Consider the following 57,538-nt stretch of genomic DNA (forward strand, 5'->3'; position numbering starts at 1 on the left):
CGCTCCTGCACACATGGTCGCTTTCGGTGGAAGAGCAGTATTATATCTTCGCGCCGATCCTCCTTTATCTGATCTACCGATACGTCTCGAAGCGCTGGCTGACGGTACTTCTGCCGATGGCCATCGGCAGCTTTGCCCTGGCAGTCATAGCAACCTCGCTGGCACCGACGGCAGGGTTCTATCTCTTGCCGACGCGCATATGGGAGCTGGCGCTGGGCGCCATGCTGATGTTGCGGAAGCCTCCGGTCCTAGCCAGTCGGCTGGCGGCGGACCTGATCGGCCTCGCCGGCTTTGCCCTCATTGCATTTGGCTTTGTGATGATTTCGGACAGCGATCCGTTTCCCGGCTACAATGCCCTATTCCCCTGCATCGGAACAGCTCTGCTGATCTATGCTGGCCAGGATAGCGCCGACAGGCCGGCACCTGTCGCCACTCGCGTGCTTCGGTTGGCGCCGCTGGTCTGGGTCGGCCTCATTTCCTATTCGCTTTACCTCGTCCACTGGCCAATCAACTCCTTCGTCCATTATCTCTCCCTGAAGACTGTCGGTGTGCCAACGATTATCGCGATGACGGTTGCCAGTTTCGCCTTGGCGGCATTCTCCTGGAAATACGTCGAGCAACCCTTCCGCCACAAACGAGCCTATACCGCCCCGCTGCCCATCTTCGCCTTTTCGGCGACGGCAATCGTGCTGCTGTGCGCCGGTGGTTTGGCCGGCGCACTGGGCAACGGTTTCCCGCAACGGTTTCCGGATTTCTCGACAGAACGTATCCGGGTCGGCGACTGGCGCAACGGCATCTGTTTCAACGAAAACGGGACCCGCATCGAAGACTGGAACCTTGCCAACTGCACCCGTACAACGGGCTTTGCCACCAATGTGCTGCTGTGGGGCGATTCTTTCGCTGCCCACTATGTTCCGGGACTTGAGCCCAACGCCCAGAAAATCCAGGCCAATGTCATCCAATACACCTATGCCGGCTGTCCGCCCGACCTGACCTATTTTTCCTATGCTCGGCCCGCCTGCACCCGCTTCAACGAACGGGCCTTGTCGATCATTCGCGACGCCAACATCCAGGCGGTGATCCTGAGCGGCCGATGGACCGACTACCAGGCCAGGGGCTTCGACGGCCTGCAGAAGACGATCGATCGGCTTCGCGAGATGGGGGTCAAGGTCTATACCGTCGGCCAGTCTCCGGAATTCATCGCCGACGTCCAGAAGATCGCTTTCTTGGTGAGACGGGAGCATGCCGGAACCACATCCTGGCCGATGGCTATGGATCCGGACATCAACGCCCGGGTTCTGCCGTTCACCAAAGGGGCCGATTTCATAGATCCGCTGACGTATCTGTGCGACTCGGCCGGTTGTTCATACGCCGATGCCACGACCAATGAATTTCTCTACTTCGACTATGGCCACTTCTCTTCCGCCGGCGCGACGCTGGCCATCTCGAAATACTGGCCAAGCTTCGCCACCAGCAATGAGGTCGCGGAGGCAAAACGGCAAATCACGGCCGCGGGCGCGCCGTGATCCGCAGCACGACCGTCGTGCGAACAGACCGCTTTGCGATTGCCCGAAGGCTAACCCTCATGGTAACGAGGGCGCACGCGGGTATGATGTAATGGTAGCTTGTCAGCTTCCCAAGCTGAACGCGAGGGTTCGATTCCCTCTACCCGCTCCAGTCTAAGGCGTCAGAACCATTTCAGCGCCTGCCTGTTCGTCGAACACAACCGAGCAGCCTCGCGCAAGCGCCACCGTTGCGAGGGCGTTTGCCGCCACGTCATCCGATGAAACGAAATCGCCGGTCAACACCCGCAATTCTTCCACGCCTTCAGCCATGGAAACGAAATTCCCGACCGATCGATCGTGCTTGCAGGCCTCGATCACGTAAAGCAGATCGATGATTTCGAAGCTGCGCATGTTCAGCCTCCAGAAGAAATCGTCCCTTGCAAGATCATGAACGCATCGGCGGGAAACAATGTTCCCAGCTCGCTTTCGCCAGCCTCGGCCTGGCGGTGCTTTCGCCGGAAAACCTTACCCGAGCGAGCCATCATCCCACTTCCCTCAGAATGAAGTCGTGCAGCATCTTGGCAGCCGGCGACAGTGCGCGATTCCTGACCGTGATCAGGCTGTAGGGCCTGACCTCGATGTCGAATTCGGTCTGGACGACGTCGATGGCGCCGGCCAGCCCGTCAGGGTTCTGGATGAATTTCGCCACCTGGACAGAGACCGGTGCGATGGCATCGGATTGCGCGACCATGACCAGGGTCAGGAGCAGCGAACTGGTGTTCAGGATACGGTCCGGCAAAGCGATGTTGCGGTTGAGGAAGTTGCTCTCCATGGCCTGGCGCAAGGGCGAGCCGCCAGACTGGAAGACCCAGTCATAGGCGGCGGTCTCTTCCAGCCGCACCGCCTCGCCCTTGGTGAGCGGATGGCCCCGGCGCACGATCAGGCAGGCCTTCTCCACCCCGATGACGCGCGACTCGAACAGCCGCGGATTGAGATCGTCCGGGATGCGCGCGATGATGAAGTCATGGCGCGTGGCGATCAGCTCGCGTGCCAGCACATTGGAGGTCTCGACCTGCATGGTGATCTCGATGCGCGGATAGATGCGGCGGATTTCACGAATCGCCGGCACCGCCAGTTCGATTGCCGGCGCGGTCACGGCACCCAGGAAAACCGAACCGCCCTTGCCCGCCTTGAGTTCGGAAATCTCGCGGTCCACCTCGCGCATCTCCAGCAGGATCGAGCGCGCCCGCCTGGCCAAAGCCTTGCCGTATGGCGTCAAGGTGATACCGCGCGGCAGCCTCTCGCACAGCTTGACCTCCAGCACCGCCTCCATCTCCGCGATCATGCGCGAGGCGGCCGGCTGCGAAATGTTCAGAACCTGGGCTGCCGCGCTGACCCGGCCATGGTCGTCGAGCGCGACGATCATGCGCATGTGACGCAGACTGAGACCGCTGCGCAGCAGGGTTTCGCCATCGCCCGGTGCTTCTCTGTAACCATTTGAAGCTGTTGTCGGATTCCCGGGCCGCGCCATCGCTTTTCCCTGCCTTCTGCTCGTGTACGGCCGACATTGGAGTCAGCCCGTCACGTCCCAATACATATACCAACCATGATATAGCAACCATCAAAGATCGCATTTGACAGTTATGGCAAAGACCCACACCCTCCGCGCGTTCCAAGACGTGACGGTCGCTGACGAGAAAAATCGTATCGATTGAATCAGCGTCTCGGGGCCATGGGAGGATACCGGAGATCGATATGACGGCAGCAGTGCCCTTGGCGCTTCTGCACGATTGCGCGGCCCGCGACCCCCGGGGTGCCGCGTCCATCAAACAGGGAGAGTTAAAGTGAAAATCATCAAGACACTGGCCGCCGTCGCGGCCCTTGGCATCGCTGCCATAACCTACTCGGCGCACGCAGCCGACAAGGGTCTTGTCGGCGTGCTGATGCCGACCAAGACCTCGCAGCGCTGGATCAATGACGGCGACGCCGTCAAGTCCCAGCTCGAGGCTCTCGGCTACACCGTCGACCTGCAATACGCGCAGGACGACATCCCCAACCAGCTCAGCCAGCTGGAAAACGAAATCACCAAAGGCCCGAAGGCGCTGATCATTGCTTCGATCGACGGCACCACCCTGTCGGATGCTCTGCAGAAGGCCGCTGACGCGGGCGTCGTCGTCGTCGCCTATGACCGCCTGATCAAGAAGACCGCCAATGTCGACTACTACACCACCTTCGACAATTTCGGCGTCGGCGTGATCCAGGCGAATTCGCTGGTCAAGGGCCTCAAGGAGCGCTTCCCGAACACCAAGCCGTGGAACGTCGAACTGTTCGGCGGCTCGCCCGACGACAACAACGCCTTCTTCTTCTACGACGGTGCGATCTCCGTCCTGCAGCCGCTGATCGACGACGGCTCGATCAAGATAAAGTCCGGCCAGACCGGCATGGACAAGGTCGGCACGCTGCGTTGGCTCGCCGCCACTGCCCAGGCGCGCATGGACAATCTGCTGTCGGCCAACTATTCGGACGGCAGCCGCGTCGATGGCGTTCTTTCGCCCTATGACGGCCTGTCGCGCGGCATCACCGCCTCGCTACGCGCCGTCGGCTACGGCACCGAGGCTCAGCCGTGGCCTGTTGTGACCGGCCAGGACGCCGAGACCGCTTCGGTCAAGCTCATCATCACGGGCGAGCAGTACTCGACCGTGTTCAAGGACACCCGCGAACTGGCCAAGGCCACCGTCGAACTCGTCGACAAGGTGCTCTCGGGCGGCAAGCCGGACGGCCTCGATGAAAAGACCTACAACAACGACGTCAAGGTCGTCCCCTCGATCCTGTTGACGCCGCATGAGGTCGACAAGTCGAACTACCAGGCGCTGGTCGTCGACTCCGGCTACATCAAGGCCGACGAACTGAAGTAATCCCGGTTACAAAATCAGGGGTCCTGCGCAACGCAGGGCCCCTTTTCGTTCACCAGCGAGCCCGGTATTGTCGCCGACCTCGCCGGCAATGTTTGCCGACCTCTCAAGGAGCGGTAGTCCCCATGGCCCCGACGATTTTGGAGATGCGCGACATCACCAAGACGTTCCCCGGCGTGAAGGCGCTGTCGAACGTCAACCTCAGCGTCGAGGAAGGCGAGATTCATGCCGTGGTCGGCGAAAACGGCGCCGGCAAGTCGACGCTGATGAAGGTGCTGTCGGGCGTCTATCCCTCAGGAACCTATGACGGCCAGATCATCTTTAACGGCGAGGAATGCCAGTTCAAAGGCATCCATGACAGCGAGCGCAAGGGCATCGTCATCATCCACCAGGAACTTGCGCTGGTGCCGATGCTGTCGATCGCCGAAAACATCTTCCTCGGCAACGAGCACGCCAGATACGGCATCATCGACTGGAATTCCAACGAGGCGCGCACCAGCGCCCTGTTGAAGAAGGTGGGCCTCAAGGAGGACCCCAAGACGCTGATCACCAATATCGGCGTCGGCAAGCAGCAGCTGGTCGAGATCGCCAAGGCGTTGAGCAAGGAAGTCAAGCTCCTGATCCTCGACGAGCCGACGGCGTCGCTCAGCGAAAAGGACAGCCAGGCGCTGCTCGACCTTCTGCTCGAATTCAAGCGGCAGGGCATGACCTCGATCCTGATCTCGCACAAGCTCAACGAGGTGAACCGGGTCGCCGACAAGGTCACGGTCATTCGTGACGGGCGCACCATCGAGACGCTGGCCAAGAAGGACATCTCTGAAGACCGCATCATCACTTCGATGGTCGGCCGCTCACTCGACGACCGCTATCCGCCGCGCGAGCCTGACATCGGCGAGGTCGTGTTCGAAGTGAAGAACTGGTCGGTCTATCACCCGATCCATGCCGAGCGGCAGGTGATCAAGGGCATCGACATCAACGTGCGCAAGGGCGAAGTGGTGGGCATTGCCGGGCTGATGGGCGCTGGCCGCACCGAATTCGCCATGAGCCTGTTCGGCCGCTCCTACGGCCGCCGCATCTCCGGCGAGGTGCTGCTCAAGGGCAAACCGGTCGACGTATCCTCGGTGAGCAAGGCGGTCCAACACGGCATCGCCTACGTCACAGAGGACCGCAAGACCTACGGTCTCAACCTCATCGACCATATCAAGCACAACATCACGCTGGCCAATCTTGGCGGCGTCTCGCGCCACAGCGTGATCGACGACATGCGCGAGCTCGCCGTTGCCAACGACTATCGCAAGAAGACCAATATCCGCGCTTCCAGCGTCTATCAGATGACCGGCAATCTCTCCGGCGGCAACCAGCAGAAAGTGGTGTTGTCGAAATGGCTGTTCGCCGACCCGGACGTGCTGATCCTCGACGAGCCGACGCGCGGCATCGATGTCGGCGCCAAGTACGAAATCTATACGATCATCGCCCGTCTCGCGGCTGAGGGTAAGGCGATCGTCGTCATCTCGTCGGAAATGCCGGAATTGCTTGGCATCACCGACCGCATCTACGTCATGAACGAAGGGCGCATCGTGGGCGAAATGCCCGCCGCGGAAGCAAGCCAGGAAAAAATAATGCGCGCCATCGTTCGTGGAGAAGGAAAAGCAGCATGAGCACCGAAAGCGCCCCCGCCCCGCAGGGCAACGTCGCCGAAGAGCAGCGCCCACGCATCGCCGTCTCGGCGCTGACGACGAACCTGCGCGAATACGGCCTGATCCTGGCGCTGATCGCCATCATGGTGTTCTTCCAGTTCACCACGAACGGAACGCTGTTCAAGCCGGTGAATCTTAGCAACCTGGTGCAGCAGAACTCGTTCATCATCGTGATGGCGCTGGGCATGCTGCTGGTCATCGTCTCCGGCCATATCGATCTAAGCGTTGGCTCGGTCGCTGGCTTCATCGGCGCGCTGGCGGCGATGATGATGGTCATCTGGCCGCTCGGTCCGTTCAGCAATCCGCTGCTGGTGTCGATCATCTGCCTGATCGTGGGCGGCGCGATCGGCGCCGCGCAAGGCTATTGGATCGCCTATCACCGAATACCGAGCTTCATCGTCACGCTGGCCGGCATGCTGATCTTCCGCGGCATCTGCCAGGCCCTGCTGGGCGGCGGATCCTCGGTGGGGCCGCTACCCGATGGCTTCAAGGCGCTCAGCTCCGGCTTCATCCCGGATGTCATCGGCCCGCTGACGCTGATCCCGCCTACGGTGAACGCGGCCGGCAAGACCATCATGGGCAGCGGCCTGACGCTGCACATGACGACGATCGTGCTGGGCCTGATCGCTGTGCTGGCCTACGCCTATTTCGGGGTGAGGACGCGCCGCAAGCGCGAACGCCATGGCTATGAGGCCGAGCCCTTTGCCCTGTTCGTCGTCAAGACGCTGGTCGGCAGCGCGCTGGCGCTGTTCCTGGTCTACCAGTTCGCCAGCTACAGGGGCCTGCCGGTGGTGCTGCTCGTCATGGGCGTGCTGATCTCGCTGTTCGTCTTCGTCACCAAGCGCATGACCATCGGCCGCCGTATCTATGCCATGGGCGGCAATTCCAAGGCCGCGCAGCTGTCAGGCATCAACACCGAGCGGCTGACGCTGATGGTGTTCATCAATATGGGCGTGCTGTCGGCGCTCGGCGGCCTGATCATCGCGGCGCGACTGGGACAGGCGGTGCCGGCCGCGGGCCTCGGCAGCGAGCTCGACGTCATCGCCGCCGTCTTCATCGGCGGCGCCTCGGCGATGGGCGGCGTCGGTCAGGTCATCGGCGCGGTGGTCGGCGGCTTCATCATGGGCGTGATGAACAACGGCATGTCGATCATGGGCGTCAATGTCGACTGGCAGCAGGTGGTCAAAGGCCTGGTGCTGCTCGGTGCCGTGATCTTCGACGTCTACAACAAGAACAAGGCTTGAACGGGCTTAAGAGCAATTCCAAGGAAAAGTGTGAAACGGTTTTCCGCCTGGAATTGCGCCAAGACAATGAGTTAGAGCGGTTCGCCGTTTCCGTGAAACGGTGAACTGCTCTAGGCGAGGCAAGCAGGAGGCATACGATCGCGGCGCTGCCGGCAACCCGCTGGTAACAGAAGTCCCTGAGGGACCAGGCCCGCGAGCGCAATCCGAACTGAGAATTTAAACCGTGGCATGGACGAGGTCCCGGCCGCGCTGAGTAAGGTCTGCCGTTTTGGCAGTCCTGCCAAGGCAAATGAGAGAGGATTCATCATGCTGATCTCCCAGATCCTCGACGACGCCGAGACCATCCGCGTCGTCGCCCGCAATGGCGGCAAGACCCGGATCATCAATGGCGCCCGCAGCGTCTATTCGCTGGCGATGGAGGCCGCCCGCACCGGCGTCGGCCTCGTCGCGCTGATCGAACGCAAGGGGCTTGGCGAGACGGTCGATCTCGAGGCCGCTTACAAGAAGGGGCGGCTGCTGTCGCCGATCAATCATCCTGATCCGGCGCATCTGCACCTGACCGGCACCGGGCTGACGCATCTCGGCTCCGCCGCGACGCGCGATTCCATGCACAAGAAGCTGAGCGCCGACGGCGAGGAGCAGCTCACCGATTCCATGAAGATGTTTCGCATGGGGCTGGAGGGCGGCAAGCCGGCGAATGGCCAGATCGGCGTGCAGCCGGAATGGTTCTACAAAGGCAACGGCACGATGGCGGTGGCGCCAGGTGCCGCACTTCTGTCACCGGCCTTTGCCAAGGACGCCGGCGAAGAGCCCGAGGTGGCCGGCATCTATGTCATCGGCGACGACGGCGCACCTTTCCGCGTCGGCTTCACGCTGTCGAACGAGTTTTCCGACCACGTGACCGAGCGCGTGAACTATCTGTTCCTCGCCCATTCCAAGCTGCGCAACGCCTCGTTCGGTCCGGAAATCCTGATCGGCGACCTGCCGCCCGATATCCGCGGCACCTCGCGCATCGTGCGCGACAGCGAGGTGCTGTGGGAAAAGCCGTTCCTGTCCGGCGAAGCGAACATGTCGCACACCATCGCCAATCTCGAACATCACCATTTCAAATACGCGGCCTTCCGCCAGCCGGGCGACGTGCATGTGCATATGTTCGGCACGGCCACGCTCTCTTTCGCCGACGGCATCAGGACCGAGGCCGGCGATGTGTTCGAGATCGAGGCCGGGGACTTCGGCCTGCCGCTGCGCAACCCGCTGGAGATCGAAAAGCCGGTGAAGGTGGCTGTGAAGGCGCTTTGAGGTAGCGCCTTTTTCCTTCTCCCCTTGTGGGAGAAGGTGGATCGGCGCGTTAGCGCCGAGACGGATGAGGGGTGTTCCAGCGAAATAAGACGTTGGCGTTCCCTGGAACACCCCTCATCCGTCGCCTTCGGCGACACCTTCTCCCACAAGGGGAGAAGGGAAGAAGCGCCAGCCTCAATAAATATCGAAGTCGAAATATTTGGCCTGGATCTTCTTGTAGGTGCCGTCGGCAACGATCGCATCGATGGCCGCGTTGAGCTTGTCGCGCAGGGCCGTGTCTTCCAGGCGCACGGCAATGCCGGCTTGCGTTTCGGTGCCCTTGACGTCGCCGACCAGCTTGCAGCAGCCGTCGCTTGCCTTCTTCAGCCAATCCATCAGCACGAACTTGTCAGAGATCACGGCGTCAAGACGACCGTTGGTCAGGTCGGTGATCGCCTCTTCCTGGGTCGGATAGAGTTTGGCCTCCGCGCCCGCCTTGCCATATTCATTCTGGGCATAGTCGGCCTGCGTGGTCGAAGCCTGGGCGCCGACCGTCTTGCCGGCAAGCGCCGCCGGTTCGGTCGAGGTCAGGTCGCTGTCCTTCGGCGCCACCAGAGCCAGCGGTGTCGTATAGTATTTGTTGGTGAAGGCGACCTGCTTCTTGCGCTCCTCGGTGATGCTCATCGAGGCGATGATGGCGTCGAACTTCTTGGCCTGCAAAGCGGGAATAATGCCGTCCCAATCCTGGGTGACGATCTCGCATTCGACCTTCATCTGCGCGCACAGCGCATTGGCGATGTCGATGTCGAAGCCTTCGACCTTGCCGTCGGCGGTAATGGTGTTGAACGGCGGATAGGCGCCCTCGGTGCCGATCTTGATTTTCTCCGCCGCCTGCACCGACAGAGAGCCGGCCAGTGTTGCCAGCATGGCAGCGCCTGCCGCCGATATGACCCATTTCGAAAATCGCATTTTCTTGGTTCCCCTTGAACGCCGCCAGCTTGACGGGCGGCAAGGCAGCCAAGCATGGCGAGCCGGTACAGGCAAGTATTTTGCCTTGGGGCAATGGGGGTCAGCGCGCGGCGCGAAAATGCTTGGACAGCTTCAGACCCTGCGCCTGATAGTTGGAACCGAGATCGGTGCCATAGAGCGCCTGCGGCCGCTTCAGCATATGCTCGTAGACCAGCCGGCCGACGATCTGGCCGTGGTCGAGGATGAACGGCACTTCGTGGCTGCGCACCTCCAGCACCGCCCGGCTGCCGGTGCCGCCGGACGCGGAGTGGCCGAAGCCCGGATCGAAGAAGCCGGCATAATGGACGCGGAATTCGCCGACCAGCGGATCGAAGGGCGTCATCTCGGCGGCGTAGAGCGGCGGCACGTGCACCGCCTCCTGGCTGACGAGGATGTAGAACTCGTCGGGATCGAGCACCAGTTCGCCGGCGCCGCTCTTGTGGATCGGCTCCCAGAAGTCGACGACTTCCTGCGCGGCGCGCTTGTCGACATCGACGAGGCCGGTGTGATGCTTGCCGCGGTAGCCGACCAGGCCGTTTTGGTCGCCGTTGAGGTCAATCGACAGCGCGATGCCGCCGCCGGAAATGTTCGGCGGCTCGGTAGCGACCAGCATCTCGGCGCGATGCAGGGCGTGCAGCTCGACTTCGGAGAGCAGCGCATTGCCGGTGCGGAAGCGGATTTGCGACAGGCGTGAGCCGGTGCGCACGACGATCGGGAAGGTGCGGGGGCTGACTTCCAGAAACAGCGGGCCGTGATAGCCGGCAGCGATCTTGTCGAACTCGTGGCCGCGATCGGTCATAACCCGGGTGAAGATGTCAAGCCGCCCGGTCGAGCTCTTCGGATTGGCCGAGGCCGAAATATCAGCCGGCAATGCCAGGCTTTCAAGCAAGGGCACGATATAGACGCAGCCGGTCTCCAGCACCGCGCCCTCGGCAAGACTGATCTCGTGCAGCTGCAGCCGGTCGAGCTTTTCCGAGACCTTGTGGTTGGGGCCGGGCAGGAAGGAGGCCCGCACCCGCCAGGCCTTGTCGCCGAGCCTGAGATCGAGACTGGCCGGCTGGATCTGGTCGGCGTCGAGCGCACGCGCCGACTTCAGCGCGCCGGACTGGAACAGCGCCGATATGTCCTGATCGGGAAGAATGCCTGTCTGCCGCAAGGCTCCACTCCTAGGTCAGACGTTTTTCTTGTCGCAGGTTCTGGTCGCAAAACCGTGGAACACTTTTGCGGAACCTGCTTGGTACAAACCTCTTAATGAAGCCGGCAATTGACGCAAGCGTGGCGCGGGTCTAAAGGGTCGTTATCCCGTGGTGATTTGGCCGGTCGGCTTGCAGCCACGTTAAACAAGTCGCTAAAGGACCGTCGGGCCGCAAGGCCGTATGGACCGGTTGCGACTTTCGCGGCCGGTTTTTTTGTGTCTGGAAGAAAAGCGATGAGCACCAAGAAGCACAACTGGAAGCCTCAGACGGCACTCGTGCACAGCGGAACGCTGCGTTCCGGTTTCGGCGAAACGTCGGAAGCGATCTACCTCACCCAGGGCTATGTCTACGAAACGGCGCAGGCCGCCGAAGCCCGTTTCAAGGGTGAGGAACCGGGCTTCATCTATTCGCGCTACGCCAATCCGACCGTCGACATGTTCGAAAAACGCATGTGCGCCCTGGAAGGCGCCGAAGACGCGCGCGCCACCGCGTCGGGCATGGCGGCGGTGACGGCCGCCCTTCTGTGCAGCGCCAAGGCCGGCGACCATATCGTGGCGGCACGTGCGCTGTTCGGCTCCTGCCGCTGGGTGGTCGAGACGCTGGCGCCGAGATACGGCATCGAGGCGACGCTGGTCGACGGCACCGACATCGCCAACTGGGAAAAGGCGGTCAAGCCGAACACCAAGCTGTTCTTCCTGGAAAGCCCGACCAATCCGACGCTGGAAGTGGTCGATATCGCCGCTGTCGCCTCGCTTGCCAATTCGATCGGCGCAAGGCTGATCGTCGACAATGTCTTCGCCACGCCCCTGCAGCAGAAGCCCTTGCAGCTCGGCGCCCATATCGTCGTCTATTCGGCGACCAAGCACATAGACGGCCAGGGGCGCTGTCTCGGCGGCGTCATCCTGTCGGACAAGAAGTGGATCGACGAGAACCTGCACGATTATTTCCGCCATACCGGTCCAAGCCTGTCGCCGTTCAACGCCTGGACGCTGCTGAAGGGCCTGGAGACGCTGCCGCTTCGTGTGCGCCAGCAGACGGAAAGTGCCGGCCGGATCGCGGATTTCCTGGCCGAGCGGCCGGAAATCGCCCGCGTCATCTATCCCGGGCGGGCCGACCATCCGCAGGCCGACATCGTCAAGAAGCAGATGTCGGGCGGCTCGACGCTGATCTGCCTCGACGTCAAGGGCGGCAAGCAGGCGGCCTTCGCCTTGCAGAACGCGCTCGACATCGTCTTGATCTCCAACAATCTCGGTGACGCCAAGAGCCTGATCACCCATCCGGCGACGACGACGCATAAGAATTTGAGCGACGAGGCGCGCGCCGAGCTCGGCATCGGGCCGGGCACGCTCAGACTTTCGGTTGGGCTGGAGGACACCGACGATCTGCTCGAGGACATCGCGCAGGCGCTGAAGGCCAGGTAGCGCGCGCGAGCGTCGTCACAGGATTACAGGCCGACCGCCTTGCGCAGCACTTCGTTCATGCGGGTCTGCCAGCCATCGCCAGCGGCCTTGAAGCGGTCGAGAACGTCGGCGTCGAGGCGTAGCTGTACGGCACGTTTGGGCCGGGCAAGCGGCGGCCGGCCAACCTTGCGGCGCGAAACGGCATCGGTTGGCTGCGCATCCGGATCGGCTTCGGCCGCAGCGGTGATCTTGGCATCTTCTTCGTCGGTCATCGCGGCAAGCGCCTTTTTGGCCAACGCCAAAGCGTCAGCACGTGACAGCTGGGGCGCAGCAGCCTCACGGCGTACGATCGTCTTAGAGGTTTTCGACATAGTCCGTAATTTCCTGCCTTGTGGCCTTGCGCAGCGAAATAACGCGGATGGCGTATCGTCGCTCGACATAAACCATCACATGGACGCCAGTTCCGATCAGACCGATGGCAACGAGGCGGTCCTCGCCAAAGTCCTCGCTGTCGTCGAGCCTGATAGCGGCGTTGGCGAAGTCGAAGGATGGTGCGATCGCAAAATCCACGCCATGCTTGGCCCTGTTCGTCCTGGCCTTGTTTTCATCCCACTCGAACTGCATCGCCGCCGGTGCGTTCCCATAAATTATGTATACACAAAAATAGAGCCTAACGCAACATTTCCGTATATACGATAATTATTCCAGCGGTCAAACCTAGCTGACGCCTTCAGGCGCCGGACGGCGTCTCTTCCAGCTCGGCCGTCTTGGTGCCGATGGTCATCGCATTGCCGCGCCAGTCGACGGCGCCGCCGAGCCAGCCGCGTCCCCACATCGCCGGCAGGATCAGGTCGCGCGCCATGATCGCGGCGACCATGCGTGGCGACAGGTACCAGCCCTTGGACCAGGCCAGGGCGCACTCCGGAAGGTAGAAGGCCGCCAGTACGGCAATGGCGGTTGCCCAGAGGCTGAAACCGGCACTGGCTGCGGCAATCAGCGCAAGCACCAGCGGCACCAAGGCGCCGGTCAGGATTTCGGGTGCGAAGAACAGCGGGAAAGTGACGCGGCGCAGGCGCGCCCAACGGGCCTGACGCGACCAGATCTCGTCAAACGAGCGCCGGCCAAGCGGCTGCTCGAAGGGGGCGGCGACGAGATTGACGCGCAAGCCGAGGCTGTTCACCAGCTTGGTCGCGGCGGCGTCCTCGGCGATCTCGGCGGCCAGCGCGCGGATGCCGCCATTGGCGTCGAGCATCGGCTTGTTCCAGAGCATGCTCTTGCCCTGGGCAAAGCCAAGGCCGAGCGCCTCGCCGGCATATTGCCAGCGCGCCTGCAGCGTGTTGAGGAAAGCGCATTCGACCTCGGCCCAGAAGCCGGCAGGCCGGGAGCCGATCGGCGTCGAGCAGACAAGGCCGGTGCCGGACCGCCAGGCAGCCATCAGGTGCTGGACGTAGTCTCTCGGCATCAGCACGTTGGAATCGGCCAGGACGACCCAGTCGTGCCGCGCCGCTTCCCAGCCCTTGACGCAATTGTTGAGTTTCGGATTGGCGCTGATGCGGTCGTCGCCGATAAGCAGCCGGGCTGGCACTTTCGGAAACCGGACGATCGTCCTGTTTATCAATTTGACCACCGGATCGTCGGCATGGGCAACGCAGAAAATCAACTCGTAGCGCGGCCAATCGAGCGAGAAGGCGCGTTCCAGCGTCTCCTGCGTGAACGGCTCGACGCCGCGCGACGGCACGACGATCGACACCGGCCGCGGCTTGGCGGCCGGCGGCCCAATGGTGTGGCGCCGTTTCAGACGCGAAGCGGCGAGCACGATGCTGGCGAGATTCGAGAGGATGAGGACAGTTGAAAGCGTGGCGGCTATGAGAGTGAGTTCCATCGAGATCCGGTCACTCCAGGAAAACCGGTCCACAAGATGGCCGGTTTCAACAGTTCAGCAGAGCGCCCGAGTCGCGCATCACCAGTCCGCGCACACCATCATTGTCATATGTCACTTAAATGACATTCTTTGTCGGCACCTGCCCGCGAGGTCGGCCAGAGGAGGCTTCGGTCGGTTGACCTAACCGCACAGAGCGCCGAAAGTTCCGCTGGAACCGTTTTTTGGAGCCGCTTATGTATAGCGCCGTCACGCGCAACATCGAAGTGCAGGTCAGGCCATTCTATCTGGAGGACCGTTCGGATCCCTCGGAGAACCGCTATGTCTGGGGCTATCAAATAACGATCGACAATCAGTCGGACGACTTCGTGCAGCTTCTGTCGCGCTATTGGCATATCACCGACGGCACTGGCCGCGTCGAGGAAGTGCGCGGCCCCGGCGTCGTCGGCGACCAGCCCGAACTCAATCCCGGCGACAGCTACCAATACACGTCCGGTTGCCCGCTCTCGACACCATCCGGCATCATGGTCGGGCACTACACGATGCGCAACCAGCAGGGCGAGACGTTCGACATCGCCATTCCGGCGTTTTCGCTGGACCTGCCGGGGACGCGGCGGACGGTGAATTAGCGCCTTTCTCCCCGTTCTACGGGGAGAAATGCCCGGCAGGGCAATGAGGGGCGGCACCGAACTCGTGAGATTATCTCCCAAGCACGACAACGTCTGAGTGGACACACGCGGCCATTCGCCAAAGTTCGCGCTGCCCCCTCATCCGCCCTTCGGGCACCTTCTCCCCGTAAACGGGGAGAAGGAAAAACCCTGCTACTGAGCCGCGAATTCCGCCGGGTCGAAGTCATATTGCTTCGAGCAGAATTCGCAGGCGACGTGGATGCCACCATCCTCGGTGCTGTCCTTGATCTCCTGCGCGGAAAAACCCTCGAGGATGCCGCGGATCTTGTCCTTGGAGCACGAGCACTGGTCGGCGACCGGGACGCCGCCGAAGACGCGCACGCCATGCTCGTGGAACAGCCTGTAAAGCAGCCGCTCGGCACCGATCGTCGGGTCGATCAGTTCGGTCGGTTCGATCGTGCCGAGCAGCGCCAGCAACTCCTGCCAGGAATTGTCGACCGGGTCGTGGATCTCCTCGCGCGGATCGCCATCGCCACCCGGCAGGTCCGGGACGCGCATGCGCTCGGGCGACTGCGGCAGGAACTGCGCCAGGATACCACCGGCGCGCCACTGCTCGCGGGCACCGCCAGGACCGGGCGTCAAAAGCTTGGCCACCGACAGCCTGAGATCGGTCGGGATCTGTTCCGACTGGCGAAAATAGGTGCGTGCCGCATCTTCCAGCGTCTCGCCGTCGAGTTGGACGATGCCCTGGTAGCGCTGCGTGTGAGCGCCCTGGTCGATGGTCAGCGCCAGCACGCCGCTGCCGAGCAGCGTCTGCTGGGAAGTTTCGCCGGCCGCGACAAGCGCTTCCAGCCGGTCGGCGTCAAAACGCGCATAGGCGCGCAGCGCCGAGGGCGTGGAAAAATCCGCGACCAGCATGTCGACAGGCCCGTCGGTGCGGGTCTGCAGGATAAACTTGCCCTCGAACTTCAGCGAGGTGCCGAGCAGCACGGTCAGCACACAGGCCTCTGCCAGCAGGCGGGCGACCGGCTCGGGATAATCGTGGCGGCCGAGGATGGCGTCGAGCATCGGCCCGAGTTGGACGGTGCGGCCCCGCACATCGAGCGGGCCGACCTCGAACGGCACGACATGATCGTCGCCGGCATAGCCAAATTCGCCGAGTTTGGGGTGATGTTCAGTCACTTGATAGGTTTCCAACATGACAAAGCTCCAGGGCGCGGCCATGCCGCCCTCCGGGGCGCATGCGTCGAAACGCGCTTGATTTGCGTGATGCGGCGCAAATAGGCATCACACCCTCGCAGATCAAGCTCCCGGGGATCAAGCGCCCAGACACTTCAAGCGCCGAGACACTTCAAGCGCCGAGACACCAGGCAAGCACGGCCTTCTGGGCATGGAGCCGGTTCTCGGCCTCGTCGAAGACCACCGAATGCGGCCCGTCGATGACGTCGTCCGTCACTTCCTCGCCACGATGCGCCGGCAGGCAATGCATGAACAGCGCGTCCGGCTTGGCCTTGGCCATCAGCTTGGCGTTGACCTGATAGGGCGAGAACACATTGTGGCCGCGGGCGCGATGCTCCTGGCCCATCGACACCCAGCAATCGGTGACGATGCAGTCGGCCTGATCGACGGCTTCCTCGGGCGAGCGGGTGAAGTGCAGCTTGCCGCCATGCGCCTGCGACCAGTCGATATGCTTCTGCGCCGGCTCACTGCCCTCGGGCACGGCGACGTTGAGGTTGAAGCGGAACCGGGCCGAGGCCTCAAGTAAGGAATGCAGCACATTGTTGCCGTCGCCGGTCCAGGCGATGGTCTTGCCGGCGACCGGACCGCGATGTTCCTCGAAGGTCATGATATCGGCCATCAGCTGGCAGGGATGGGTGTCGTCGGTCAATCCATTGATCACCGGCACGGTGGCGTTCTCGGTCAATTCCAGCAGGCGCTCATGCGAGGTGGTGCGGATCATGATCGCATCGACATAGCGCGACAGCACCTTGGCGGTGTCGGCAATGGTCTCGGAGCGGCCGAGCTGCATCTCGGTGCCGGTCAGCATGATGGTCTCGCCGCCGAGCTGCCGCATGCCGACGTCGAAGGAGACGCGCGTGCGCGTCGACGGCTTGTCGAAGATCATTGCCAGCACCTTGCCTTCGAGCGGTTTGGTGCGTTCGCCGGCCTTGAGGCGCGCCTTTCGCACCACCGCATCGTCCAGCATCAAGCGCAGATCGCCTTCGGAAACGGTGGAAAGATCGGTGAAATGGCGAACTGACATCTGCAATGGTTCCGGGATTACTTCGCCGCGGCGGAAGCGATCGCCTCCGCCAGGCCCTTGGCGCCGGCGCGGATGCGGTTGAGCGCGTCATGGATCTCGGCGTCGGTGACGGTGAGCGGCGGCAACAGGCGAATGACGTTGTCGCCGGCCGGAACCGCCAGCAGGTGCTGGTCGCGCAAGGCCATGTTCACCTTGGTGTTGGGCATGGCGCATTTGAGGCCGAGCATCAGCCCGGCACCCCTGATGTCCTCGATGATTTCGGGAAACTCGTCGGCGACCGACGCCAGTCCCTGCTTCATCAGCAGCGCCTTGCGCTGGACATCTTCGAGGAAGCCGTCTTCCAGCACGACATCGAGCACGGCGTTGCCGACCGCCATGGCAAGCGGGTTGCCGCCGAAAGTGGTGCCGTGCACGCCAGCAGTCATGCCTACGGCCGCTTCATCCGTGGCAAGGCAGGCGCCCATCGGGAAGCCGCCGCCAATACCCTTGGCGATCGCCATGATGTCTGGCGTGACACCTGACCATTCATGCGCGAACAGCTTGCCGGTGCGGCCGATGCCGCACTGGACCTCGTCGTAGATCAACAGCAGGCCGTGCTGTTCGCACAATTGCCTGAGCCGCTTCAGCGACTGCGTCGGCACCGGGCGGATACCGCCCTCGCCCTGCACCGGCTCGATCAGGATCGCGGCCGTCTCCGGCGTGATCGCCTTTTCGGCGGCGTCGATATCGTCGAAGCCGACCTGATCGAAACCTTCGACCTTAGGGCCGAAGCCTTCGAGATATTTGTACTGGCCGCCAGCCGCGATGGTCGCCAGCGTGCGGCCATGGAAGGCGCCCTCAAAGGTGATGACGCGGAAGCGCTCGGGATTTCCTTTGACGAAATGGCAGCGCCGCGCCGTCTTGATCGCGCATTCCAGCGCCTCGGCGCCGGAATTGGTGAAGAACACCTTGTCGGCGAAGGTGGCGTCGGCCAGCCGCTCGCCAAGCCGGCTCTGCCCCGGAATCTCATAGAGGTTGGAAACATGCCAGAGCTTGGCGGCCTGCTCGGTGAGTGCGGCGACCAGATGCGGATGGCTGTGGCCCAGCGAATTGACGGCGATGCCGCCGGCGAAATCGAGATATCGCTCGCCCTTGTCGGTAACCAGCCAGGTGCCTTCCCCGTGGTCGAAGGCCAGGGGTGCGCGAGCAAAGGTCTCGTAAAGCGCCGAACCGCTCATTATATGCGTCTCCGGTACCGGAAAATCAAAAAAGCCGCCAAAGCGGCGGCCTGTGCGGCTTATCCCGTTTTTCGGCCATGAAGTCAACGAAAACGTCGCGTAGTGGCGCGCGGCAAGCCCTCCGACGGGACGCCGGCTCATCAGCGACCGGGCAAGTTGGGGAAAACCGAAAAAACCGATTCGTGTTGCACTTGGGACTCTTGTCACCGAGTCAGCGCATAGAGTAGTTGTAGTTGAGAAATAACTAGATTTCGTGCGGCGGACCTAATCACCAGATATATGTGGTGTCTGCCCTGGCAAATGTTGCCGGGTCGGGAGAAGGATTCCGATTGCCGCACGCTTAGAGGAGCGCGGTCTCATGAACTGGACTGACGAGCGGGTAGAACTCTTGAGAAAACTGTGGTCGGAGGGTCTGAGCGCAAGCCAGATTGCTGCGCAGCTTGGAGGGGTCAGCCGCAACGCGGTCATCGGGAAGGTGCATCGGCTGAAACTGTCGGGCCGCGGACGCTCGACCGCCACACCGGCACGCCAGAAGAAGGCAGCGCAAGGATCGACCGTCCAGAAATCGGTATCACGCGCTGCAACCACGGCACGCCATGTCACGACATCGATCGGCGCGACCGCCTTGCAGACGCAGTTCGACGCCGAACCCGTGGCACGCCATTACATCCGTCCGGTCGAGAATGTCGTGCTGCCGATCTCGCGGCATCTGCAGCTGGTCGAGCTGACCGAGCGAACCTGCAAATGGCCGAACGGTGACCCGCTTTCAGAGGACTTCCATTTCTGCGGCAACGAAGCCGCCGAAACCGGACCCTACTGCAAATATCACGCCCGCGTGGCGTTCCAGCCGGCATCGGAGCGGCGGCGGAGTCGCTGAGCGAATAGCGAATAGCGAATAGCGAATAGCGAATAGCGAATAGCGAATAGCGAATAGCGAATAGCGAATAGCGAATAGAAACGGCTTGCCTTCCGTCACAGGAAGCAAGCCGTTTTTGTGTTCGCTATTCGCTACTCCCTATTCGCTCTCTTCTCACAGCCAACCGTTCTTCCTGAACCGCCAGTAGAGAAACGTGCAGATGAGCGCGATAGCGCCCAGCACCACCGGATAGCCGTATTCCATCTTCAGTTCCGGCATACTGTCGAAGTTCATGCCGTAGATGCCGGCGAGCGCCGTGGGCACCGCCAGGATCGCGGCCCAGGAGGCGAGTTTCTTGGTGTTCGCCGTTTCCTGACTCTGGCCGACCAGGAGGCTGGCCTCGAAAGCGAACGCCAGCACTTCGCGCAGGCTGTCGATCTTCTCCTGGACGGTGCGGATGTGGTCGGTCACGTCGCGGAACAGCGGGTGCATGGCGGTATGTATCTGCGGCAGCTCGGCGCTGGTCAGCCGTCGGCAGACTTCGACCAGCGGAAGCGCGGCATTGCGCAGGCGCAGGAGATCGCGGCGCAGCATATAGAGCCGTTCGATGTCGGGAGCGGTCATTGGCTTCAGCAGAACCTTGTCCTCGATCGCCTCGACTTCGTCCTCGATCTGCTCGAGCACCGGCATGTAATTGTCGACGATGAAATCGAGAATGGCATAGAGGACGAAATCCTCACCCTTGGCCAGCGAATGCGGGCAGCTTTCCCAGTGCTGACGAACGGCGGCATAGGACGTCGAGGGACCGTGCCTGACGCTGACGATGTAGCCTGAGCCGACGAACAAATGGGTCTCGCCGAAGGTGACCCGGCCGTCGATCAGCTGTGCGGTGCGGGCGACGATGAACAAGGCGTCGCCATATTGCTCGATCTTCGGCCGCTGGTGCGGGTGCTCGGCATCCTCGATCGCCAGTTCATGCAGGTGAAACTGCGCCTGGACGCGCAGCAACAGGTTACGGTCGGGCTCCAGCAGGCCGATCCAGACGACATGGCCGGATTTTTTTGCCCATTCGCCGGCTTCCTCGATGGGAATGTCGGCGATGCGGCGCCCGGCCGTGTAAACGCCGCAAGCGACAATGCCGGATATCGACGCAGGCGCCGGGGTCAGGTTCCGAACATTTTCCATCACGACCTCCCGGAGCAAATCCACGGACGAGGATAGAGGCAAGGCCCGGAAAGCTTAGCGTAAATCGGATGGCGGTTCGAGAGGCGCGTTCACTTCACCGGCTGCGTCTCGGAAAGGCTGATCTTGTCGGTCTTGTCGCCCTTGGGCCGCTCAGCCGGCAACTGATCGCCGGTGACGATGTAGTAGATGGTCTCGGCTATGTTGGTGGCGTGATCACCGATACGCTCGATGTTCTTGGCGCAAAACAGCAGATGCGTGCAGGGCGTGATGTTGCGCGGATCTTCCATCATGTAGGTCAGCAATTCGCGAAACAGCGATGTGTACATGGCGTCGATCTGGTCGTCACGATCGCGCACGAAGCCGATTTTCTCCACCGAGCGAGACGCGTAGACGTCGAGCACTTCCTTGAGCTGGGTCAACGCCAGGTTGGACAGGGCCTCGAGGCCTCGGAACAGGCTGGTCGGCTGGCGTCCGTCGGTGACGGCGACCACCCGCTTGGCAACGTTCTTGGCGAGATCGCCAACCCGTTCGAGGTCGGCGGAGATGCGAATGGTCCCGACGATCTCGCGCAAATCCGACGCCATCGGCTGACGCTTGGCGATGATGATGATCGCCTTGTCGTCGATTTCGCGCTGGCCCTCGTCCAGTACGGTATCGTCGCGGATGACCTTCTGGGCAAGGCCTGGGTCGGCATTGACGAGAGCGGTGACCGCCTGCTCGACCATGCGCTCGGCATGGCCTCCCATCGCGGCGATGCGCTTCGACAGATATTTCAACTCCTCGTCATAAGCGCTGACGATGTGCACGGACTGCATGGCAAAATGCCTTCCCACGGGGTGTTTTGATTTTGAGTCGTTTCCTCGAATCCCCGCTGATACGCTAGCCGGATGACAGAAAAAAGAAACAGTCCCCTTGAATTAGGGCGATATCAGTGCGTCGGCAAATGAACCGAGAATGCCGCGCCGTTGCCGACTTCGGACTTGATCGAAAGCCGGGCGTTGTGGCGCGTCAGTATATGCTTGACGATCGACAGGCCGAGGCCGGTACCCTTCTGGGTCCGGCTGGTCTCGACGTCGACGCGGTAGAAGCGCTCGGTAATGCGCGGAATGTGCTCCTCGGGAATGCCAGGGCCAAAGTCCCTGATCGTCACGTCGATGCCCGGTTCTGATCCGGCGTCGCTATGGGCTATGGATACAACCACGCGCTCACCCGACTGCCCGTATTTGCAGGCGTTTTCCAAGAGGTTCTCGAAAACCTGGAAAAGCTCATCGCGATCGCCAGGCACATGAAGCGGCCCATCGGCGTAGTGCCGCTCGATGGCAACGGCGTTTTCGCTGGCCAGCGGTCCGAGCGAGTCGATGACGCTGTCGACTGTCTGCCGCAGATCCACCTCGGTTCCCGGCTTCAGATAGGGTTTCATCTCGAGCCGCGACAGCGACAACAAATCGTCGATCAGACGCGCCATGCGACCGGTCTGGCTCTGCATGATCTGCAGAAACTGGTCGCGCGCCGCCGCGTCGTTGCGGGCTGGCCCGCGCAGCGTTTCGATAAAGCCGGCGATGGAGGCGAGCGGCGTGCGCAGTTCATGGCTGGCATTGGCAATGAAATCGGCGCGCATACGGTCGATCCTGCGTGCTTCGCTCTGGTCCTTGAACACCAGCACATAGAGATCGGTGGCGTGACCGACCGAGGACACACTCACCCGGTAGGCCCGTTCGACCGGCAGCTTCTCCATGTAGTCGACGACATCGGAGGCGATATCGCCTGATAGCACGCCGTCCAGCAGGGTCTGCATCTCCGGCGCCCGGAATTTCAACGACAGCGACATGCCTGGCGCGATGCCACCGAAGGCGGCGAAGGCGGCGGCGTTGGCATGGACGATGGTGGCGGTCCGATCGAAGATGATCAGCGGATCGGCGACGGCGGCGGCCAGATATTCACCAGAGAGCCGCTGCAGGCCGATGGCCTCGATGGCAGCGCCGCTGCCGGTGGATTGGCGCGCGCCAGTGGCCGGCAGTATGGCCGCTGCAAGCAGCAACAGCAGCGCCGCGAGGACGACATAGGCTGAAATCCCGGCCAAGGCATAGACGGCGACGACCGCGGTGACGCCGGCCGCAAGCAGCCAGCGGCTATGCCACAGCCGTGCGGCCATGGTTTGCGTCATGCCTCTCTGCTCTGTGTCCAGGTCAGCCATTCGCTCGTGGACCTGCCCCCATGTCTTCGCACCCGGTCGCACGGTGGCGGAAAACTTCCACTAGACCGCTTGCCGCATGACCCCGAAAATCGGGATCGATTTTCGGAAAGGATCATGCGCAAATCAAAAGTGCTACAGCGTCCTTTGCGCATCCAAACGGACGCGCGACGCTGTAGTGGCTCCCCATAGCATGAGTCCGGAAGCTGGAAAGGGTTCGTCTCGATGAAAAAAGCCAAAGAAAGTCCCGCCGCGCCAACTTCGGGGCCGCTGAAGATCAGGATCGGTGGCAAGGAGAGGGAGTTCGACATCGAGAATCCCGTGCTTCCCGACTGGGTCGAGGACAACAAGCTGACCGCTGGCGGCTATCCCTACGACAAGAAGATGAAAAGCGACGAGTATGACGAGATACTCGAGAAGCTGCAGATCGAGCTGGTCAAGGCGCAGGCTTGGCTGCAGTCGACCGGCAAACGGGTGATGGCGCTGTTCGAGGGCCGCGACGCTGCCGGCAAGGGCGGCACGATCTTCGTGGTGCGCCAGTACCTCAATCCGCGCACGGCACGCAACGTGGCGCTGACCAAGCCGACCCCGACCGAGCTTGGGCAATGGTACTACCAGCGCTATGTCGACCACTTCCCGACTTCAGGCGAATTCGTCACCTTCGACCGCTCCTGGTACAACCGCGCCGGTGTCGAGCCGGTGATGGGTTTCTGCACCCCGCAGCAGCACGAGCAGTTTCTCGACGAGACACCGCATTTCGAGCGGATGATCTCCAACGAGGGCATCCACTTCTTCAAATTCTGGCTGAACATCGGCCGGGAAACGCAGCTCGAGCGCTTCCATGACCGTCGCTACAGCCCGCTGAAGAGCTGGAAGTTTTCGCCCATCGACGTTGCAGGCATCACCAAGTGGGACGACTACACCAAGGTGCGCGACACCATGTTCGAGCGCACCCACAAGGAATTCGCGCCGTGGATCATCGTACGGGCCAATGACAAGCGGCGCGCGCGGCTGGCGATCATGCGGCGCATCCTGTCGTCTCTGCCCTATGAGGGGCGCGATCTCGAAATCATCGGCAAGGAAGATAAGAAGATCATCGGCGAAGGGCCGTCATTCCTCGGCAAGCAGGATTGACGCTTCCGCGCCGCGCGGCCTTGGCCGCGCGGCGCGGAACTTGAGGCTTTCGCTCAGGCCGCGAGCCGGGCGATGCGTTGCAATCGCCGCAGCGTGGTGTCGTCCTGCAGCGCCTGCTGGAAAAGCGAAATCTCCTGATCGATGCGGTCGCAGAGGGCCTCGGTGTTCCCTTTCAGCAGGCCGCGCGTCTGCAGCAAGGCGGCGACCGGCTTCTTGACGAGCTGTCTTGCCCGGCCGAGGGCCGCCTCCTCGACGGTGCCTCCCGGCACGATCTCCGCGACCAGGCCGAGCGCCCTGGCGTCCTCGGCGCGAAGCGTGTCGCCGAGGCAGAAGAAGCGGAAGGCACCGGCATAGCCGAGCTTCTGCGGCGCCAGGATGCTGGTCGCCGCGTCCGGCACCAGGCCGAAATCGACGAACGGCACCCTGAACGTGCTCTCATCGGACGCGATCACCATGTCGCAATGGAACAGGATGGTGCAGCCGACACCGACGGCATCGCCGTCGACGCAGGCAAGGATGGGCTTGGGAAACGTCGCCAGCGTGCGGAACAGGTCGGTGACGGCGGCAATCAGTTTCTGGTGCTTGGTGGCGTCGAGGAATTCGGAGAAGTCGCCGCCCAGACAGAAACAGCCTGCCAGGCCGCGCAGCACGACGACGCGAACCTCCTCATTGTCGGCGGCTTCATGGAAGGTCCTTGCCAGGCTTTCATAGGCTCTCCTGTCCAGCACCGGCCGGCCGTCGCTCGACGACACGGTGACGACCAGCGTGTGGTTGCGAAGTTCAGGTTGCGGGTGTGTGCTCATGGCTGTCTCCGATCTCATGACGCACGCCTTTGCCCGAGCATGTCAGGATATCCCCTGGCCAGCACGGGAGCAAAATGATTGCGGCGCGACCGCACCACATCGAGGGTGTGTTCGTTGAAGGTCAGCAAGGTGGCGACGACCTGCTGGTTGCCATAGGTGCGCTGATAGCCCAGCGGGGAAGCCAGGAAATGCAGTTGCAAGGCGCGCAGCACCCACATCGGCTCGAACTCGATGATCACCTTGTCGACGCCGCGCTTCAGCCCCCACTCGACGAAACCGGCAATCAGTTCGGTGCCGACGGTCGAAACGCCGCGACGGCCGTCACGAAAACCGGGAGCCACCGCGTAGCGGGTCAATTCCCAGATGTTTGGACCCGATGGCGGCGTTCCTTCGGAAAGATCGGTCAAGACCTCGGTCAGCAGATGTGGCCGCGTCGTCGGCAACATCCTCTGATAACCCGCCACTTCACCGCCCCTGATGACGATCTGATGGACCGCCTCGTCGTGATCGAACTGGTCAAGTTCGAGCCCGTCGGGACGCCTGAGGTCATCCCACCCCATCTCTTCGACGAATATCTTGTAGCGCAACCGATGGACGGCCTCCCAAAGGTCGGGACGTTCCATCAATTCCTGGGTTGTAAGGGAAAAAAGCATTCCGCCGTCTCCTGCGTTCAGAGGAAGATACGGCCGTGCTTTGATGAGAAAATTGCGTGATCGCGTAGGCAAAAATTCCAGGTCGGCACGGCCGACCTAACTAATGTAGCCGCGCCGTATCGCTTCCGCGACGGCCTGCACCCTGTTGACGGCACCTAGTTTGCTTTTGGCGTTAAGAAGATGTTTCTCCGAGGTGTGTTCGGAAATGCCGAGGATTTGCGAAATCTCCCATTCGGACTTGCCGACGGCGGCCCATTGCAGGCATTCGCGCTCGCGCGGCGTCAGCACGATATGATCGATGGTGTTGCTCGCCATGGTGTGGAGTTGCATGGCGCGGCCAACCGCATAGGTCGAGACCAGCGACACCTGGCCAAATTCGGCGGCGGACAATTCCACAGCCTCGCCGCCGAGCGACACCATGACGATCTGGCCGTCAAGCGTGATCAACGGAAAGGCCAACCCATCACGCAATTTGAAGGCGCCGGCATCGCCCATCACCTCGCCGCTGCTCTTGTCTATGCGGATGCCCTGCGACGCCTCGTGCCACTGGAAGGGCGCCTGCAACTGTTTCATGTGGCTGACGACCGGGTCGTGGTCGACATAGTTGCGCGCGACATAGCGCTCCAGCCACTCGCCCGGCCAATCGCAGAGAAGCACATGCTGCTTTTGCTGGCCGGCCGGCGTGCCTGGCTGCGGTACAGTTCCCGCCATCAGTGCGGTGAGGCCGAAATCCGATGTTATGCCCAGCAGCCTTTCACAGACCGCCGCCGCCGTCGCGGCGTGCTGCAGTTGGTCTATGTATTCCAGCGTGCGATCGAACTGACCCATCGCAACATCAACCCCATGTTGCCTCGTGCATTGCGGCCAATGATGCGTGCCTGATTTACACTTCGCCACCGACCACGGATTGCAAATCGCATACTTATTTTGTGGCTCCCTCTCACGAGGCGACCGAAGCTGATTTGCAAACCGGCTAAATCATATCCTGAAATCGGCGGGTTGAAATCAAAAACCATTGTGCCTGTACCATTTTCGTACCAAAACCGGTGCGAGCACGACTGTGGCGGAGTTTTATCTTGGCGTTCCGGTGGAGGTCCTTCGCCCTTGCGATGCTGATCGGCTTGCTGTCGTTCGCCGACGGCGCGCGCGCCGCGGCGCCTCAGGTTCCGGTGCTGTGGGATGCCAAGGAGCGGCTGCCCAAGCCAGACCTTTCGACGCTGCCCCGGCTGAGGTTCCTGACCACCACGGACTTCCCGCCCTTCAACTTCCTTGACGGCGCGGGAAAGCTGTCCGGCTTCCATATCGATCTGGCACGCGCCATCTGCGCCGAGCTTGGCATTGTCGAAAAATGCCAGATCCAGGCCCTGCCCTGGGCCGAGCTGGAAGGCGCACTGCGGAAAGGCGAAGGCGAGGCGATCATCGCCGGCATCGCCGCAACACCGGAATCGCGCGCGACCTACGCCTTCTCACGCTCCTATCTGCAGTTTCCAGCGCGCTTCATCATGCCGAAAGGCAAGGCGCTGACCGAGCCCATCTTTGACAAATTGCACGGCAAGCGTGTCGGCGTAATATCAGGCTCGGCGCATGGACGCATGCTGCGCGACTATTTCAACACGGTTCAGGTCGTCCCTTTCGACAGGCCGGAGGACCTCTATGCCGATCTCAAGGCCGGCAAGGTCGACGCCGCCTTCGGCGACGGCATGCGCCTGGCCTTCTGGCTGGGCGGCTCGGACGCGGCGGGCTGCTGCCGCTTTGCCGGCGGGCCCTATCTGGCGCCTGAATATCTGGGCTCGGGCATGGCCATTGCCACCAAAGCGGACAATCCGGCGCTGGCCGCCGCGATCGATTACGCGCTGCAGGAGATTTCGATGAAAGGCACGTTCGCCGAATTTTATCTGCGCTATTTCCCGGTCAGCTTTTTTTGATCCGGTTCCGGTCAGCTTTGCCGGCCTGACCTGAATCTCAACAGCGTCCGGCCAAGGACTTCAGGTCAGCGTGCGCAGCCTCGCCTTGGCCGCGCGGCCGATGGCAGCAACCGTCAGCGTGTCGAGATCGAGCTGACGCCGGATCAGCTGCAGCACCCGTACCTCTTCCATGCGCATTTCGAGGTCAACGGCGGCAACCTCGAAGGCAGCGGCATAGGCGGTGTCGCGCAGCCGCTCAGGCAAGACCTCGGCGACTTCAGCCAGCACACCCTCCAGCCCGTCCTTTTCGTGCAGGCGCTTCTGGCAGTCCTGGGCAACGCCGACCAGCCTGTCGTGGTTGAAGTCCTCGAACACCGGCCAGGAGCGGACGACCTCGCCGATCCGCGCCAGTTCGACATCGGTCATGTCGCGGTCGGAGGCCGAGGTGATGACCATCAGATAGATCAGGGCTTCATGGGGTGTCGGCAATTTTTTCTCCTTGAACCGGGCCTCGAAGTTAGGAACGCCCATTCTGCACCGCAAGGAAAAAGCGCCGCACGCGTTGACGCTCCGGCGCTGCACGCCTAGAGACCGGTTGAAAAAGCCTTGCCGCGGCCCGTCTTCGGGCCGGCAAATGATTTGGAAAACTGTGACATGACGGGATCAAACATCATCGATCTCAACCCCGAGCTGCTGGCGGCTGCGACCGAAAGCAAGGCGTGGCCGTTCGAAGAGGCCAAAAAGATCATCGAGCGCTACAAAAGCGCCGACTTCCCGCAAACAGTCCTGTTCGAGACCGGTTACGGACCGTCCGGCCTGCCGCATATCGGCACGTTCGGCGAGGTGGCGCGCACCTCGATGGTGCGCCATGCCTTCCGTGTCCTGACGCAGGATAAGGTCGCGACCAAGCTGCTGTGCTTTTCCGACGATATGGACGGCATGCGCAAGATACCCGACAGCGTGCCGGACCGCGCCGCACTCGAGCCGCATCTGCACAAGCCGCTGTCGTCGGTCCCCAACCCCTTCGGCGGCGACTATGCCAGCTTCGCCGACCACAACAACGCGATGCTTTGCCGCTTCCTCGACACGTTCGGCTTCGACTACGAGTTCGCCAGCGCGACGCAATACTACAAGTCCGGCCGTTTCGATGCGATGCTCAAGCGCGCCGCCGAACGCTATGAGCAGATCATGGCGGTGATGCTGCCGACGCTCGGGCCTGAGCGGCAGGCGACCTACAGCCCGTTCCTGCCGATCTCGCCGAAGAGCGGCCGCGTGCTTTACGTGCCGATGAAGCATGTCGACGCCAAGGCCGGCACCATCACCTTCGACGACGAGGGCACCGAGACCACGCTTTCGATCACCGGCGGCCGCGTGAAGCTGCAGTGGAAGCCGGATTTCGGCATGCGCTGGGCAGCGCTTGGCGTCGATTTCGAAATGTTCGGCAAGGACCACCAGACCAATGCGGTGGTCTACGACCGCATCTGCAACATTCTGGGCGGACGGGCGCCGGAGCATTTCGTCTACGAACTGTTCCTCGATGAGAACGGCCAGAAGATTTCGAAGTCGAAAGGCAACGGGCTGACCATCGACGAGTGGCTGACCTATGCGCCGACCGAAAGCCTGGGGCTCTACATGTACCAGCGGCCGCGGCAGGCCAAGAAGCTGTATTTCGACGTCATCCCGCGGGCCGTGGACGAATACTATACGTTCCTCGCCGCCTATCCCCGGCAGGACTGGAAGGAACGGCTGGGCAACCCGGTCTGGCATATGCATGACGGCAACCCGCCCGCGATCGACATGCCGGTGCCGTTCTCGCTGCTGCTCAATCTGGTCAGCGCCTCCAACGCGCAGAACAAGGATGTGCTGTGGGGGTTCATTTCACGTCATACGCAAGGCGTGACGCCAAAGACGCATCCCGAGCTCGACCGGCTGGTCGGCCATGCGATCCGCTATTTCGACGATTTCGTGAAGCCGACGAAAACCTTCCGGCCTGCCGACGAGGTCGAGCGCGAGGCGCTGGCAGCCCTCGACGAAGCGCTTGGGGCGCTGCCGGCCGACGCCAACGGCGAAGCGATCCAGAACGCCTCGCTCAACGTCGCGCGCAGGATCGAGCGCTATCAGGATCATTCCAAGCAGAGCCCGGAGGGTGGCCCCGGCGTATCGGGCGCCTTCTTCCAGATGATCTATCAGGTGCTGATCGGCCAGGAGCGCGGCCCGCGCTTCGGCTCGTTCGCAGCGCTCTACGGCGTTGCCGAGACACGTGCGCTCATTGAGCGGGCGCTGGCTGGTCAGCTGGCTTGAGCACGCCGTCGACCTCTTCCAGGATCGAACCCGGCGCCTGAGGCGCCTGGCGTGGCGCGGCCGGCATCGCCGGCATGCCGGACAGATCGGGCGCCGATCCGAAAATGCCCTTCTTCGCCGTGCGTGCCATGTCGCCAGCCTCGACATAGGGTCCGCCCTTGGCGGCGCGCGCCCAGCCATTTTCGACCAGCCACTGACCGACATCCTGCTTGCCGATCCGGCACTCGGCTGCGATCAGGTCGCGGCCACCTTCCGGCGGCACGGTGCAGACCACCGCGCGGCCGCGCAGGAAGGCGCGGAACGCCGTCCGCGCCCGGACACCGCACGGCCAGGGCTTGCCGTCCTCGCTGCAGGTCTCATCCTGCCTGACGATATCGATGCCGGAAACCGCGACCGAGTAGCCCTTAGCCTCGATCAGTCCGGCGGCCGGCGCAACCGGCTGGAACAGCTTTGTGCCGTTCCAGTCGTCGGGCATTTTCGGCTTGGGCGGCACGGCCAGCGCGAGCTTGCTCAACGGCTCGCGCGGCTCGACCCGTTCAAGCCCCTCGGCGGGCAGTTCCGGGGGCGCGACGATTTCGGGATCGATCGCCCTCGAATGCGGCGCCGGCTTTGGCGGCTGCGGGGCTGCTATGGCCGATGTGGCCGGCTCCTGCGGCACCGTCCCGGCAGCCTGCTGCGCCATCGTATCGGCGCCCGGATCAAGCTGGTCCACCGTGATGACGCTGTCGCTTCCCTTCAACGTGCGACCGCCGGCGACGACCATGGCCGCCATCACCGAGACCATCAGAACCGCCAGGGCATGACGAAGGAGCCGCACCAGCCGGACCTACTGGCTAGCCCAGACAATCCGCGCCACCCACTCGACATCGCGCATGGGAATGTCGCGGTCGGGATGATCGGGATTGAGCGAGACCAGCGCAATCGACTTGACGGTCTGGCGCTCGAGCACCTTGGCCATCACCTCGCCTGATGTGGTCTTGACGACGACGCGATCGCCCTTGCGGGTGACGGCGCCCGGTTCGACGATGAGGACGTCGCCATTGCGGTAGAGCGGCAGCATGGAATCGCCTTGCACCTGCAGCGCGTAGGAACTCTCGGTCGATTGCGCCGGCAGTTCGATCAGATCCCAACCCTGCCCGACTGGAAAGCCGGCATCGTCGAAGAAGCCGCCGGCGCCGGCTTGGGCAAAGCCGAGCAACGGCACGGAGCTTCTGCGGGCGACCGAAGCGGCATGGCTGGTCGAAGCACCATTGCTGATCCCGGGCCGGCCTTCGATCAGACCGGTGAATTCGTCGAGTGAGGCGCCCGTCGCCTCGATGATCTTGGCCAGCGATTCGGTCGAGGGCCAGCGTGGTCGGCCATCCGACGACAAACGCTTCGACTTGTTGAAGGCAGTGGAATCGAGCCCCGCACGCTTGGCCAAACCCGAGGCCGAAAGCGAATAACGCTTGGCAAGAGCATCGATGGCAGCCCAGACTCGGTCGTGCGAGAGCATGCTCGCTCTCCTTCGGTGCAGGAAAAAATACCTTTCCCTTCTAGTCTTGGAATGTCGTTTTGTCCACCGGTCGTGGAGTGGTTGCAAACGTTTCCGTCGATCGCGGAAAGTCCGACTACCGGGATCGATCGACGCCCTTGGCCAAGCTGCGCAGACCCTGGTGCGATGTCATGAAAATCCGCTCCGTTTGCGTCGGTGGCCGCGGGTTCACGGCACGACCAAGTGCCGCAACGACCTCGCCAATCTCAAGAAAGTTGCGAGCCTTGCGATCGTAGACGCCGGCTGTCGTCAGGATCAACGCGGCCGTCTCGCCATTGTCGAGGACGAAGCGGTGCTTGCCGACAACCTGGGTGCCTTCCCAGGTCTCGATCGAGGACACCACTTCGAAGCGGCGCCACAGCCTGATCTCGCGTGCATAGACCGCTTGTAGTCCGCCCATCATCGGCGCCCAGCCATTCTTCCTTGCCAGCGTGATGAGGCCTGCACGAACAAACAGGTCGATGCGGCCGAGATCGGCCAGCATCATGTAGCGCGCATTGTTGAGATGGATGTTGAAATCGATGTCGGTCGGCAGGCAGCGGAAAGCCAGCCGGCCTTCGCCGCCCATCACATAGGGGCCACGGCTGTGTGCCGTGGCCATCATGCGCACCATGCGCGCCCAGACATACATTACAGCGCCCCATGTCCTCTTGGACGCGCAAAGGTCGCTGCAAGACGCTTGATTTTGCCCATGCGTCAGGCTGCCTGCTTCACGTCGCCTTTCGCATAGGGATCGAAGCGCTGGTAAAAGGTCTCGCCTTTCTCGGCCATGTCGAGCAGCAGCTTGGGTGCCTTGAACTCGGCGCCGTATTTCTTCTGCAGGTTCTTGGCGATCTTGACGAACGCCTTGGCGCCGATGCCGTCGATGTAGGACAGCGCACCGCCGGTGTAGGGCGCGAAGCCGAAAGCGAGGATCGAGCCGACATCGGCCTCGCGCGGGTCGGTGACGATGCCTTCTTCCATCACCCGCGCCGCTTCCAGCGCGATGGTGACCAGCAGCCGCTGCTGCAGTTCCCCATAATCGACCTTCTCGGGTGCAAGCTGCGGATAGAGCCCCCTGAGGCCCGGCCACAGCTTCTTCTTGGCGGGCTTTGCCGGGTAATCGTAAAAACCCTTGCCGTTCTTGCGGCCGAAGCGGCCGTGATCGTCGACCATGGCGTTGATCAGCGCCATCTGCTTGGGATCGACCGCCTTGTCGCCCAGATCCCTGATGGTCTGCTTCATGATCTTCTGGGCAAGGTCGATGGCCGTCTCGTCGGTCAGCGCCAGGGGGCCGACCGGCATGCCTGCCGCCTTCGCCGCGTTCTCGATCATCGGCGCGGGAACGCCTTCGATCAGCATCTTGTAGGCTTCCGACATGTAGCGCAGCACGCAGCGATTGACGTAGAAGCCGCGCGTGTCGTTGACGACGATCGGCGTCTTCTTGATGGCGCGAACGAAGTCGATGGCGGTGGCCAGCGCCTTGTCGCCGGTCTTCTTGCCCAAAATGATCTCGACCAGCATCATCTTGTCGACCGGCGAGAAGAAATGGATGCCGATAAAGTTTTTCGGCCGCGCAGAATTCTTCGCCAGGCCGGTGATCGGAATGGTCGAGGTGTTCGACGCGAAGATCGCCGATGGCTTCAGCACGGCTTCCGCCTGTTCGGTGGCGCTCTTCTTCACGCTCGAATCCTCGAAAACGGCCTCGACCACCAGATCGCAGCCGGCAAGGTCGGCATAGTCCGCCGTCGGCGTGATCAGCGACAGCAGTTTGTCCTTGTCCTCCGGCTTGGCGCGGCCCTTCTTGACCTGATCCGAGATCAGGCCGTCGGAATGCGCCTTGCCCTTGGCAGCCGACTCCAGATCACGGTCGAGCAGCACCACCGGGATGCCGGCCTTGGCGGTGACATAGGCGATGCCCGCGCCCATGAAGCCGGCGCCGAGAATGCCGATCTTCTTGAACTTGGTTTCGGGCACGCCGGCCGGGCGGCGGGCGCCCTTGTTCAGTTCCTGCAGCGACACGAACAACGAGCGGATCATCGCCGCCGCTTCCCTGGTCTGCATGATCTCGGTGAAATAGCGCTGCTCGATGCGCAAACCGGTGTCGAACGGCACCAGCAGGCCTTCATAGACGCATTTGAGGATCGCGGCGGCGGCCGGATAGTTGCCGTAAGTCTCACGACGCAGGATGGCGATGGCCGGCGGCCACAGATTGAAGCCGGCGGGCGAATAGATCTGGCCGCCGGGCAGCTTGAAACCTTTCTCGTCCCATGGCGCCACCGGCTTCAGGCCATTCCTGATCATCGCCTTGGCGGTCTCGACGAGCCTGGCCGGCTCGGCGATCTCATGGATCAGGCCCATAGACTTGGCCTTCTGCGGCGACAGTGTCTGGCCCGAGGTCAGCATCTGCAGCGCTTGCTGCTGATCGGTCAGCCGCGGCACGCGCTGGGTGCCGCCTGCGCCCGGGAAGATGCCGATCTTCACCTCGGGAAGCGCCATCTTCACCTTGTCGCTGTCGGCGGCGACACGGCCGTGGCAGGCGAGCGACAATTCGAAGGCGCCGCCCATGCAGGTGCCGTTGATCGCCGACACCCACGGCTTTCCGCAAGTTTCCAGCTTGCGGAACAGGCCGGTCATCATGCCGGCATTGTCGAACAGCGCCTTGGTCGCCCTTTCGGCGTCCTTGCCTTTTTCCGCGGCGAAGGTCGTCAGCATCTTCTGCAGCAGGGTGATGTCGGCACCGCCGGAGAAGGTGTCCTTGCCGGAGGTGATCACTGCGCCCTTGATGGCGGCGTCACCAGCCACCTTGTCGACAATGGCGTTCAATTCCCGCATCGCCTCTTCGGTGAAGACGTTCATCGAGCGGCCAGGCATGTCCCAGGTGACCAGCGCAATGCCGTCGGCGTCGATGTCGAGGGTGAAATTGGTGTAGCTCATCGTTTCTCTCCCCGTCAGACGCGTTCGATGATGGTTGCGGTCCCCATGCCGGCGCCGATGCACAGCGTCACCAGAGCCGTGTTGAGATCGCGGCGCTCGAGTTCGTCCAGCACCGTGCCGAAGATCATCGCGCCGGTGGCGCCGAGCGGATGACCCATGGCGATAGCGCCGCCATTGACGTTGATCCTGTCGTGATCGATGTCGAACGCCTGCATGTAGCGCAGCACCACCGAAGCGAAGGCTTCGTTGAGCTCGAACAGGTCGATGTCCGAGAGCTTCATCTTGGCGCGCTTCAACAGCTTCTCGGTGACGTCGACCGGGCCGGTCAGCATCAGCACCGGCTCGGAGCCGATGTTGGCGAAGGTGCGAATTCGCGCGCGCGGCTTCAGCCCCATCGCCTTGCCCGCCTTCTTCGAACCGAGCAGCACGGCGGCGGCGCCGTCGACGATGCCGGACGAATTGCCGGCATGATGGACGTGATTGACCTCTTCCACCTCAGGGTGCTTCTGCACTGCGACGGCATCGAAGCCGCCCATTTCGCCTGGCATGACGAAGGACGGGTTGAGCGAGGCCAGCGACTGCATGTCGGTCGATGGGCGCATATGTTCGTCATGGTCGAGGATGGTCAGGCCGTTCTGGTCCTTGATCGGGATGACGGAGTTCTTGAACCGGCCATCGGCCCAGGATTTGGCGGCGCGCTTCTGGCTCTCGACCGCATAGGCGTCGACGTCGTCTCTGCTGAAGCCGTATTTGGTGGCGATCAGGTCGGCCGAGATGCCTTGCGGCACGAACCAGCCGGGCAGGCCTACGGACGGATCCATGAACCAGGCACCGCCGGAGGCGCCCATGCCGACACGCGACATCGATTCGACGCCGCCGGCAATGACGATCTCATCGGCGCCCTGGGCGATCTTGGCGGCGCCGAAATTGATGGCGTCGAGCCCGGAAGCGCAGAAGCGTGAGATCTGCATGCCGGGCGCCTTGGTGTCGTAGCCGGCCTCGAAGGCGGCGGCGCGCGGAATGACCGAACCGGCTTCGCCGACCGGATCGACGCAGCCGAAGATGATGTCATCGACAGTGCCGGTGTCGAGCCCATTGCGATCGCGCAGCGCCTCAAGCGTCTTGGCGGCAAGCCGCACCGCCGGCACCTCGTGCAGCGATCCGTCCTTCTTGCCCTTGCCGCGCGGTGTGCGCACGGCGTCATAGACATAAGCTTCAGCCATTTGCTTGCTCCTTGGGTTTGCCTGATGTCGCTCTCAGAGAGAGCGGCCGATCAGCAATTTCATGATCTCGTTGGTGCCGCCGTAGATGCGCTGGACGCGGGCGTCGCGGAACATGCGGGCGATCGGGTATTCATTCATGTAGCCATAGCCGCCATGCAGTTGAAGGCATTCGTCGACGACTTTTCCCTGCAGGTCGCTGAGCCAGTACTTGGCCATCGACGCGGTCACAGGATCGAGGCCGCCGGCGATGTGGCGGGTGACGCAATCATTGTAGAAGACGCGGCCGACGGTGGCCTCGGTCTTGAGTTCGGCCAGCGTGAACTGGGTGTTCTGGAAATCGATGATCGCCTTGCCGAACGCCTTGCGTTCCTTGACATAATCAATGGTCAGCGCCAGCGCCCGCTCGATCATGGCAATGGCGCCGGTGCCGATCTGCAGCCGCTCCTGCGGCAATTGCTGCATCAGTTGGACGAAGCCCTGCCCTTCCTCGTGGCCGAGCAGGTTGGAGGTCGGCACGCGCATGTCGTTGAAGAACAACTCCGACGTGTCGTTGGCCTTGAGCCCGATCTTGTCGAGGTTGCGGCCGCGCTGAAAACCTTCGACCTCGTCGGTCTCGACGACGATCAGCGAGGTGCCCTTGGCGCCCTTCTCCGGATCGGTCTTGGTGACGACGATGATGAAGTTCGCAAGCTGGCCGTTGGTGATGAAGGTCTTGGAACCATTGATCTTGTATTGGTTACCATCCTTCTGCGCCCGCGTCTTGACGCCCTGCAGGTCGGACCCGGCGCCAGGCTCGGTCATGGCGATGGCGCCGATCAGCTCGCCGGTCGCCAGCTTCGGCAGCCATTTCTTCTTCTGCTCCTCGGAGCCATAGTGGAGGATGTAAGGGGCGACGATCGAATTGTGCAGGCCGATGCCGAAACCGTCGACGCCGACATGGCCGATGGCCTCGATGATGGCGCTCTCATGCGCGAAGGTGCCGCCGGAGCCGCCATATTCCTCCGGCATAGAGGCGCAGAGCAGGCCGGCGGAGCCTGCCTTCAGCCAACTCTCGCGATCGACCATCTCGTTCTTCTCGAACTCGTCGTAGCGCGGCGCGATCTCCTCCGACATGAAGCGATGCGCCATGTCGTAGAGCATGCCGACCTCGTCCGCCGCCCAAGCGGGCTTCGGAAGGCCAAGGATTTCAGCTGGGTTGGTCATGCTGGTATGATACTCCTCCCGACATGCATCATCGAAACTGAGGCCGGCGCACTGCCGCAGCGACCCCTCCCGACCCTTCGGGCCACCCTCCCCTCAAGGGGGAGGAGGACGCCGATCATCTTTAGAACGCTTCCGCCGGCAGTGCCATCAATGTGTCGGCGCCGCTCGAAATGCGGGCGAGATGCGCCGACGTCTCCGGCATGATCCGCTCCATGAAGAAGCGCCCCGTCACGACCTTGTTGTCGTAAAAAGATTGCGCGCCATTGGCGTCCGTCTTGCCAAGTGCCACCTTGGCCATCTGCGCCCACATATAGCCCAGAGCGACCAGGCCGAAGAGATGCATGTAGTCGGTCGAGGCGGCACCGGCATTGTCGGGCTTGGCCATGCCGTTCTGCACCAGCCACATGGTGGCGGCCTGCAAATCGTTGAGACCTTTCTTCAGCGCCTTGGTGAATGGCGCCATCTTCTCGTCGGAGCGGTTCTCCTCGCAGAACTCACCGACCTCCTTGAAGAAGGCCTGCACGGCGCGGCCGCCATTCAGGCCGAGTTTGCGGCCGACGAGGTCGAGCGCCTGGATGCCGTTGGCGCCTTCATAGATCATGGCGATGCGGGCATCGCGCACGAACTGGCTCATGCCGTGCTCTTCGATATAACCGTGACCGCCGAACACCTGCTGCGCCATGACGGCGTGGTCGAAGCCCTTGTCCGTGAGCACGCCCTTGACCACCGGTGTCATCAGGCCGGTGTAATCGTCGGCGGCCTGGCGGTCCTTGTCGTCGCCGGAGCGGTGGGCAATGTCGGACTTGATCGCCGTCCACAGCGCCAGCGCGCGGCCGGCCTCGTTGAAGGCTTTCATGGTCATCAGGCTGCGGCGGATGTCGGGATGGACGATGATCGGGTCGGCCTTCTTGTCCGGCGCCCTCGGCCCCGACAATGAGCGGCCCTGCAAACGGTCCTTGGCGTAGCCGACAGCGTTCTGATAGGCGATCTCCGACAGCGACAGCCCCTGCAGTCCCACACCAAGGCGCGCCTCGTTCATCATCGTGAACATCGCCTTCAGGCCGCCATTGGCCTCGCCGAGCAGCGTGCCCTCAGCCTCGTCATAGTTCATGACGCAGGTCGAATTGCCATGGATGCCCATCTTCTCCTCGATCGAGCCGCAGGAGACGGTGTTCCTGGTGCCCGGATTGCCCGACGGGTCGAGCTTGAGCTTCGGCACGATGAACAGCGAGATGCCCTTGACGCCTTCCGGCGCACCCTCGATGCGGGCCAGAACCAGATGGACGATGTTGTCCGACATGTCGTGTTCGCCGGCCGAGATGAAGATCTTCTGGCCTGAAATTTTATAGGTGCCATCGCCGTTCGGCACCGCCTTGGTCCGCAACAGGCCCAGATCCGTGCCGCAATGCGGCTCGGTCAGGTTCATGGTGCCGGTCCAGGCACCCTCGATCATCCTCGGCAACCATGTTGACTTCTGCTCGTCGGTGCCGTGGGTGATGATCGCGGCGATCGCGCCTTGCGTCAGGCCCGGATACATCATCAAGGACATATTGGCCGAGACCATATATTCGGCGACGGCGGTATGCACGGCATAGGGCAGGCCCTGGCCGCCGAACTCGACTGGTGCGGCCAACCCCATCCAGCCGCCTTCGCGATACTGGTCGAAGGCCTCCTTGAAGCCTTTCGGCGTGGTCACCGAGCCATCGTCGTGACGCACACAGCCTTCCATGTCGCCGACACGGTTCAGCGGATGCATGACGTTTTCGGCGAGCTTGGCGCCTTCGGCCAGGATCGCCTCGAGCACATCGGGCGTGGCGTCGGCAAATCCGGGAAGGTTCGAATAACGCTGATAACCCAGAACCTCGTTGAGCACGAACAGCGTGTCCTGGACCGGAGCCCTGTATGTCGGCATGCTTTTTCTCCACCCTGCAAACCCGGTCCGAATGCCCCGAAGACAAGCCAGGGGCGGCATGCGGACCCATATTGGGAGCGGGATAGCAAAAATTGACGTTTGCGTAAACGTCAATTTTTTCGATGCGACAAGATTCCCCGCCCACTGGAGCAATGAGCGTAGCGGCGCGACGTTGCGCAAGCCAGCGCCGAAAGGCCATGAGAGTGGGCCAGGACAACGAAAAGCCGCGTGGCAGGCCACGCGGCTCGACAGAACTCAGACAATCAGCAGACGACTTGGTCTGCCGCAAATCCGAACGGTTGTTTTAGCTGGCGGCGCTCGCCTGCGGCGCCGAACGCTCGCTCAGCATCTGGCGCACCGCCGACATCGAGCCGCTCAGCTCGTTGATGGCGTCGTCGATCAGCGCCCTTTGCTTCTGCAGGCGGGCAAGCTGCTTTTCTGACTTGTCCAGCGCGAGCTTGAGCTGCTTGGTGTTTGAACCGGTCGGATCGTAGAGATCCATCATCTGCTTGACGTCACGCAGCGAGAACCCGACCTTGCGGCCGAGCAGGATCAGCTTGAGGCGGGCCTTGTCGCGGCGCGTGTAGAGACGGGTCGACCCGTCACGCTGCGGGTTGAGCAGGCCTTTGTCTTCGTAGAAACGCAGCGTGCGCAGCGTCACTCCATATTTTTTCGCCATCTCGCCGATGCGGACGAGGTCCTCGCCGGCTTCGGCAGATATATTGGTATTGGCCGCGGTCTCGCCGGCCGAGATAAGCTTCATGGTCACTGGCTTTCCCCGTCTGGTGGCGTCGCGGTCTCGGACCGTGCGTCGCCTGACTGGAAGCGGGGGCCTGCTTCCAGTCGTGGTTTCAACAAACAAATCGCAAACATGCGCCCAATGCGCCTTTTACGTTTACGTCAATTCTATACCGATTGCCGCATGATGACGCAAGGGCGTTCTGCGCGCCGCCCTTTATGCCGCACCGTCAGGCCGGCAGCCGGCATCCTTTCAATTTCTTAAGTTTGGTTAACGCGTTGTTTACCACGTTGGGGGAAATGTGGGCGCGTCGGCTACCCGTGTTTATCCTGTATCGAATTTTTCACGGTTTTTCGGAGCGCGGGCGAGAGCCCGGGAAGCTCGTCTTCCGCCGCGGCATCGCCGCCGGTCGCCTTCGTTCCGATAGGGACCTGGGGGAACTGGCCGCGAGCCAGCCATTCTGAAAGACGGACGCACCGATGAACAGCAAGCGGTCCTATCTCGACACACTCAATGCCGGCAGGCAGCGCAGGCCGCAGACCACGCTCGAGCAGTTGAACCAGTCGCTGGAGACACTGGAGCAGCGGCTGGAGCGGACGCGCGAGGATCCGGTGGCACGTCCCGAACTCCGCCAACCCGATCCACGCCAATATGGTGCCGATGCGCGCTATCCCGCAGCCCGGCCCGCTGGCCAGCAGCGCTGGTACGAGGACCCGCAGCCCGCGTTGCGTCCGAAGAGCCCGATTCAGGGAGCCGCCGCTTTCGAGCAGAACTATCAGGCCATTGCCCGCGACATTGATCGCGTGCGCGGCCAGGAGGACGGCGTTGCCATGGTCGGCAAGATCGCCGGCGAATTGCGCGGCATGCGCGAGGAATTGCGCCACCAGATGACCGCAGGCCTGCAGCGGGAATTCGAAGCGCTGCGCAAGGACATCGAGCGGGCTTTCCAGTCAGGGGCAAGGCCCGGTGCTTCGGCCAAGGGCAGTGCTGAACTCGGTCTTGAGTTCGAGCGGCTTTCGGGCGCCATCCAGACACTGGCCGAGAAGAGCGACGACAGAAGCGTCAACATGCTGCGGCTCGAACTCGAACAGGTCAAAGCCGCACTCGAAACGCTGGCACGCGAAGAGAGCGTGCAGAAGGTCGACCGCCGCTGGGACGATTTCGATCGCCGCTGGACGGCGTTCGAAGACCGCGTCGACGCCGACCAGCGCAAGCGGTCGGACGACCCGGGCCTGTCTGCTCTGACCGCCCGGCTGGAGCAGATCAGCAATGCCGTCAACAATTTGCCGGAATCGTTGTCGCTGCGATCGCTGGAGGAGAAGGTGCGCACGCTTGCCGGCGCTGTCGACCATTTCGCCAGCCACCAGGACAATCGCGGCAGCGACACGCTTGGCATGATCGACGAGCGGCTGGATGAGATTTCCCGCGCCATCGTCGCATCCACGGTCGCCGCGCAAGCCAATTCATTCGACCACGAGGCTTTCGAGCGCATCGAGAGGCGGATCGACTCGCTTGCCAGCCAGATCGAGGAAGTGGCGCAGGATCGTCCAGGCAACGCAGTCATGGACCGGCTGAGCACGCTGTCCGGTCGGGTCGACGAACTCGCCGGTCGCGCCAATCTGCCGGAGCAGGCGATGGAGCGCCTGGCCAAGCAGATCGCACTCATCGCCGACAAGATCGACCAGGCACCAGCCATGCCTGACGCCGACTACATCTTCCATGGGCTGGAGCAGCGCTTCGACGTGCTGTCGAGCATGATGGAACGCCGCCAGGGTGACGCCATCGAACAGGGCAACATGCTGTTCCGCGATCTCGAGCGCAGGCTGGATGAGGTTGCCGACAGGCTCGACCAACGCATGCCGCAGATCGACAGCGCCGGCATCATGGACGCCATCGATGCCCGCTTTACGGCGCTCGCCAAGCGTATGGAAACGCGTGTACCGGATCCCGCGGGCGAAGCCGCAATCCGCGGCCTGGAGAGCCGGCTCGAAGACATTTCAAGCCGGCTGGATGCGTCGGCCGCGCAGGTGGCCGGCATCGATCCGGCGCTGATCCGCAGCCTGGAAGCACAGGTTGCCGGCCTGTCCGCCCATCTTTCCAGGCCCAGCACCCCGCTGCCGGAATTCGAGGACATCAGCCCGCGTCTCAACGAAATTGAAAAGTCGCTCGCAGGAACCCGCGATTCCATCCTTGGCGCAGCGCGCGAAGCCGCCGAGAACGCAGTCCAATCGCTGGCCGGTTCGAGCGCCAATACGACCGCGGTTTCCGGCCTCGCCCAGGATTTGAAGACGCTTGAAACGCTTACGCGGCGCTCCGACGAGCGCAATTCGAGAACGTTCGAGGCCATCCACGACACGTTGCTCAAGATCGTCGACCGGCTGGGCTCGCTCGAACCCGGCGAGCCGGTCGAGGCGATGAGCGAATTGCTGGACGCGGCACCGGTCGAGCCGAGCAACTGGCGCGGCGCGCGGCGACCCAAGATGGCCGTGGACGCGCCATCGATGGATATCGATCAGCCCCTGCCATTGACTGGGGACTTGGCCGATCGCGATGGCCGTGCCGCCGCCATCCTGCGCAACGAGCCGGGTGCTCGTAGCGATCTGGGCGGCCTGGGTATGGGAACGCGCACGCCGGCCGAAGCCGCAGCGGCTGCGGCCATGGCTGCTCTCGGCTCCGACACAATTGTCGAGAAGAACGAACAGTCGGGCGGCCGCAGGTCGATGTTCGGCGGACTGGCCCGCGCCTTCAAGGGCAAGAAGGAGGCGGACATCCCGCCACTGGCCGGCTCGGCGCCGAGTGCCCCGATCCCGAGCGTCGATCTCGACGAACCGCTCGATCCGAAAATGGCCAACCGGCCGCTGGAGCCCGGTTCCGGCGCACCTGACCTCAACGCCATCATGAAGCGCGTGCGCGACGAGCGCGGCCAGCCGGCCAAGCCCAGCGACACCGACGCCGCGAAGTCGGATTTCATCGCCGCTGCCCGGCGCGCGGCGCAGGCCGCGGCCGCCGAGGCCGATGCGCTGAAGCGCCAGTCGACGGTGACCGGACCGGTGAAGGCACTGCGGATCGGCGACCTGCTCAAGGCACGGCGCAAGCCGATCCTGATGGGGACAACCGCGATCCTGCTGGCGCTGGGCGCCCTGCAACTGGGCAAGGCCTTCTTCGCCGATCCGGCCCAGGTGGCGAGCAACGATGTTGCGCCGATCGTCGCCTCACAGCCGGTGCAGACCGCCTCGCTCGATCCCGCCGGCCAACCTAAGATGGACGCGCAGCCCGCGGCAGTGGAAAGTGCGCCTGACCACACCGTCAGGCAGGCCGAGCCGTCCGCACCGGCAACCAAGGACGACATGGCCGCGCAAAGCATGATTGCCACGCCGCCAGGCGCCGAGCCGTCGATGAGTGCCGCGCCGACCGCAGAGCCGGTTCCCGCGCCCGTCGCCTCGGTTACATCGGCTGATGCGAACCAAGCGGTGTCTGGGGAGACAGCCTCGGCTGCGCCGGCCTCGACCGTTCCGGTCGCCGCGGAAGCTGCCGACACCGGCGCCCAGCCTATGGCGGCTGAGCCGATCACCGCCAAGGACACCACGGGCGCGGTCCCCCCAGCGGACGCCTCGCCGGCGATGACGACGAAGTTCGACATTCCCGCTGACGCCGGCCCGGCCGCCTTGCGCGATGCCGCCGCCAGCGGCGACGCCAAGGCGCTGTTCGAAATCGGCTCGCGCTATGCCGAGTCACGCGGCGTCAAGGAAGACATGGCGGCAGCCGCCAAATGGTACGAGAAATCGGCGGAACTCGGCTTCGCGCCGGCCGAATACCGCATCGGAAACTTCTACGAAAAGGGCATCGGCGTCGCGCGCGACATCAAGAAGGCGAAGACCTGGTACCAGCTTTCCGCAGCACAGGGCAACGCCAGCGGCATGCACAATCTGGCCGTATTGTTCGCCATGGCGGCAGACGGCGTGACCGACAATGAATCGGCCGCGCACTGGTTCCAGGCGGCCGCCGACGTCGGCGTCAAGGACAGCCAGTTCAATCTCGGCATCCTCGCCGCCAAGGGCGTCGGCATGAAGCAGAACCTCGAGGAATCCTACAAATGGTTCGCGCTCGTCGCCAAGACCGGCGACAAGGATGCCGCTGCCAAGCGTGACGAGATCGCCAATGCGCTGCGGCCCGAGCAGCTCGAACGCGCCCGCGCCGCGACCGAACTGTGGAAGGCCAAGCCGCTGGATGCAGCGGCCAATTCGGCCGACATTCCCGAGTCCTGGCAGGACGGCACACCGCAGACGACAGCCAGCATCGACATGAAGAAAGCCGTCCAGAACATCCAGCGCATTCTCAACAAGAACGGCTACGACGCCGGCGGCGCCGACGGCAAGATGGGCCAGAAGACGAAGACCGCGATCATGGCTTTCCAGACCGACAACAAGATGCCGGCGACCGGCGAAGTCGATGAAAAACTGGTCAAGGCACTGCTGGCGCGCAAATAACGGCAGAGGCGTCGTTTCCACGACGCCCTTGCCACACATTCGCCTGTTAACTGATTGAGATGTTTTTTGTTTCGGTGGCGTAGCGCGGTTTGACTTCGCAGCACCTCCGGCGCAAGAACGAATTGGCTTGTCGGGCCAAGATGCCCGCAACGGTTGCATTCGCCGACAGGCAGAACTGATCGAGACTGACGGGTGGGCATCTATCTCCCGATCGCGGAAATTTCCGTCAATATCTTCGTCCTGCTGGCCATGGGCGCGGCGGTGGGTTTCCTGTCGGGCATGTTCGGCGTCGGCGGTGGCTTCCTCATCACGCCGCTGCTGATCTTCTACAACATACCCCCGGCGATCGCGGTCGCCACGGGCGCCAACCAGGTCATCGCCTCCTCCGTCTCCGGCGTCCTTTCGCACATGAAGCGAGGGACGCTCGACTTCAAGCTCGGCGGGGTATTGCTGGCCGGCGGCATTGTCGGTTCCACCGGCGGCATCTACGTCTTCGCCTTCCTGCGCAGGCTCGGCCAGCTCGACCTGTTCATCTCGTTGCTCTACGTCGTGCTGCTCGGCACCGTCGGCGGGCTGATGCTGGTCGAAAGCGTCAATGCGCTGCGCGCCACGCGCAGCGGTGCGGCGCCGGTGCTGAAGAAATCCGGCCAGCACAACTGGATCCACCGCTTGCCGCTGAAGATGCGGTTCAGGGCGTCAAAACTGTTCGTCAGCGTCATCCCCGTCCTTGGCCTTGGCGCCGGCATCGGCTTCCTGTCGTCGATCATGGGCGTCGGCGGCGGCTTCATCATGGTGCCGGCACTGATCTATCTGCTGAAAGTGCCGACCAACGTCGTCATCGGCACCTCGCTGTTCCAGATCATCTTCACCTCCGCCTATACGACGCTGGTCCACGCCACCACCAACCAGACGGTCGACGTCGTGCTGGCCTTCCTGCTGATGGCGGGCGGCGTCGCCGGTGCGCAGTACGGCGCCAAGGCAGGCCAGCGGCTGCGCGGCGAGCAACTCAGGGCCTTGCTGGCGCTGCTGGTGCTGGCGGTGGCGATACGATTGGCGATCGATCTTTTCGTCACCCCGCCCAACCTCTATTCGCTGTCTGCCGCGGGCCTCAACTGATGATGGCTCGCAACACATTCGCAACCGCCATTGTCCTGACGCTGCTTGCGGCCGCCGTGCCGGCGAAGGCACAGGTCCCGCTGACCGAAGGCATCCAGATCGGTCTCTCCACCGATAATGTCTCGATCACCGCCGGCTTTTCCGGGGCCGACCTGACCATTTTCGGTTCGCTGGAAAACCCGGATCCACTTGTCGCGCGCCAAGGCCGTTACGACGTCATCGTCGTGCTCGAAGGTCCGCCCAAACCGGTGGTGGTGCGCCGCAAGGACAGGGTGCTAGGCGTCTGGGTCAATCTGGATTCCGAGACCTTCGAGAACGTGCCGGTCTCCTATTCGGTGGCGACGACGCGGCCGCTACAGGACATCACCGAACCCAACAGCTACAAGCAGCTGTCGCTCGGCGCCTCCAACCTCTACATGCAGCCCGCCGATGCCGGCGACAGCCCGGCGACGATCGAGGAGTTCACGGCGGCACTGCGGGAGCGCAAGTCGGCGACCGGCCTCTACAGCGAGAATGTCGGCGGCGTGCAATTCCTGTCGCAGAACCTTTTCCGCGCCACAGTGAGGCTGGCGCCAAATGTGCCAGTTGGAACCCATAAAGCCCGCGCGTTCCTGTTCAAGAGCGGCTTGTTCATCAAGGAAAGCTCGGCCCAGCTCGAAATCCGCAAATCCGGTTTCGAACAGTCGATCTTCCGTGTCGCCCACAATTATTCCTTTCTCTACGGCGTCTTCGCGATATCGCTGGCCATGCTGACCGGCTGGCTCGGAAGGCTGATCTTCCGGCGGGATTAATGCATGTCGCCCAAAAGTGGCCCGGTTTTGGGCGAGCGACATGCATCGAATCAAGACCTGAAGTGCGTCGCGTGAATCCACTCAAACGCGACGCACTTCAGAATTTTTCCCGAAAAGTGGTTTCCCTTTACCGGGGCATGCGGTAGACCGCGCTCCCCAGCCAAATGGCAGACACAAACAATTCGGTTCGGCAGCGCAGCCCGTCCCCGGGCAGCGCGCGATTTCTCGGCGCCTGTCGGCTCGCCGACGACAAATACAGGAACTTGTCATGCGACCAGCCTTCGGCGGCATCGACTTCGGCACTTCGAACTCCACCGTTGGCGTGGTCCGCAACGGGCAGCCGCGCCTCGTCGCCTTGGAGGACGGCCAGGTGACACTGCCCAGTGCCGTGTTCTTCAACTTCGAGGACAACCGCACCTGCTTTGGCCGTCACGCCATCGCCAACTACACCGACAGCATCGAAGGCCGGCTGATGCGTTCGCTGAAGAGCGTGCTCGGCAGTTCGCTGGCCCATGAAAAGACCCGCATCAAATCGCGGTCGATCGGCTTCATGGACATCGTCGGCATGTTCCTCGGACATCTCAAGATGAGGCTGGAAGCAGATGCCGGCGATACGGTCGAGACCGTCGTTCTTGGCCGGCCGGTGCAATTCGTCGACGACGATGCCGAGGCCGACGCGAAGGCGCAAAGCGAACTCGAGAACGCCGCCCGTGGCCAGGGCTTCAAGCACATCGCTTTCCAGTTCGAGCCGATCGCGGCGGCGCTCGACTACGAACAAAAGGTGACATGCGAGGAACTGGCGCTGATCATCGATATGGGCGGCGGCACGTCGGACTTCTCGATCGTGCGCGTCTCGCCGCAGCGCTCCCGCTCGCTCGACCGCAAGGACGACATCCTGGCCAGCCGAGGCGTCCATATCGGCGGTACGGATTTCGACCGGCTGCTGAGCATCGCCCATGTGATGCCGCAACTCGGCTATTTGACGCCGACCAAGGACGGCAAGCGCAATCTGCCGGCAAGCTACTTCATCGACCTCGCGACATGGCAGCGCATCAACCTGGTCTACACCGCCAAGGCGATGACGCATCTGCGCCAGATCCGCTACGAGGCCGAGCGCGCCGACCTGGTCGACCGTTTCATCCACATCGTCGAACACCGCTATGGACACGCGCTGGCCGCACTTGTCGAAAAAGCCAAGATAGAGCTGACCGACAGGTCATCCGCAGAGGTCGTGGTGAAGCTGCCGGGTGCGGAGTTCGCCGCCGAAATCACGCGCAACGGGCTGGATGCCACGATCGCCAGGGACATCGAGCGGGTCACGGCGACGGTAGCGCAGACCATCCGGGACGCTGAGGTGAAGCCATCCGATATCACCGCGGTGTTCCTGACCGGCGGATCGACCGCGATCCCGCTGGCAAGGCGAGAAATCCTGTCGCTGGTGCCGCAGGCATCCGTCATCGAAGGCGACATGTTCGGCTCGGTCGGACTTGGCCTGGCGCTGGATGCGCAGCGAAAGTTCGGTTGACCGGGTCCATTGATATTCAGGATGCCGGCCTGCAAGTGGCTGATACCTGCGCTTCCGGTGCTCACGTACTTTAAGTACGCTCCGCTCCGGTTCTCGGCATCAGCCATTTTCGACTCGGCCTGACCTGAATCTCAGCGAACCCTCACCGTTGATCCGACGTACCCAGATGCGCCTTGAGCGCCATCTGGGCCAGGCTTGCCTGGCGATCGCGATGGGTGATCATGGCGAAGTCGCGTTTCGGCAAGTCGAGCGGCACCGATTTGAGACTGCCTTCGGCGACGGCGCGCGCCACGACAAGTTCGGAAATGATGGTGGCGCCGGCCCCCGCCTCGACGGCCTGGCGAATAGCTTCATTGCTCGGCAGCACCAGGAATATCTGGAGGTCGGCGAGCGAAATCCCTTCGTGGCGCGCCAGATCCTCCAGCACCTCGCGCGTACCCGAACCACCCTCGCGGATGATCCAGCGCAGGCCCGTGATGTCAGGGCGGCCGGGCGCGATTTCGGGGATCTCCGGATGCGCGCTGGCAACCACCAGGATCAGCCTGTCGACGTCGACCTTGGTGCGGCGCAATATGTCGGACTCGGTGCGCCCCTCCACCAGGCCGAGATCCGCCGCGCCATCGAGGACATTGGCCTCGACCTGCCTGGTGTTGCCGATGGAGACGCTCAGCCTGACGGCCGGATAGGCTTCGTGGAAGGAAGCCAGCCGGCGCGGCAGCCAGTAGCTGGCGATGGTCTGGCTGGCGGCGATCGAGAGGCTGCCGGTGACGGTCTGCGAGACATGCTCCAGCACATTGCGCGCGGCGGCGGCCCGCTCGAGCACGGCCTTGGCCTCGGGCAGGAACCGGTGGCCGGTCTGGGCAAGCTCGATGTTGCGGCCGACGCGGTTGAACAGGTGGACGCCGTGCTGTTCTTCAAGCGCCCGGATGGCGGCCGATGCGGCCGACTGCGAAATGCCCAGCAATTCAGCCGCCTTGGTCATATGGCCGCGCTCGGCGACGGCGACGAAAATGCGCAACTGGTCCAGGGTCATGTCTGTATTAAGAATCAATATCGATCGAATTTACAAGAACAACTGATTAGACGGATCGATAGCTTTATTCTAAGTTTCCTCGTGAAGTTAGAAAAAATTCGCCGAGAGATCGCAGAGAGCAGAATGATCGGGCGGTTCAGATCCCTGCTTGCGCATTGGACCCGCGGCATAAGACGGCGGCTGGCCGGTGATCGCTACCACCCGGAAGAGCATTACATGCGCGGCCCCGGACCGAAGACGCGGGCCAAATCCATGGGCCGTACAGGCGCCACCGGATCATGATGCAGGGACCGCCGCGCGGCGCGAATTCGGCACCATCGCAACGCCCGCTTGCCGACACGCGGGCGCCTGACGAAGGCGACGGCGTCGACACCTCGCCTGATGTTTCCGACAGCATCGCCAAGACGACCTGCTACATGTGCGCCTGCCGCTGCGGCATCGACGTGCACATCAAGGATGGCAAGGTCCGCTACATCAACGGCAACAAGGACCATCCGGTCAATCGCGGCGTGATCTGCGGCAAAGGCAGCTCCGGCATCATGCAGCACTACAGTCCGGCAAGGCTGAAGAAGCCATTGCTGCGCACCGGCCCTCGCGGCTCCGGCGAATTCCGCGAGATCGAGTGGGAAGAGGCGTTTTCGATCGCCACCGAACGGCTCTCGGCCATCCGCCGGACCGACCCCAGGAAGCTGGCCTTCTTCACCGGCCGCGATCAATCCCAATCCTTGACCGGCTGGTGGGCGAGCCAGTTCGGCACGCCGAACTTTGCCGCCCATGGCGGCTTCTGTTCGGTCAACATGGCGGCCGGTGGTCTCTATACGATCGGCGGTTCGTTCTGGGAGTTCGGTGAGCCCGACTGGGACAACACCCGGTATTTCATGCTGTTCGGCGTCGCCGAGGATCACGATTCCAACCCGATCAAGATCGGCCTCGGCAAACTCAAGGCGCGCGGCGCCAAGGTCGTCTCGATCAACCCGTGCCGCACCGGCTACAATGCCATTGCAGACGACTGGATCAGCATTCGGCCCGGCACCGATGGGCTGTTCGTGTTCGCGCTCATCCACGAATTGCTCAAGGCGGGCCGCGTCGATCTCGATTATCTGCTGCGCTACACCAATGCCCATGTTCTCGTCGTGCAGGAGCCGGGTGCCGCCGATGACGGGCTGTTCGTGCGCGACGCCAACGGAAATCCGCTGGCGTGGGACAGGGTTGCGAAGACGCCTGTCGGCGCCACCGATGCCGGTGCGAAGCCGGCACTGACGGGCAGCTTCACGATCGGCGGGCGCCACAGCGTCCCGGTGTTCCAGCTCATCGCCGACCGCTACCTCGATGAGAGCTATGCGCCGGACGCGGTCGCCGAGCGCTGCGGCATTGCCGCCGATACGATCCGCAGGATCGCCGCCGAACTTGCGCATGTCGCCTTCGAACAGACGATCGAGTTGCCGATCGCGTGGACCGATTGGGCCGGGCGCCGGCACGAGACGATCAAGGGGCGGCCTGTCTCGATGCACGCCATGCGCGGCATCTCGGCCCATTCGAACGGCTTTCACACCTGCCGCGCCATCCATCTCCTCCAGGTGTTGCTGGGCACGGTGGATGTCCCTGGCGGCTTCCGTTTCAAGCCGCCCTACCCCCGCTCCGCTCCGCCCGGTCCCAAGCCAGCCGGCAAGACCGTCAAGCCGATGACGCCGCTTGACGGCATGCCGCTCGGTTTCGTCTGTGGGCCGGACGATCTTTTGGTCGATGAGGCCGGCACGCCGCTTCGCATCGACAAGGCCTATTCCTGGGACGCACCGCTGGCGGCACACGGCCTGATGCACACCGTCATCCGCAATGCCTGGGACGGCGACCCGTACCCGATCGATACACTGATGATGTATATGTCGAACATGGCGTGGAATTCCTCGATGAACACCGTCGAGACAATCGCCATGCTGACCGACCATGACGATGCGGGCAACTACAAGATCCCCTTCATCATCTATTCCGATGCCTATTATTCCGAGACCGTGCCGTTCGCCGACCTCGTGCTGCCCGACACCACCTATCTTGAGCGGCATGACTGCATCAGCCTGCTCGACCGGCCGATCAGCCATGCCGACGGACCCGGCGACGCCATCCGCCATCCCGTCGTCGAACCTGATCGCGACGTCCGGCCGTTCCAGTCGGTGCTGATCGAACTCGGCGCGCGGCTCGGCCTGCCCGGTTTCATCAATGAGGACGGCGCGGCCCAGTACCGCGATTATGCCGACTACATCGTCAACCATGAGCGCACGCCCGGCATCGGCCCGCTCGCCGGCTGGCGCGGCAAGGATGGGACCTCGACCGGCAGGGGCGAGGCCAACCCGGACCAGCTGCAGCGCTACATCGACAATGGCGGCTTCTGGCACCACGATTTCGCCGACGACCAGCGCTACTACAAGATGGCCAACCGCTCTTATCTCGATTTTGCGGTGCAGATGGGCTTTATCCCCAAGGCCGAGCCGATCGTCTTCCAGCTCTATTCCGAGCCGCTGCAGCGTTTCCGTCTGGCCGCGCGTGGGCACGGTCGCGTCTTGCCGCCGGCGGCTGATCGCCAGCGCATCGAGACCTTTATGGACCCGCTGCCGTTCTGGTACATGCCCTTCGAGGAAGCGGTCGTCGACCTTGGAAAATATCCGCTGCATGCGCTGACGCAGCGGCCGATGCATATGTACCATTCCTGGGGATCGCAGAATGCGTGGCTGCGGCAAATCACCAGCCAGAATCGGCTGTTCGTGCATCACCGGACGGCAGCTGGCCTCGGCCTGGTCGATGACGACTGGGTGTGGATCGAGAGCATCAACGGCAAAGTGAAGGGGCAGATCAAGCTGATCGACGGGGTGAACGAAAGCACGGTCTGGACCTGGAACGCCATCGGCAAAAGGCGCGGCAGCTGGGGGCTGAAGGACGATGCGGCGGAATCCAACCGCGGCTTCCTGCTCAACCACATCATCGGCGACCAGACCTCGGCCGACGCTCAGGGCAAACGCTATTCGAATTCCGATCCGGTCACCGGCCAGGCGGCGTGGTTCGATTTACGCGTGCGCATCGTCAAATGCGCAGCGGAAGAAGCCGGCTTCACCGAGCCGCAGTTCGAACGTTTCCAGCAGCCGCCGCATTTCGAACCCTCGCCCGACAGACTGACTTTCGGCGCTGAATTCCGCCGGGCAAGAGAGGCGGCAAAATGACATGTCTGCCAAGTCAAAGCGGCAAGAAGCTCGGCCTCGTCATCGATCTCGATACCTGCGTCGGCTGCCAGGCCTGTGTCACCGCCTGCAAGGAATGGAACACCGGCGGCCACATGGCGCCGCTGACCGACATCGACCCCTATGGCGGCCATGTCGACGGCGTCTGGTTCAACCGCGTGCACGCTTACGAGCACACCACCGAGATGGGCGGACGGACGGTGAACTTCCCGCGCTCCTGCCTGCATTGCGAGACGCCGGCCTGCGTCACCGTCTGCCCGACCGGCGCCTCCTACAAGCGGGCCTCGGACGGCATCGTGCTGATCGACGAGGACAAGTGCATCGGCTGCAAATTGTGCAGCTGGGCCTGTCCTTACGGTGCACGCGAATTCGACACCGATGTCAGGGTGATGAAGAAGTGCACGCTGTGCGTCGACCGCATCTACAATGACAATCTGGCCGAGGAAGACCGCGTGCCGGCCTGCGTCGCCGCTTGCCCGACCAGCGCCCGGCATTTCGGCGACCTAGGCGATCCCCTGTCGGCTGTCTCGCAACTGGTGGCGGAGCGTGGCGGCGTCGACCTGATGCCTGAGCTCGGCTATCGCCCAACCAACAAATATCTGCCGCCGCGCGCCCACAGCAAGCGCGCCGCATCGGTGGCCGCGCCGGCATTGGAACCGGTGCGGGCCGAAGGCGGTTTCCTCGGCTGGGTCGACCGCATGCTTTCGAACTAGCCCATGCATCCGGCCTTCTCCGTCGTGTTCTTCACCACCGCCACCGGTGCGGGCTACGGCCTGCTCGCGCTGCTGGGCGTGCTCGGAGGCTTCCAGTTCATCCCCCCCGATTTCTGGCTGGGCTTCATCGGCATGGGGCTGGCACTCGGCCTGATCGTGGCCGGCCTGTTGTCCTCAACGGGTCATCTCGGCCGCCCCGAACGCGCCTGGCGGGCGTTCTCGCAGTGGCGCAGCTCATGGCTGTCGCGCGAAGGCGTCGCCTCGGTCATCACTTTCATTCCGGCGGGACTGTTCGGCATCGGTTGGATATTCTTCGGCAAGACCGATGGCTGGGCCGGCATCGCCGGATCTCTGGCCGCCATCGGCGCAATCATCACCGTCTGCACCACCGGCATGATCTATGCGTCGCTGAAGCCGATCGCCCAATGGCACAGCCACTTCACCCTGCCCGGCTACCTCATCTTTTCGGCGATGACCGGCAGCGTGCTGCTGAACGCGCTGCTGCAGGGCTTTGCGCTTGGTTCGAAGGTGCAGCTGGCGGCTTGCCTGCTGCTGACCTTGTTCGGCTGGGGCTGGAAGCTGGCGACCTGGCGCCACAACGACCAACTGGAAATCCCGACCACCGCCAACACCGCGACGGGGCTGGTCGGCGGCACGGTGCGGTCGCTGGAATGGCCGCATACCGAGGAGAATTATCTGCTCAAGGAAATGGGCTTTCGCATCGCGCGCAAGCACGGCGCGCGGCTGCGCCAGATCACGCAGCTTCTGGCCTTCGCGTTGCCCTTGGGGGTGCTCGCCATTGCGTTCGCCCTGCCATGGCCGCTGGCAGCGTTGCTGTCGGTACTTGCTGCTGCAATCCAGTTCGCCGGCATGCTGGTCGAACGTTGGCTGTTCTTCGCCGAGGCGAAGCACACGGTTACGCTCTACTATGGCAGGTAAGGCTGTTTAGCCCGGCCGCAGCATCGAGCCGGAAATGGCAAAGATGCGTTGGGCGCCCAGCATATAAGCCATCAGCGTGTCCAGCCGGAACAGCCCGGCATAGGCGCGGTCGAGCACGTTGAGCGAACCGGTATAGGCGCCGAAGGCCGGCATGATCATGCGGCCGCCATCGCCGGCAAAGCAGCGCCGCCTCACCGAGCGTCCCTGCTGGACTATGCGGGCGCAGGGATGCAGATGGCCCGCTATTTCGCCTTCGACACGCTGCTTCGACGGCTCATGCCGGAACAGCAGCGAGCCTATAGCAAGTTCACGCACCGTTTCGCCGGGGAGATCGGCTGGCGCTTCCGGGTCATGGTTGCCGGCGACCCAGAACCAGTCTCGGCCTGATATCAGCGCTTCCAGCCGCTCGCGGAAGCTTGCATGCATACGCTGGGCGCCGCCGCCATCGTGAAAGCTGTCGCCCAGGCTGATGACGATCGACGGCTGGTAGTCTGATATCACGGCCTGAAGCCGCAACAAGGTCGCGCCGGTGTCGTAGGGCGGGATCAGCGTGCCGCGGCGTGCCAGCGACGAACCCTTTTCCAGATGCAGGTCGGACACGGCCAGAAGCCGCAGATCCGGAAAATAAAGCACGCCGCGCGGGTCGCAGACGGCGCGCTCGCCTGATATGCCGACAAGGTCGGCCTCGGCAATCAGCGATGTGCGCGCCAGCGAAAAATTCATTCCTCAGCCATTTCCGGCCCCATGGCCTCCTCGACCAAAGTCGCCGCATCCATCAAAAGCGTTTCATCGGCTTCGCCATGGACCGGCATCTTGCCGATCTCGAGCATGATCGGCACGGCGAGCGGCGATATCTGTTCGAGTGCCTTATGCACGATTCGACCCTGGATGCGCGAGAGCATGTCGGCAAGTCTGCTGACATCGAGCAGGCCGGTGGCCGCATCGGCACGTGTCGCCTGAAGCAGGATGTGGTCCGGTTCATGGCTGCGCAGCACGTCGTAGATCAGGTCGGTCGAGACCGTGACCTGGCGACCACTCTTTTCCTGGCCCGGATGGCGTTTCTCGATCAACCCCGAAATCAGCGCGCAATTGCGGAAGGTGCGTTTGAGAAGCCAGCTGTCGGCCAGCCAGGCTTCGAGGTCATCGCCCAGCATATCCTGGTCGAAAAGGGCGCCAAGCGAGGGCTTCCTTGCTTTGAACATCGCGCCCATGTCGCCCAATGACCATATCGCCAGCGCATAGTCGGTGGCGACAAAGCCGAGCGGCCTGGCTCCTGCCCTGTCGAGACGGCGGGTGAGCAGCATGCCGAGCGTCTGGTGCGCCAGCCTGCCCTCGAACGGATAAGCCACCAGATAATGGCGGTTGCCTCGTGGAAAGGTCTCGATCAGCAGGTCATCGCGTTTGGGCAGCACCGATTTGTCGGCCTGGAATCGCAGCCAGTCGGCGACCTGCTCGGGCAGCTTCTTCCATCGCTGCGGGTCGTCCAGCATGATGCGGACCTGTTCGGCGAGATAGGTCGAAAGCGGGAACTTGCCGCCACCATAGTAAGGCACCTTGGCATCGCTGCCGGGCGCGTTCGAGACGAAGCATTCATTCTCGCGGATGCCTTCGAAGCGGAGAACCTTGCCGGCGAACATGAAGGTGTCGCCATGCGTTAGCGTTTCGAGGAAGGCCTCCTCGATCTTGCCGAGAACCCTGCCGCCGCGCGACGCCGCGCCCTTGCTGCCCGCTTGCACATAGCGCACGTTAAGCGCCGGCACCTCGATGATGGTGCCGACATTCAGCCGGTATTGCTGGGCGATACGAGGATTGGACACCCGCCAGAACCCATCCTTGTTCAGGCGTATGCGGGCGTAGCGCTCGTAATTCTTGAGCGCATAGCCGCCGGTGGCGACGAAATCGATGACGCGGTCGAATGTCGTCCGGTCGAGGCTGACATAGGGCGCAGCCGTACGCACTTCCTCGAACAGGTCATCGGCACGGAATGGCGCGCCGCAGGCGCAGCCGAGCACATGCTGGGCCAGCACATCGAGCCCGCCATCGATCAAGGGAGGCGTGTCCTGCGCGCCGAGATAGTTGGCGTCGAGGGCGGCCCGGCATTCCAGCACCTCGAAGCGATTGGCGGGAATGAGGATCGCCTTGGACGGCTCGTCCATGCGGTGGTTGGCGCGGCCGATGCGCTGCGCCAGCCGGCTCGCCCCCTTCGGCGCACCGACATGCACAACCAGATCGACATCGCCCCAGTCGATGCCGAGGTCGAGCGTCGAGGTGGCGACGATGGCGCGCAGTGCGTTTTCCCCCATCGCCTTTTCGACGCGCCGGCGCTGGGCGACGTCGAGCGAACCGTGGTGCAGCGCGATCGGCAAAGTGTCCTCGTTGACCCGCCACAATTCCTGGAACAGCAACTCCGCCTGGCTGCGCGTGTTCACGAACAGCAGGGTCGTCTTGTGGCGCTTGATCTCGCGATAGATTTCCGGCGTGGCGTAGCGCGCGGAATGTCCCGCCCAAGGCACGCGCTCTTCGGAATCGAGGATGGAAATCTCCGGTTTAGCTCCCCCGGTGACGACGATCAGTTCGGCCATGCTATGGCCGGTCGGACCCTTGGGCGGATTCTGGCTGACCAGCCAGCGCCGCAACTCGTCCGGTTCGGCCACCGTCGCTGACAGGCCGATCGTCTGCAGGCCGGGGACAAAGCTGCGCAGCCGCGCCAGGCCGAGCGCCAGCAGATGCCCGCGTTTCGACGTCACCAGCGAGTGCAACTCGTCGAGCACGACGTAGCGCAGATCCTCGAAGAAGCGTCTTGCATCGCCTGCCGCAATCAGCAGCGCCAGTTGCTCGGGCGTGGTCAGCAGGATGTCGGGCGGCACCAGCTTCTGGCGCTGGCGCTTGTGGGCGGGAGTGTCGCCGGTGCGCGTCTCGATGGTGACGGGAAGGCCGATTTCCTCCACCGGCTTGCCGAGATTGCGCTCAATATCGACGGCAAGCGCCTTCAGCGGCGAGATGTAGAGCGTGTGGATACCGCGACGCGCCTGGCCCGGCTTTCTCTTGGGCCGGTTGGCCAGTTCAGTGAGCGAAGGCAGGAACCCGGCCAGCGTCTTGCCGGCACCGGTCGGCGCAATCAGCAGGACTGATTGCCCGGCCTGGGCTTTCGCCAGAAGTTCGATCTGATGGGCGCGCGGCGACCAGCCTTTCTCGCCAAACCATCTGAGGAATGGTTCGGGCAGGGCCACGGCGGCATTCTGTTCGGCAAGGCGCGGCTGCTCTGTCACCCGCCAGAGGTAGCGCGACGGCACGCGAACGCCAAGGAAAATCGGAACAAAAGGTGATCGAGGTGAGCTTTCCTCGCCCCGTTTACGGGGAGAGGATGCCGGCAGGCAGGTGAGGGGCAGCGCGAACCTTCAAATGCTGGCACTGCCCCTCATCCGCCCTTCGGGCACCTTCTCCCCGTGAACGGGGCGAAGGAAGAAAGGCTACGGCCTCCTGAACCCGGTCGGACCGCCGTAAAGATATCCGATGCGGGCGACGGCGTCCTTCAGTCCTTCGCGCGACACCAGCATGGTGTGGCCGTTGGCGTGGATCATCGTGTCGGCGTCGGTCATGACGGCGACATGGCCCTTCCAGAACACCAGATCGCCGCGTCGCAACCCGGAGAAATCAGGTCCCGGTTCGAGCGGCTCGCCAAGTGTCGCCGCCTGCATGTCGGAATCGCGCAGCACGTCTCTGCCGGCCATGCGCATCGCCAATTGCACCAGACCCGAACAGTCGATGCCGAAACCGGAAGTGCCACCCCAGAGATAGGGCGTGCCGAGAAACGCTTCGGCAACTGCGACATAGTTGGAGGCAGCTTCACTGAGCGGCCGCAGATGACCTGCAATCAGTGTCTCCCCGGAAGGCAGGACCGCATAGTGCGTACCGCGTGTCTCGGCGGCCTCCGTCACCGTCACCGTCGATCCCATCGACAATTGTCCGGCGATTGGAAAGCGCAGATCCGGCCCGGGGTAGAGGAAGGTGCGCGGCACGCAGACGATGTGCGTCGGCGCATGGTCCCGTTTGCCCAGCATCGTGTCGGCGACGTAGCCGACATAGCCGTCGCGTTCGGCCTGGACCCACGCCCAGCCCTCAGCGACATCGAAGACCAGGACATCGTCGCCGAACAGCGCTTGCGTGTTGACGCCGGCGTCCGGCCGCGGCGCCTTGCGCATATCGGCCACTGACGCGGTGACCCGCGCCGGCCGGCCGGCGACGAAGCGCTCGGCGGTGACCTCGCCCTTCAGCCTTGCATCGGCGAGGTCGGAGCGAAAAGCGTGAAGGCGGGCATCCCTGGCAGTCAAATCGAACACTCTGTTGAAAAGGTAATGCGCTCACATCGGCAGTTCGAGCGCCTTGGCGATGATACCATCGCCGAAGCGCTCGACAAAGAGCGCGCCCTCGACCGTGCGCCTGATCAGAACATTGCGCTTGTCGAGTTCGTCGCGATGGCGCGACACAAGTTTCAAAGCGCCCATCGTGTCGAGGGCGCGGGTGATCACCGGCTTGGTGACATTGAGGCGCGCGGCGAGCCCGCGCACGGTGTGTGGCGGCGGATCGAGATAGATGGTGAACAGGATTGCCGTCTGGCGCATGGTCAGATCGGGCGCGTCGTCGCGCACCTGTGACAGCATCACTTGCTGCCACAGTCGCAAGGCCTGGCTCGGGCGCATAGCAATCGACATCGCGCCAGCATGACGGCAAATTGTTTCGGTTCCGTTTCAGTCGAGGCAATTTTGCCGGCTCCGCCTGCAACCGTCAGCCGTAGCGTTTCGCGATGATCCGCTCTAGGGCGCGGATGCCTTGTGCCTCGCCGCCGGCGGGGCCATGCGGACGATCGGCCGGGTTCCAGGCGAAGATGTCGAAATGCGCCCAGCCCTCGGTCTTTTCGACGAAGC

The 57,538-nt window shown here is 63.0% G+C and carries 49 protein-coding genes, 1 tRNA gene and 1 riboswitch (2 of these 51 only partly in view); of the genes, 19 read left to right on the forward strand and 31 right to left on the reverse strand.

Annotated elements, in window-relative coordinates:
* Together EJ079_RS02080 and EJ079_RS02085 are read left to right on the forward strand one after the other, a co-directional pair.
* A protein-coding gene (locus EJ079_RS02080; RefSeq protein WP_127807927.1) for an acyltransferase family protein crosses the window boundary here: on the forward strand, positions 1-1,526 show its 3' portion. The gene continues 388 nt to the left of window position 1, outside the view; the window shows 1,526 of its 1,914 coding nt (coding positions 389-1,914); its start codon lies beyond the left edge, outside the window; it ends in the stop codon at positions 1,524-1,526.
* A gap of 77 nt (positions 1,527-1,603) precedes the next feature.
* Positions 1,604-1,677, forward strand: a tRNA-Gly gene (locus EJ079_RS02085).
* 2 nt (positions 1,678-1,679) lie between these two features.
* On the opposite strand, the gene EJ079_RS02090 is transcribed toward EJ079_RS02085, so the two are convergent.
* Positions 1,680-1,916 (reverse strand): hypothetical protein, encoded by a 237-nt coding sequence (locus EJ079_RS02090; RefSeq protein WP_023813880.1) that lies wholly within the window; start codon positions 1,914-1,916, stop codon positions 1,680-1,682.
* A gap of 130 nt (positions 1,917-2,046) precedes the next feature.
* Entirely contained in the window at positions 2,047-3,036 is a 990-nt protein-coding gene (locus EJ079_RS02095) for a LysR family transcriptional regulator (RefSeq protein WP_127411597.1), read from the reverse strand.
* Between the two features lie 313 nt (positions 3,037-3,349).
* Here EJ079_RS02095 and chvE point away from each other — a divergent pair, with 313 nt between their 5' ends.
* The 4 genes from chvE (at position 3,350) to araD1 (ending at position 8,657) form a co-directional block, all read left to right on the forward strand.
* A complete protein-coding gene (chvE, locus tag EJ079_RS02100; protein ID WP_127807928.1) occupies positions 3,350-4,420 on the forward strand; it encodes a multiple monosaccharide ABC transporter substrate-binding protein in 1,071 nt (356 codons plus the stop codon).
* Positions 4,421-4,542: 122 nt separating this feature from the next.
* The gene (gene mmsA / locus EJ079_RS02105; RefSeq protein ID WP_127330894.1) at positions 4,543-6,075 is read left to right on the forward strand and encodes a multiple monosaccharide ABC transporter ATP-binding protein; all 1,533 of its coding nucleotides are present in this window, start codon (positions 4,543-4,545) and stop codon (positions 6,073-6,075) included.
* The gene (mmsB, locus tag EJ079_RS02110) at positions 6,072-7,358 is read left to right on the forward strand and encodes a multiple monosaccharide ABC transporter permease (protein WP_127395811.1); all 1,287 of its coding nucleotides are present in this window, start codon (positions 6,072-6,074) and stop codon (positions 7,356-7,358) included. Before mmsA ends, mmsB begins: the two co-directional genes overlap by 4 nt.
* Before the next feature lie 306 nt (positions 7,359-7,664).
* The gene (araD1, locus tag EJ079_RS02115; RefSeq protein ID WP_127266707.1) at positions 7,665-8,657 is read left to right on the forward strand and encodes an AraD1 family protein; all 993 of its coding nucleotides are present in this window, start codon (positions 7,665-7,667) and stop codon (positions 8,655-8,657) included.
* A 174-nt stretch (positions 8,658-8,831) separates the two neighbouring features.
* Here araD1 and EJ079_RS02120 read toward each other — a convergent pair whose 3' ends face one another.
* A complete protein-coding gene (locus EJ079_RS02120; RefSeq protein WP_127415834.1) occupies positions 8,832-9,605 on the reverse strand; it encodes an ABC transporter substrate-binding protein in 774 nt (257 codons plus the stop codon).
* Positions 9,606-9,705: 100 nt separating this feature from the next.
* A complete protein-coding gene (locus EJ079_RS02125; protein WP_127807929.1) occupies positions 9,706-10,800 on the reverse strand; it encodes a 2'-deoxycytidine 5'-triphosphate deaminase in 1,095 nt (364 codons plus the stop codon).
* A gap of 138 nt (positions 10,801-10,938) precedes the next feature.
* Positions 10,939-11,016, forward strand: a riboswitch (SAM riboswitch).
* Between the two features lie 57 nt (positions 11,017-11,073).
* On the opposite strand from EJ079_RS02125, the gene EJ079_RS02130 reads away from it, so the two are divergent.
* The gene (locus tag EJ079_RS02130) at positions 11,074-12,261 is read left to right on the forward strand and encodes an O-succinylhomoserine sulfhydrylase (RefSeq protein WP_023811337.1); all 1,188 of its coding nucleotides are present in this window, start codon (positions 11,074-11,076) and stop codon (positions 12,259-12,261) included.
* 23 nt (positions 12,262-12,284) lie between these two features.
* Here EJ079_RS02130 and EJ079_RS02135 read toward each other — a convergent pair whose 3' ends face one another.
* The 3 genes from EJ079_RS02135 to EJ079_RS02145 all read right to left on the reverse strand — a co-directional run bounded on the left by EJ079_RS02135 (position 12,285) and on the right by EJ079_RS02145 (position 14,122).
* Positions 12,285-12,611, reverse strand: a complete 327-nt coding sequence (locus EJ079_RS02135; protein ID WP_236383388.1) for a BrnA antitoxin family protein — start codon at positions 12,609-12,611, stop codon at positions 12,285-12,287.
* The gene (locus tag EJ079_RS02140; RefSeq protein ID WP_127399269.1) at positions 12,595-12,864 is read right to left on the reverse strand and encodes a BrnT family toxin; all 270 of its coding nucleotides are present in this window, start codon (positions 12,862-12,864) and stop codon (positions 12,595-12,597) included. The genes EJ079_RS02135 and EJ079_RS02140 overlap by 17 nt, the downstream gene beginning before the upstream one ends.
* A gap of 106 nt (positions 12,865-12,970) precedes the next feature.
* Complete coding sequence (locus tag EJ079_RS02145; protein ID WP_127276809.1) at positions 12,971-14,122, reverse strand: ceramide glucosyltransferase; 1,152 nt, start codon at positions 14,120-14,122, stop codon at positions 12,971-12,973.
* A gap of 233 nt (positions 14,123-14,355) precedes the next feature.
* On the opposite strand from EJ079_RS02145, the gene apaG reads away from it, so the two are divergent.
* Positions 14,356-14,748 (forward strand): Co2+/Mg2+ efflux protein ApaG, encoded by a 393-nt coding sequence (apaG, locus tag EJ079_RS02150; protein ID WP_127319328.1) that lies wholly within the window; start codon positions 14,356-14,358, stop codon positions 14,746-14,748.
* A 192-nt stretch (positions 14,749-14,940) separates the two neighbouring features.
* Here the strand turns inward: apaG and EJ079_RS02155 are convergent, their stop codons facing one another.
* From EJ079_RS02155 to EJ079_RS02165, 3 genes are all read right to left on the reverse strand, one after another.
* The gene (locus tag EJ079_RS02155) at positions 14,941-15,972 is read right to left on the reverse strand and encodes an Hsp33 family molecular chaperone (RefSeq protein WP_127807930.1); all 1,032 of its coding nucleotides are present in this window, start codon (positions 15,970-15,972) and stop codon (positions 14,941-14,943) included.
* A gap of 127 nt (positions 15,973-16,099) precedes the next feature.
* Entirely contained in the window at positions 16,100-17,011 is a 912-nt protein-coding gene (gene argF / locus EJ079_RS02160; protein WP_127807931.1) for an ornithine carbamoyltransferase, read from the reverse strand.
* A 17-nt stretch (positions 17,012-17,028) separates the two neighbouring features.
* Positions 17,029-18,228 (reverse strand): aspartate aminotransferase family protein, encoded by a 1,200-nt coding sequence (locus tag EJ079_RS02165; protein WP_127807932.1) that lies wholly within the window; start codon positions 18,226-18,228, stop codon positions 17,029-17,031.
* A 358-nt stretch (positions 18,229-18,586) separates the two neighbouring features.
* Here EJ079_RS02165 and EJ079_RS02170 point away from each other — a divergent pair, with 358 nt between their 5' ends.
* Positions 18,587-19,105, forward strand: a complete 519-nt coding sequence (locus EJ079_RS02170; RefSeq protein WP_127267146.1) for a GcrA family cell cycle regulator — start codon at positions 18,587-18,589, stop codon at positions 19,103-19,105.
* A 153-nt stretch (positions 19,106-19,258) separates the two neighbouring features.
* On the opposite strand, the gene EJ079_RS02175 is transcribed toward EJ079_RS02170, so the two are convergent.
* The 3 genes from EJ079_RS02175 to EJ079_RS02185 form a co-directional block, all read right to left on the reverse strand.
* Positions 19,259-20,269 carry a magnesium and cobalt transport protein CorA gene (locus EJ079_RS02175; protein WP_127807933.1) on the reverse strand — a complete coding sequence of 337 codons (1,011 nt, stop codon included), beginning with the start codon at positions 20,267-20,269 and terminating at the stop codon, positions 19,259-19,261.
* A gap of 89 nt (positions 20,270-20,358) precedes the next feature.
* On the reverse strand, positions 20,359-21,084 hold the full coding sequence (phoU, locus tag EJ079_RS02180) for a phosphate signaling complex protein PhoU (RefSeq protein WP_127807934.1): 726 nt from the start codon (positions 21,082-21,084) through the stop codon (positions 20,359-20,361).
* A 113-nt stretch (positions 21,085-21,197) separates the two neighbouring features.
* Positions 21,198-22,463: an ATP-binding protein gene (locus tag EJ079_RS02185; RefSeq protein WP_127807935.1), complete on the reverse strand. Its 1,266-nt coding sequence runs from the start codon at positions 22,461-22,463 to the stop codon at positions 21,198-21,200.
* Positions 22,464-22,685: 222 nt separating this feature from the next.
* Here EJ079_RS02185 and ppk2 point away from each other — a divergent pair, with 222 nt between their 5' ends.
* Positions 22,686-23,594 carry a polyphosphate kinase 2 gene (ppk2, locus tag EJ079_RS02190; RefSeq protein WP_127807936.1) on the forward strand — a complete coding sequence of 303 codons (909 nt, stop codon included), beginning with the start codon at positions 22,686-22,688 and terminating at the stop codon, positions 23,592-23,594.
* Between the two features lie 53 nt (positions 23,595-23,647).
* Here the strand turns inward: ppk2 and EJ079_RS02195 are convergent, their stop codons facing one another.
* The 3 genes from EJ079_RS02195 to EJ079_RS02205 all read right to left on the reverse strand — a co-directional run bounded on the left by EJ079_RS02195 (position 23,648) and on the right by EJ079_RS02205 (position 25,878).
* The gene (locus EJ079_RS02195; RefSeq protein ID WP_013533649.1) at positions 23,648-24,397 is read right to left on the reverse strand and encodes an enoyl-CoA hydratase-related protein; all 750 of its coding nucleotides are present in this window, start codon (positions 24,395-24,397) and stop codon (positions 23,648-23,650) included.
* A 14-nt stretch (positions 24,398-24,411) separates the two neighbouring features.
* Entirely contained in the window at positions 24,412-25,050 is a 639-nt protein-coding gene (locus EJ079_RS02200; protein WP_127807937.1) for an acyl-homoserine-lactone synthase, read from the reverse strand.
* A gap of 96 nt (positions 25,051-25,146) precedes the next feature.
* Positions 25,147-25,878, reverse strand: a complete 732-nt coding sequence (locus EJ079_RS02205) for a LuxR family transcriptional regulator (protein WP_127267150.1) — start codon at positions 25,876-25,878, stop codon at positions 25,147-25,149.
* A gap of 248 nt (positions 25,879-26,126) precedes the next feature.
* Here EJ079_RS02205 and EJ079_RS02210 point away from each other — a divergent pair, with 248 nt between their 5' ends.
* Positions 26,127-26,975, forward strand: coding sequence for a transporter substrate-binding domain-containing protein (locus EJ079_RS02210; protein ID WP_127807938.1), 849 nt, complete (start codon positions 26,127-26,129; stop codon positions 26,973-26,975).
* Between the two features lie 60 nt (positions 26,976-27,035).
* On the opposite strand, the gene EJ079_RS02215 is transcribed toward EJ079_RS02210, so the two are convergent.
* Complete coding sequence (locus tag EJ079_RS02215; protein WP_013533653.1) at positions 27,036-27,443, reverse strand: tellurite resistance TerB family protein; 408 nt, start codon at positions 27,441-27,443, stop codon at positions 27,036-27,038.
* Positions 27,444-27,608: 165 nt separating this feature from the next.
* Here EJ079_RS02215 and EJ079_RS02220 point away from each other — a divergent pair, with 165 nt between their 5' ends.
* Positions 27,609-29,255 carry a lysine--tRNA ligase gene (locus tag EJ079_RS02220; RefSeq protein WP_127807939.1) on the forward strand — a complete coding sequence of 549 codons (1,647 nt, stop codon included), beginning with the start codon at positions 27,609-27,611 and terminating at the stop codon, positions 29,253-29,255.
* Here EJ079_RS02220 and EJ079_RS02225 read toward each other — a convergent pair.
* The 8 genes from EJ079_RS02225 to EJ079_RS02260 form a co-directional block, all read right to left on the reverse strand.
* The gene (locus EJ079_RS02225; RefSeq protein WP_348629728.1) at positions 29,221-30,072 is read right to left on the reverse strand and encodes a thermonuclease family protein; all 852 of its coding nucleotides are present in this window, start codon (positions 30,070-30,072) and stop codon (positions 29,221-29,223) included. The genes EJ079_RS02220 and EJ079_RS02225 overlap by 35 nt on opposite strands.
* 9 nt (positions 30,073-30,081) lie before the next feature.
* Complete coding sequence (locus EJ079_RS02230) at positions 30,082-30,750, reverse strand: helix-turn-helix transcriptional regulator (RefSeq protein WP_127268614.1); 669 nt, start codon at positions 30,748-30,750, stop codon at positions 30,082-30,084.
* Between the two features lie 115 nt (positions 30,751-30,865).
* On the reverse strand, positions 30,866-31,420 hold the full coding sequence (locus EJ079_RS02235; protein WP_127807940.1) for a thioesterase family protein: 555 nt from the start codon (positions 31,418-31,420) through the stop codon (positions 30,866-30,868).
* Positions 31,421-31,485: 65 nt separating this feature from the next.
* A complete protein-coding gene (locus EJ079_RS02240) occupies positions 31,486-33,705 on the reverse strand; it encodes a 3-hydroxyacyl-CoA dehydrogenase NAD-binding domain-containing protein (protein ID WP_127807941.1) in 2,220 nt (739 codons plus the stop codon).
* A gap of 14 nt (positions 33,706-33,719) precedes the next feature.
* Positions 33,720-34,928, reverse strand: a complete 1,209-nt coding sequence (locus EJ079_RS02245; protein ID WP_127807942.1) for an acetyl-CoA C-acetyltransferase — start codon at positions 34,926-34,928, stop codon at positions 33,720-33,722.
* Positions 34,929-34,961: 33 nt separating this feature from the next.
* The gene (locus EJ079_RS02250; RefSeq protein WP_127807943.1) at positions 34,962-36,131 is read right to left on the reverse strand and encodes an acyl-CoA dehydrogenase family protein; all 1,170 of its coding nucleotides are present in this window, start codon (positions 36,129-36,131) and stop codon (positions 34,962-34,964) included.
* 121 nt (positions 36,132-36,252) lie between these two features.
* A complete protein-coding gene (locus EJ079_RS02255; RefSeq protein WP_127807944.1) occupies positions 36,253-38,043 on the reverse strand; it encodes an acyl-CoA dehydrogenase in 1,791 nt (596 codons plus the stop codon).
* A 304-nt stretch (positions 38,044-38,347) separates the two neighbouring features.
* Entirely contained in the window at positions 38,348-38,806 is a 459-nt protein-coding gene (locus EJ079_RS02260) for a MerR family DNA-binding transcriptional regulator (RefSeq protein WP_127811260.1), read from the reverse strand.
* 455 nt (positions 38,807-39,261) lie between these two features.
* Between EJ079_RS02260 and EJ079_RS02265 the strand changes: the two genes are divergently transcribed.
* The 4 genes from EJ079_RS02265 to EJ079_RS02280 all read left to right on the forward strand — a co-directional run bounded on the left by EJ079_RS02265 (position 39,262) and on the right by EJ079_RS02280 (position 46,701).
* Entirely contained in the window at positions 39,262-43,269 is a 4,008-nt protein-coding gene (locus EJ079_RS02265; RefSeq protein WP_127807945.1) for a peptidoglycan-binding protein, read from the forward strand.
* 192 nt (positions 43,270-43,461) lie between these two features.
* Positions 43,462-44,385: a sulfite exporter TauE/SafE family protein gene (locus EJ079_RS02270; RefSeq protein ID WP_023811359.1), complete on the forward strand. Its 924-nt coding sequence runs from the start codon at positions 43,462-43,464 to the stop codon at positions 44,383-44,385.
* On the forward strand, positions 44,385-45,176 hold the full coding sequence (locus tag EJ079_RS02275) for a TIGR02186 family protein (protein ID WP_127807946.1): 792 nt from the start codon (positions 44,385-44,387) through the stop codon (positions 45,174-45,176). Before EJ079_RS02270 ends, EJ079_RS02275 begins: the two co-directional genes overlap by 1 nt.
* 268 nt (positions 45,177-45,444) lie before the next feature.
* On the forward strand, positions 45,445-46,701 hold the full coding sequence (locus EJ079_RS02280) for an Hsp70 family protein (RefSeq protein ID WP_127267782.1): 1,257 nt from the start codon (positions 45,445-45,447) through the stop codon (positions 46,699-46,701).
* Positions 46,702-46,843: 142 nt separating this feature from the next.
* Here EJ079_RS02280 and EJ079_RS02285 read toward each other — a convergent pair whose 3' ends face one another.
* Positions 46,844-47,734, reverse strand: coding sequence for a LysR family transcriptional regulator (locus EJ079_RS02285; RefSeq protein ID WP_127397067.1), 891 nt, complete (start codon positions 47,732-47,734; stop codon positions 46,844-46,846).
* A gap of 278 nt (positions 47,735-48,012) precedes the next feature.
* Between EJ079_RS02285 and EJ079_RS02290 the strand changes: the two genes are divergently transcribed.
* From EJ079_RS02290 to EJ079_RS02300, 3 genes are read left to right on the forward strand one after another with little or no spacing between them, the layout of a single operon-like run.
* Positions 48,013-50,943 (forward strand): molybdopterin oxidoreductase family protein, encoded by a 2,931-nt coding sequence (locus tag EJ079_RS02290; RefSeq protein WP_164873713.1) that lies wholly within the window; start codon positions 48,013-48,015, stop codon positions 50,941-50,943.
* Positions 50,940-51,674, forward strand: coding sequence for a 4Fe-4S dicluster domain-containing protein (locus tag EJ079_RS02295; protein WP_127807947.1), 735 nt, complete (start codon positions 50,940-50,942; stop codon positions 51,672-51,674). Before EJ079_RS02290 ends, EJ079_RS02295 begins: the two co-directional genes overlap by 4 nt.
* Before the next feature lie 3 nt (positions 51,675-51,677).
* Positions 51,678-52,613 (forward strand): DmsC/YnfH family molybdoenzyme membrane anchor subunit, encoded by a 936-nt coding sequence (locus EJ079_RS02300; protein ID WP_127807948.1) that lies wholly within the window; start codon positions 51,678-51,680, stop codon positions 52,611-52,613.
* Positions 52,614-52,619: 6 nt separating this feature from the next.
* Here the strand turns inward: EJ079_RS02300 and pdeM are convergent, their stop codons facing one another.
* The 5 genes from pdeM to EJ079_RS02325 form a co-directional block, all read right to left on the reverse strand.
* Entirely contained in the window at positions 52,620-53,336 is a 717-nt protein-coding gene (gene pdeM / locus EJ079_RS02305) for a ligase-associated DNA damage response endonuclease PdeM (RefSeq protein WP_127399107.1), read from the reverse strand.
* The gene (locus EJ079_RS02310; RefSeq protein ID WP_127811262.1) at positions 53,333-55,882 is read right to left on the reverse strand and encodes a ligase-associated DNA damage response DEXH box helicase; all 2,550 of its coding nucleotides are present in this window, start codon (positions 55,880-55,882) and stop codon (positions 53,333-53,335) included. Before EJ079_RS02310 ends, pdeM begins: the two co-directional genes overlap by 4 nt.
* A gap of 201 nt (positions 55,883-56,083) precedes the next feature.
* Positions 56,084-56,944 (reverse strand): NlpC/P60 family protein, encoded by an 861-nt coding sequence (locus EJ079_RS02315; protein ID WP_127807949.1) that lies wholly within the window; start codon positions 56,942-56,944, stop codon positions 56,084-56,086.
* Between the two features lie 30 nt (positions 56,945-56,974).
* A complete protein-coding gene (locus tag EJ079_RS02320) occupies positions 56,975-57,325 on the reverse strand; it encodes a MarR family winged helix-turn-helix transcriptional regulator (RefSeq protein ID WP_013533675.1) in 351 nt (116 codons plus the stop codon).
* A 73-nt stretch (positions 57,326-57,398) separates the two neighbouring features.
* On the reverse strand, positions 57,399-57,538 hold the 3' end of the coding sequence (locus EJ079_RS02325) for a leucyl aminopeptidase family protein (RefSeq protein ID WP_127807950.1). 1,225 nt of this gene lie beyond the right edge of the window; 140 of the gene's 1,365 nt are visible here — the last part of the coding sequence; its start codon lies off the right edge, out of view; its stop codon occupies positions 57,399-57,401.

Source organism: Mesorhizobium sp. M7A.F.Ce.TU.012.03.2.1, assembly GCF_004006095.1.
GTDB lineage: Bacteria > Pseudomonadota > Alphaproteobacteria > Rhizobiales > Rhizobiaceae > Mesorhizobium.

Excerpts from the sequence above, each read along its gene's own strand:
- EJ079_RS02300 (WP_127807948.1), top strand. The coding sequence starts at position 51,678 with ATGCATCCGGCCTTCTCCGTCGTGTTCTTCACCACCGCCACCGGTGCG.
- EJ079_RS02265 (WP_127807945.1), top strand. The coding sequence starts at position 39,262 with ATGAACAGCAAGCGGTCCTATCTCGACACACTCAATGCCGGCAGGCAG.
- EJ079_RS02220 (WP_127807939.1), top strand. The coding sequence starts at position 27,609 with ATGACGGGATCAAACATCATCGATCTCAACCCCGAGCTGCTGGCGGCT.
- EJ079_RS02295 (WP_127807947.1), top strand. The coding sequence starts at position 50,940 with ATGACATGTCTGCCAAGTCAAAGCGGCAAGAAGCTCGGCCTCGTCATC.
- EJ079_RS02320 (WP_013533675.1), bottom strand. The coding sequence starts at position 57,325 with ATGTCGATTGCTATGCGCCCGAGCCAGGCCTTGCGACTGTGGCAGCAA.
- EJ079_RS02245 (WP_127807942.1), bottom strand. The coding sequence starts at position 34,928 with ATGGCTGAAGCTTATGTCTATGACGCCGTGCGCACACCGCGCGGCAAG.
- EJ079_RS02155 (WP_127807930.1), bottom strand. The coding sequence starts at position 15,972 with ATGGCCGCGCCCTGGAGCTTTGTCATGTTGGAAACCTATCAAGTGACT.
- EJ079_RS02240 (WP_127807941.1), bottom strand. The coding sequence starts at position 33,705 with ATGAGCTACACCAATTTCACCCTCGACATCGACGCCGACGGCATTGCG.
- EJ079_RS02175 (WP_127807933.1), bottom strand. The coding sequence starts at position 20,269 with ATGGAAAATGTTCGGAACCTGACCCCGGCGCCTGCGTCGATATCCGGC.
- phoU (WP_127807934.1), bottom strand. The coding sequence starts at position 21,084 with ATGCAGTCCGTGCACATCGTCAGCGCTTATGACGAGGAGTTGAAATAT.
- EJ079_RS02260 (WP_127811260.1), bottom strand. The coding sequence starts at position 38,806 with ATGAAGCTTATCTCGGCCGGCGAGACCGCGGCCAATACCAATATATCT.
- araD1 (WP_127266707.1), top strand. The coding sequence starts at position 7,665 with ATGCTGATCTCCCAGATCCTCGACGACGCCGAGACCATCCGCGTCGTC.
- EJ079_RS02095 (WP_127411597.1), bottom strand. The coding sequence starts at position 3,036 with ATGGCGCGGCCCGGGAATCCGACAACAGCTTCAAATGGTTACAGAGAA.
- EJ079_RS02285 (WP_127397067.1), bottom strand. The coding sequence starts at position 47,734 with ATGACCCTGGACCAGTTGCGCATTTTCGTCGCCGTCGCCGAGCGCGGC.
- EJ079_RS02250 (WP_127807943.1), bottom strand. The coding sequence starts at position 36,131 with ATGACCAACCCAGCTGAAATCCTTGGCCTTCCGAAGCCCGCTTGGGCG.
- EJ079_RS02235 (WP_127807940.1), bottom strand. The coding sequence starts at position 31,420 with ATGTATGTCTGGGCGCGCATGGTGCGCATGATGGCCACGGCACACAGC.
- mmsA (WP_127330894.1), top strand. The coding sequence starts at position 4,543 with ATGGCCCCGACGATTTTGGAGATGCGCGACATCACCAAGACGTTCCCC.
- EJ079_RS02185 (WP_127807935.1), bottom strand. The coding sequence starts at position 22,463 with ATGGCTGACCTGGACACAGAGCAGAGAGGCATGACGCAAACCATGGCC.
- EJ079_RS02145 (WP_127276809.1), bottom strand. The coding sequence starts at position 14,122 with ATGGAACTCACTCTCATAGCCGCCACGCTTTCAACTGTCCTCATCCTC.
- EJ079_RS02255 (WP_127807944.1), bottom strand. The coding sequence starts at position 38,043 with ATGCCGACATACAGGGCTCCGGTCCAGGACACGCTGTTCGTGCTCAAC.
- EJ079_RS02135 (WP_236383388.1), bottom strand. The coding sequence starts at position 12,611 with ATGTCGAAAACCTCTAAGACGATCGTACGCCGTGAGGCTGCTGCGCCC.
- apaG (WP_127319328.1), top strand. The coding sequence starts at position 14,356 with ATGTATAGCGCCGTCACGCGCAACATCGAAGTGCAGGTCAGGCCATTC.
- EJ079_RS02195 (WP_013533649.1), bottom strand. The coding sequence starts at position 24,397 with ATGAGCACACACCCGCAACCTGAACTTCGCAACCACACGCTGGTCGTC.
- EJ079_RS02090 (WP_023813880.1), bottom strand. The coding sequence starts at position 1,916 with ATGCGCAGCTTCGAAATCATCGATCTGCTTTACGTGATCGAGGCCTGC.
- EJ079_RS02140 (WP_127399269.1), bottom strand. The coding sequence starts at position 12,864 with ATGCAGTTCGAGTGGGATGAAAACAAGGCCAGGACGAACAGGGCCAAG.
- EJ079_RS02130 (WP_023811337.1), top strand. The coding sequence starts at position 11,074 with ATGAGCACCAAGAAGCACAACTGGAAGCCTCAGACGGCACTCGTGCAC.
- EJ079_RS02170 (WP_127267146.1), top strand. The coding sequence starts at position 18,587 with ATGAACTGGACTGACGAGCGGGTAGAACTCTTGAGAAAACTGTGGTCG.
- EJ079_RS02165 (WP_127807932.1), bottom strand. The coding sequence starts at position 18,228 with ATGAGCGGTTCGGCGCTTTACGAGACCTTTGCTCGCGCACCCCTGGCC.
- EJ079_RS02120 (WP_127415834.1), bottom strand. The coding sequence starts at position 9,605 with ATGCGATTTTCGAAATGGGTCATATCGGCGGCAGGCGCTGCCATGCTG.
- EJ079_RS02275 (WP_127807946.1), top strand. The coding sequence starts at position 44,385 with ATGATGGCTCGCAACACATTCGCAACCGCCATTGTCCTGACGCTGCTT.
- EJ079_RS02205 (WP_127267150.1), bottom strand. The coding sequence starts at position 25,878 with ATGGGTCAGTTCGATCGCACGCTGGAATACATAGACCAACTGCAGCAC.
- EJ079_RS02200 (WP_127807937.1), bottom strand. The coding sequence starts at position 25,050 with ATGCTTTTTTCCCTTACAACCCAGGAATTGATGGAACGTCCCGACCTT.
- EJ079_RS02280 (WP_127267782.1), top strand. The coding sequence starts at position 45,445 with ATGCGACCAGCCTTCGGCGGCATCGACTTCGGCACTTCGAACTCCACC.
- mmsB (WP_127395811.1), top strand. The coding sequence starts at position 6,072 with ATGAGCACCGAAAGCGCCCCCGCCCCGCAGGGCAACGTCGCCGAAGAG.
- argF (WP_127807931.1), bottom strand. The coding sequence starts at position 17,011 with ATGTCAGTTCGCCATTTCACCGATCTTTCCACCGTTTCCGAAGGCGAT.
- pdeM (WP_127399107.1), bottom strand. The coding sequence starts at position 53,336 with ATGAATTTTTCGCTGGCGCGCACATCGCTGATTGCCGAGGCCGACCTT.
- EJ079_RS02230 (WP_127268614.1), bottom strand. The coding sequence starts at position 30,750 with ATGCTCTCGCACGACCGAGTCTGGGCTGCCATCGATGCTCTTGCCAAG.
- ppk2 (WP_127807936.1), top strand. The coding sequence starts at position 22,686 with ATGAAAAAAGCCAAAGAAAGTCCCGCCGCGCCAACTTCGGGGCCGCTG.
- EJ079_RS02290 (WP_164873713.1), top strand. The coding sequence starts at position 48,013 with ATGATGCAGGGACCGCCGCGCGGCGCGAATTCGGCACCATCGCAACGC.